Below are 46,025 nucleotides of genomic sequence, written 5' to 3'. Positions count from 1 at the left end.
AAAACCCACAAACATCCGTTGACGAACAGTCGATTGTCCGCAGCCGTACGTCCCGGGTCGCCAGCTTTCCCCGGCAGCAGTGGCGCAATCCTCGCCCATTGCGCCTCCGTCCGCTCATATCGTTTCGCCGCCACCATCTGCTCCGTGTCTCGAATCACGGAACTCTATGAATCAGCGATCAAACCGCTTGGGAATCCTGAATGTCGATCGGTCCTAGGGAACGAGAAATATGTCTTCGCCGGCGGCGTTGTTGCCGCCTTTGAATGCAAATTGACCTTACGGACCAGCGACATCAAGCGAGCATTTTCAACCGCGTCCATTGTCAAACGAAAGGCGCCCACCCGCCTAGGAACCCCATATGACGAATTGAACGGGGCACCAATTTTTGGATTGTTGGCCCATTCCAAGTCTTTGGGTAACGACCAAGGCTGGCACCGCTTATATGACGCGGTTCAAAAGTACGCCGCTGAAACCTCTGATCATCCTCGCGAATTGCTAGACGTCATTTGCGTTGCAGATACAGCTACAATTGCCTTGGGCAAGCATGTTTTGGTCGGCAAGGGGCTAAGCGAACAAGAACTCCAAGAGCTTAATGAGATCGGCGAGCAAAGCGCCGTTGCAGCAATGTACGTGGTCCAAGACGAAGCTAAGCGCCATGTAGACCTAGATTTCTCTGGAGCAATCTTAGCTGGCCTCGTTTACGACCTCACCTACAGGATGGCTTTCGACGACCCGACGATTCGTCCTTGGGCAGATCATCTGTCGGGCTTAGGATTCTATGGCGGAATTGGAATCCCGCTCTATTGTTCGGAAGAAGTTCTATCGGACGAAGTGCGCCAGCGTCTCAAGCACGACGGAGCCAGCAAAGACCATTGGAGCAAATGGAATCGAAATTTGCCTTAGCAAGTAGCCCGAATGAGCGAAGCGATATCCGGGGTCACCGGCCGAACAAGTTGACGGCCTCCGCATGTCGCTTCGCTCATGCGGGCCACAACAACCGCCCCTCGCCTCCGCGCTACACCGCCCAATAGTTCGGGTGCGTGTACGTCTGCGAGCGGTCGCCCCAGTCGAATTCGTCGCCGTCGAATTCGGACGGCCCGGCGCGCAGATCCTCCAGCGTCACCTCGGCCTCGAAGGCCTGGCGCACAGGATCGAATCGCAGCGCGGCCCATCTGACGGGATAGTGGTGGTGGGTACTCAGCACGCCGCCGGTCTTGATGATGGCGTAGGCCACCGTTCCGCTCACCTTGTCGAGCATCAGCCGCTCGATCGACCCGAGCTTGGCGCCATCGCGCCCGAAGACGCAGACATGCTCGACCCGGTCACTGGGCACCAAGGTATGATGCATGGCATCCTCCCTGTGTTCCGCTTATTTGCCCGATAATATATGCCTGCCGCGCTGGTGAGCCAATGGGGCGCGGCTCGGCGACAGGCCGCAGGGGCCGGTTGGCTCTACCCTGCGGCGGCGGACGCTTGCACAATTTCGGATTAATAAAAACGTACCGCTGATTTGCCCGACGCGTCAAGTCGCTTTTCCGAGTCTCGGCGGCAGCCTGCTCCTTTGCATGGGGTTGTTTTCGATATTTTGGGACACCCCACGCACCTTCCGCCTACTCGGTCCGTCTGAGGAACGCCCCGAACGCGCGCGGGCCATCGCCGACCTTGACCTCGCCAATCACCTTCAGCTCGGCGGCGTCGATCACGCTCAGCGTGTTGCTCTCCCAGTTCGCGACCAGGATACGCTTGCCGTCGGCGGTCGCCTCGATGCCTTCGGGGTAATCGCCGACCGTAATCCGCTTCATGGGCTGCAACGTCACGAGGTCGAACACGCTGACCTTGCCGTCATACTGGTCGGTGACGAAGCCGCGGCCCTGCGCCAGCGCCACCGCGTAGGGGCGCAGGCCGACATGCACGCGGCCGATCTCGCGCGCGGTCGCGACGTCGATTACCGAGACGTCGTTGGTGCCGACGTTGGCCGTGTAGGCACGCTTGCCATCGGCATCGATGGTGACACCAAACGGCCGACTCCCGACCTTCACGATCCCCCTCCGCTCGCGCGAGGCGGTATCGATGATGGAGACGCTGTCATCGTCGCGATCCGCCGACAGCAGCAGCAGCCCATCCGGTGTCACCGCCAGCCCGGACGGCGATGCACCGACCGCGATACTTGCGACGACACGCCGCTCTCTGGCATCGATCACCCGCACCGCGGCGGCGTACCAGTCGGCGACATAGACCATCGCGCCGTCGGGCGCGACCGCGATGCCGAGCGGCCCGCCGCCGACATCGACCCGGCCCACCACCTTTCGCGCCGGCGCGTCGACTACCGTGACCGCCTTGGCATCCGGGCTGGTCACATAAGCGAAGCGGCCGTCATTGCTGACGGCAACGCCGGCGGGCTTGCCGCCGATCGCGATGGTCGCGACCGGCTTCGAGGTCGCGAGATCGACCACCGTGAGATCGTCGCTGAGCTGGTTGGTGACGAACGCCTCCTCGGCGCGCGCGGCGCCGAGGCTGGCAAGCAGCGCGACGAGCGCAATCGCGCGCACGCTCAGGTCCCGCTCTCGATCTTCTTCTTCAGCGCTTCGAGCCCGGCCTTGTAGAGCCCGCTCACCGCCTTCACCGCGGCCTCGTCGCTCAGCTCCGGCGGCGGGTCGTTGTTGGGAAAGCCGCGATAGAACGCGCCGTTCCATTCCAGCTTCGACTTGCCGTCGGGCGCCGGCGACACCGTCAGCGTCGAGGAATAATTGGTGACCGGCAGCACCTTCACATCGACGGCCGTGATCCGGTACGAATAGCTCATCATCTCCGGCTCGTATTTGTAGAGCTCCTCGTCGACGGTGGCGCCGGGCCCCAGCGTCAGCCGCCGGGTGGCGCCGATCTCGTTGCCCTTCTCGCCCTCGGTCTTGGTGACGCCGGCGAGCCAGCTCATGTCCTGGAAATTGCTGATCACCGCCCACACCTTGGCCTGCGGTGCGTCGATCTCGATCGATTCCCGCACCTTCTGGCGGGTCGGCCCATGGGCCCAGGCGGCCCCCAACACGGCCAATGCCGCCACCACCACGAAAGTCCGTGCGATCGACCGCCTCATCCTTGGTCCTCTCCCGATGTCTGTCGGCCCTGCGCCGCCTGGCGCATGCCGCAGTTTATGATTGGAGGTTCTAGACTAGACCGGCAACCTGCTTCTTGCACCAGAGCGAACTCGCACCCGCCGGCTTCCCCGGGAGGCAAGTCCGCCGGGCGGTGGTCTCACTCCTCGATCGCCGCCTCGACGAACCCTTTCGGATCGTCGCAGAACTCGCGCATCAGCCGGTAGTGATCGGTGTCCCTCAGGCTCACCGGCTCCAGTGCGTATTTGCTCAGCCGCAGCAGCGTCGCATTCGGATAGGCCATCAGCACCGGCGAATGCGTCGCCATGATCACCTGGCAGTGGCCGGTGCCGTTCATCCGGTGCAACAATTTGAGGAATTCGATCTGCCGCGACGGCGACAGCGCGGATTCCGGCTCGTCGAAGATGAAGATGCCCTGCCGCTGGCAACGCTCGTTGAAGAAGCGCAGGAAGCCTTCGCCGTGGGAATAGGACAGGAAGTTCGGCGGCACGTCCCCGACATCCAGCGCGGCCTCATCGACATAGCGCGCCACCGAGAAAAAGCTCTCGGCGCGGAAGAACCAGCCATTCGTGATCTTAGGTAGCCAGCTGGCACGCAGCGCCGACGCAAGCGAGCCGCCCATCTTCTCAACGGCATTGCCGTGGTCGACCGCGCGATAGCCCTTGCCGCCGCCGGCGTCGTCATAGCCGGCCATCACGGCGATGCCTTCGAGCAGCGTCGATTTGCCGGTGCCGTTCTCGCCGACGATGATCGTGATCGCCTTGTCGAAGCTCAGCTCGAAATCGTCGCGCAGCAGCGGCAGTACGAACGGATAGGCATCGCGGTTCGGAATTCGCGCAGGATCGAGCCAGACCCGCTTCAGATACGGCGCAGGCATGTTGATCGGGCGGTTTCGTCTGGCCATGTGCGCGGATCCGGGGAAACAATGGCGGGCGGCCCAGTTTATGATAAGAGCCCGCAACAATCCTAGATGGCCGGATGCCCCATGCCCAGCAAGTCTTACGCACTCTTCCGCAAGGCTGTCAGCACCGAACAGCAGGTCGTCTGCATCTATGACGGCCGGCCGCGCGAACTCTGTCCGCACATCATCGGCCACAACAAGAGCGGTGAAGAGGTCGTGCTGGCCTGGCAGTTCGCCGGCTCGAGTTCGGGCAGGCTGCCGCAATGGCGCTGCCTGCGGCTCGCTCACGTCAGCGACATTAGCCTGCGCAACGGCCCTTGGCACGAGGGCGGATCGCATCGCACCGAGCAGACCTGCGTCAGCGAGATCGACCTCGACATCAACATCCATGTCCGCAAGCGGAGGTGAGCGGCCCCTGCGCCCCCTGGTCAAGAGAGGGCGGCGAAGGCGGCAAGCCTCGGACAATTCATGTCGCGAGAATGCGGATATGTGACTCGCAGATCGCGCAACAAATTAGGTGTCGTCCCGGGCAAGCGAAGCGCGACCCGGGACCCATAACCACCGAAGGTCATTATTGCATAACGCTGGAGCCACAGCTCGCTTCGACAACGAATGTCTGTGGTTATGGGACAGCGGAGGCCGCGGCGCGATATCGGCTCCGGCGAACGCCAGGACGACCGCCGGGAGAAAGCGCCCGCCCCTACGGCTGCTCCGCCTCCGCCAGCACCTCCAGCGCCAGCTCCATCGTCATCAGCACCGGATTGTCGCCGCGCACCAGGCGTCCCTCGGCGATGCCGCCGAGATAGTCGACCAGCGCGATGTCGAGCTCGGCATGCAGCCGGCCATCCGCGTCCGGTGCGATCTCGCCCGCGGTCACCGCGAGCTCGGTCGCGAACGGCACCACGCTGTGGCCGTCGGTGAAGACGGCGCCGATGGTCGAGCCGACGCCGCCATGCAGCCGCGCGCGCAGGATGCCGTGCTGGCGGCAGAAGGCTTCCAGCGCGCAGGCAAAATCCTGGTTCGGCCGCAGCCGCAGCGCGAAGGCATGGCTCGTGGTCCTGGCCCCACGCGGCTCGGCTGCGACCGGACCGAACAGCTTGAAATTGGTTTCGCTGTCCGCCTCGGCCAGGAACGTCGCGCCGTCAATCCCGAACGCGTTCACCTCGAACGGCTCGGCGACAATGGTTTCTTCCGGCAGCATGTGGCCGCCATTGAAACGGCCGTCGGCCTCAGTCCACAGGCCGTGGCAATGAAAGAACGGCGCGCCGTCGCGTTCGCCGAAGGTCAACGCCGCCAGCTTGAGCCGGGTCACGCCGTCGGGACGGAACGTGTCGCTGTAGAACGCGGCGTTGACGCCGTCCTTCGATAGCGCCGGCATCACATAGGCGAACGGCCCGAGCGCGCCGCTTTTCGCGCTCAGGACGCCGCTGCAAAAGCCCTCCGCCGCAAAGCCGCTGCGCACGGCTTCGAGCAAGGGAATGCCGGCCTCGAGCACGAATGAAAAGGCGCGGCCGCGCGCGCTGACCCATTGGATGCGCTCTGGATGCGGAGCGCCAGGCTGGGCGATGCTGCGCATCGCCTCACGCTCCCGTCGATTTGGCGATCACCTCGAGCAATCCGCGCGCCTCGAGTTCGTCGCGGATCAGCCGCTTCGGCACCTTGCCGTAGCCGGACTTCGGCAGCGCCTCCCAGAAGAAGAAGCGTTTCGGCATCTTGTAGCGCGGCACTTTTGGCGCGAGATAGGCGGCAAGCTCCGCCTCCGCGACCGCCTCGGCGCCCTCGCGCGCGACGCAGACGGCGACGCCGACCTCGCCCCAGAAGGGATCGGGTACGCCGAGCACCGCGACCTCGCCGACCGCGGGATGGGTCAAGAGCTTCTCCTCGATCTCGCGCGGATAGATGTTGGAGCCGCCCGAGATGTACATGTCGGAGGCACGGCCGGTGATGTAGACGAAGCCCTCCTCGTCCATGTGGCCGAGGTCGCCGGTGCGGAACCAGCCGTCGCGAAACGCCTTCGCATTGGCCTCGGGGTTGTCGTAGTAGCCCGCGAACACGCCGGGACCGATCACGCAGATCTCGCCGGTCTCGTGCGCCTTCAGCTCGCTTCCATCGTCGCCCTGGATCGAGACCTGCATCCCGGTGCGCTCGAAGCCGCAGGTGCCGATCCGCGCATGCGGCCCGTCCTCGGGATCGTGCAGGCCGGGCGGCAGCACGGTGATGTTGCCGGTGACCTCGCCGAGACCGAAATACTGCACCAGCACGCCGCCGAGCTTGTTCAGCGCCGCCTTCTGGTCCTCGCGATACATCGGCGCGCCGGCGTAGATGATGTAGCGCAGCGAGGAATGGTCGTGCTGGTCGGCGGCGGGATGCTCGACCATCATCTTCAGGATGGTCGGCACCGTGAACATGTTGCTGACGCGATGCTTGGCGATCAGCCGGAAGGCTTCGGCGATGTCGAACTTCTCCGACGGCAGCAGGATGGTCGGCACGCCGCGCGCGGTCTGCACCAATTGATGTACGCCGGCGCCATGCGACAGCGGCGCCACCACCAGCGAGGCGTCCTCTTCCGTGGTGCCGGGCATCAAGTCGGCGAGATGGTTGGTGATGACGAAGGCCATCTGGCCATGGGTCAAGACCGCGGCCTTGGAGCGGCCGGTGGTGCCGGAGGTGAAGAAGAACCAGCAGGGATCGTCGTAATCGACGGTAACGTTCTCGACCACAGCGCCGGCGTGCTTGGCGATGACGTCGCCGAGCGTCGCCTCGCCGAACGTGCCCTCCTCCCCGATCCGCCAGACGAATTCGAGCGCGGGATGGGCGGCCGCCTTGGCATGTTCGGGGAAGTCGGCGTGGCACAGAAACGCCTTGGCGCCGGAGGCCGCCCCGAGATAGGCGACCTCGTCCGGCATCAGGCGGAAATTGGTCGGCACCCAGACCGCGCCGAGCCGGAAGGCCGCGAACATCGACCAGAACATCTCGTCGCAGTTCTTGGAATGCACCAGGATGCGGTCGCCCTTGACGATGCCGCGCGCCGCCAATGCCGCCGCCAGCGCCGAGACGTTCTGGTCGATGTGACGCCAGGACCAGGCCTTCTCGTTCCAGACGAAGCCGGGGCGATCGCCGTGGCGGCGGGCGTTCTGTGTCAGGATGTAGGCGAGGTTCATCACCCGGCGCGACACCCGCGCGATCCCGCCGCGCGGCGCGGCAGCAGCCGTCCCGCTCATTGCCGCCCCGCCGATACGCACAACAGACAGGGCAAGGTCAGGACGATCATCGGGTGTTTCCTCGGTCAGAACCGGGCGTCTTCAAGCGCCGCAAGGGATTGGTACCGCCCGGTTTATCGCCAAGCCGCCGCCTTCGGCAAGGCCCGCCGGGCGCGGCCCGATGATACCGCGCGCCGGCGGCGGTCAACCCGTTGTTTTCTGCCCAGCCCGCTACTGCGGGTGCTTGGCAAGTTCCTGCTCGCTCAGGTTCCAGTCCTGCCACAGCTGCAACGCGCCTATAAAGGCGACCAGCGCGCCGAGCAGGATGTGCCAGAACTGCAGCGCGTGGTCCTCGGCGTAACCAAAGACCATGGGCGATGCCATCAGCCAGAGACCGAGCAGGATGCTGGCCACCTCCTCCCAGCGGTGCAGCGCGACATATTCGAGCTGGGCGATGCCGAGCACCAGCATGCCGACCATGAAGCTGTTGAGGACGAGGTGGCTGCGCTCGATATCGACGGCGCCGCTCACCTGCATCGGAAACCAGGGCGAGACCATGATCAGCACGCCGAGCAGCATGCCGAGCCAGTCCTCCCAGGGACGGTGTGTGTTGAATAAACGATTGTCCGACATGACGAACCTCCTCCGACAAGAGGCATACGTCGGCGGCCGGCTCCGCCACTCCGTACCAGACGACCATCCAGCCGCATCAGGGGCGTATGTCTGTCATCAAACGTAATCGAACTGCATCCATCCGCAAGGCCCGTCCCGCGTATGTGCGACACGGCAGGAGCGATCGTTGCCGGCAAGATGTCACCGCGCTCCGCCGAGCCGCGCCAGCGCTCCCTTGGCGCTCTGCAAATCGGGCTGCAGCTCGAGCGCCTTGCGGAAATCGGCCGCCGCGCCCTTTTTGTCGCCGAGCCGCAGCTTGGCCTGACCGCGATTATTCCAGGAATAGACGTCGTTCGGATCGTATTGCAGCGCCTTGTCGTAATCGGCGAGCCCGCCCTTGTTGTCCCCTTGAAAGAGACGGATCATGCCGCGGTTGCGCCAGCCGCGCGCATCGGTCGGCGCGATCCTCGCAGCCTCGCCATAGTCGGCGGCGGCGCGATCGAGCTGCTCGGTATCGCGATAGACATTGCCGCGGTTGATGTAGGCGAGCACGTTGGGCTCGAGCTTGATCTCGGTGGTGAAGTCGGCGATCGCATGCGCCGCGTCGCGCTTGCGGTAGTAGACGAAGCCACGATTGCCATAGGCGGTGGCGAGCTGCGGATTGTATTTGATGGCGAGGCTGAGATCGGCCAGCGCGCGGTCGAGATCGCCCTTGTTGAGCCAGGCATCGCCGCGATTGTTGTAGGCCAGCGCAAATGCCGGATCGATGCGGATCGCCTCTTCGTAATCGGCAATCGCATGATCGAGATCGCGCTTGAAGGCGTAGACGCGGCCGCGATTGGTATAGGCGCAGGCGTAGGCGGGATCGAGCTTGATGGCCTCGTTAAGGTCGGCGAGCGCTGCATCGAGCTCGCGCTTCTCGGTCAGCCCATGGCCGCGATTGCAATAGGCCCCGGCCAGCCGCTTGCCGGTCTCGGTCTTGCCGTCGATCACCGTGGTGCAGGCGGCCACGCGGTCGCCGGGCGCCGTCGTCAGGCCGACGCAGGTCTGCCAGCTCGGATCGTCGCCGGCGGCGGCTTGCGGCGGGTCTGGAAGCGTCAACGCGGCGCCGAGCAACACGGCGGTCAGGCAGGCCAAAATGCGCATATCGTCAATCCACAAATGCCAATTTGCGGGTTGGTCGCGGCTTTGCATCGGCGGGTTCACACGCTTACATCAGGGCCTGCGAATCAACCGGGATTTTGCGATGGCCGCCGTCCGCGACAACAGGGACCAAAACCGCTTCGAACTCGACACCGAGGGCGGCCTCGCTTTTGCGAATTACCGGCGGACGCCCGCGGCCGTGATCATCACCCATACCGAGACACCGCGCGCCCTGCGCGGCCGCGGCATCGCATCGGAGCTGGTCAGGGGGGCGCTGGAGCTGATCCGCACCGACGGCCACAAGGTGATCGCCGGCTGCGGCTTCGTGGTCGACTACCTCAACAAGCATCCGGAATACGCGGATCTTGCAGGTTAGAGCCCTGCCCCTCAGACGATCTTGATCGACATATCGGGCAGGCCCTCGAGCTTGCACAGCAACACGTCGCCCTTGACGACCGGGCCGACATTCTCCGGCGTGCCAGAATAGATGATGTCGCCGGCCTTCAGCTCGAAGGCCTCGGAAAGCTTCGCGATCTGCTCGGCGACGCTCCAGATCATGTTCTTCAGATCCGAGCTCTGCCGCACCGTGCCGTTGACCGCGAGCGATATCGCACCTTGCGTGAAGTGGCCGGTCTTATCAGCCGGATGGATCGGCCCCAGCACTGCGGCATGATCAAAGCTCTTGCCGATCTCCCACGGCTTCTTTTCCGCCGCCATGCCGTTCTGCAAATCGCGCCGCGTCATGTCGAGGCCGAGCGCGTAGCCATAGACGTGGTCGAGCGCCTTGTCGGCTGGGATGTTGGTGCCGCCGGATTTCAACGCGGCGACCAGCTCGACCTCATGGTGATAGTTCTTGGTCAGCGACGGATAGGGATGATCGGCGACCGTGCCGATCGCGACATTCTGGATCGCGTCGGTCGGTTTCTGGAAGAAGAACGGCGGCTCGCGGGTCGGATCGGAGCCGCGCTCGATCGCATGCGCCGCGTAGTTGCGGCCGATGCAGTAGATGCGGCGGACCTGGAACACTTCGCTGGCGCCAACGATCGGGATCGTCACCGCCGGTACCGGAAACATCGCCTTCGACGCGGTCTCGGCATGGGCCGGCGCGGATTGCGCGGCGGCGCCGGCCAGTGCGAGGGCGCCGGTCGCAAGCATCGTCCGGCGATCGAGATCAGTCATGAGCGTTCTCCTTCTTGTTCGCCGATCTATAGATGCTCGCCGATCCATAAAAAAGGCCCGCGCTGGCGCGGGCCCTGGCCGTGTGCGGGATGATGATCCGCTCAGTGCTTGATGTCCGGGGGCAGCTTGCCGCCATTGGCCGCGAGCTTCGTCATCACCTGCTTGTGCAGCCAGATGTTCATGCTGGCGGAATCGCTGGTGTCGCCGGAGTAGCCGAGCTCCTTGGCGAGCTCCTTGCGCGCCGACAGGCTGGAGTCGATGTCGAGCGCCTTCATCAGGTCGACGATCGAGGTGCGCCATTCGAGCTTCTCGCCCTTCGCGGCCACCGCCTTGTCGAGAATGGGGGCGACGTCAACGGACTGCGCGGGCGCTGCGCCGGCCGGCACCGCTGCAGGAGACGACGATGCACTGCCGGATCCACCGGCGGGAGCTGCGCTTGTGGCCGATCCGCCTGCGGGCGCGGCGCTGGCGCTGCTACCGAAGATCGCGCCCATGATTTTTCCGAAAATGCTCATCGTTCGCTCCCAAGACTGTTGAGATGTGAAAGCCAGACGGCGCTGGGACGCCTGACCGCGGTCGCAGTTGAAGTCTATAGCCCCCTCCATAGCTTGCCAATGCGACATTCACTTAAGCGTGAGTGCTTTTGCCACGGTTTGGGAGTAGCCTTGCCGGACAGTTCGCGACACGGCCAGTTCCCTGCTCTGTCTTTCGCGTCTGGCTTGCTCGTGATCGCTTCGAGAGGCGGTACGTTTGTGCCCTGTTGCGGGCGCAGAATGCGACCGCCCAGAGGGAGACAACGACCATGGCCACGTCATACCAAGGCAATGTCAGTTCGATGACGCAGAGCGGACAAGGCGCCGCGTCTGCGCCGGTCATCCGCACCATCGGCTTGTCCGATTTGCATCATGCGCTGCGTCTCGGCTGGGAAGACTTCAAGGCGGTGCCAAGTCACGCCATCGTCCTCTGCCTGATCTATCCGGTGCTCGGCCTCGTGCTTGCGCGCACCGTGCACGGCTATTCCGTGCTGCCCCTGCTGTTTCCGCTGGCCGCGGGCTTTGCCCTGCTCGGCCCGTTTGCCGCCATCGGCCTCTACGAAATGAGCCGCCGCCGCGAGGACGGCGGGGAAGCATCTGCGTGGGATGCCATGGAGGTATTCCGCTCACCGTCATTCGGCGCGATGCTTGGGGTCGGAACGCTGCTTTTCGCACTGTTCGTGACCTGGATCGCCACCGCCCAGGCCATCTACACGGCGGTGTTCGGCTATGAGACCGCGGCCAACATTCCCGATTTTGCCGCGCGCGTGCTGACCACCCAGCAAGGCTGGTGGCTTGTCGTGGTCGGCTGCGGCGTCGGCTTCCTGTTCGCGCTCGTCGCGCTTTGCATCAGCGTGATCGCCTTCCCCATGATGCTCGACCGCCAGGCGACCGCCGGCGAAGCCATGGTGACGTCGATGCGCGCCGTCGCACAGAACCCGGTGCCGATGGCGGCCTGGGGCCTGATCGTCGCGGTGCTGCTGGTGCTGGGCACGATCCCGTTCTTCCTCGGGCTTGCCGTGGTGATCCCGCTGCTTGGTCACGCCACCTGGCATCTCTATCGCGAGGTCATCGTCAAGGATCCGAATGCGCGGCCGGTGATCCCCGAACCGCGCGAGCGCAAGCCCGCCGCGGACTTCCCGGCCAATCTGTTTCCGTGGCGGCGCAGCGATCGCGGCTAAGCGCCGCTAACCGGATTCGTAAACGTCAAAGCAACCGCCGGCCGATATGTTCGGCCGGCGGTTTATCGTTCAGGATCGTCAAATGGGTGTGAAACTGGCGTGGCATTTGCAGCGCTGCCTGAGAAAAAACGGCTCGGTCACGAGCCTTGTTTTGGCCGCTGTTGCCGCGAACATACCCGCCGCCCTTCGCGACCAATCGACGACATCGCAGACTCCGGAGTGAATTGCCTATGACCTCTCGCTCTTGCTTTCGCACGCTCGCCATCGGCGCGTGGCTCCTGACCTCGACGGCATCGGCGCTGGCCGCTCAATGCGGCACGGGCACGTTCGAATCCTGGCTCGACGATTTCAAGAAAGAGGCTGCGACGAAGGGCATTTCGCAGAACGCGATCCAGGCCGGGCTGGCTGGCGTCACGCAGGACAAGGCGATCCTCGCCCGCGACCATTCGCAGCAGGTGTTCAGCCAGACCTTCGAGCAATTCTCGAGCCGCATGGTGCCGCCGCGGCTCAATCGCGGCTCCGACATGATGAAGCGCTACGGCTCGGTGCTGTCGCGAATCGAGGAGGCCTACGGCGTACCGGGCGAAATCCTGGTCGCGATCTGGGGACTGGAGACCGATTTCGGCGTCAACACCGGAAAGTTTCCGACCATACGTTCACTGGCGACGCTCGCCTATGATTGCCGCCGCTCCGACATGTTCAAGGCCGAGTTGATGGATGCCTTGCGCATCGTCGAGCGCGGCGATCTGCCGCCGCAGGAGATGCGCGGCGCCTGGGCCGGCGAGATCGGCCAGACTCAATTCATGCCGTCGTCCTACATCAAGTTTGCGGTCGACTTTGACGGCAACGGCAAGCGCGACCTCCTGCACAACGTGCCCGACGTGCTGGCGTCGACGGCGAACTACCTGAAGAGCTATGGCTGGAAGAAGGGCAAGGGCTGGGAGCCCGGCAGCGAGAATTTTGCGGTGATCCAGCAGTGGAACAAGAGCGAGGTCTACGCCAAGACGATCGGCTACTTCGCCACCCAGCTCGCCAAGGCTCCGTAGCGCTTTCACACCAGCTCGCGTGGCGCAGCGAGCCAAGGACGAGGCCACCCTTCTGCTCTGACTAGATCAAAGCCGGTCCAGCTGCGGATGAATCAAAAAGGGCCGACTGCCCCAGGCAATCGGCCCCTATCGCCATGATCAAAACCTACTTCGCCATGCTGGCTTCGGCAGCCTTGCTGAGATGCGCGCCGCAAGCACCCCACTGGTTGTTCAGCATCGCGTCCTGAGCGAGCGAGACTTCCTTCTCCGCCGCGAATTTGACCTCATTGTCAGCCATAGCTTCGACTGCAGCTTCGGTCTTGCCGAGATTGGCACCGCTGCAGCCGAGGCCCGCGTGATGACGATGCGCGGCCTGAGCGGGAGCGACAGCGTAGGCAACGGCAGCCACGGTGGCTGCTGCGATCAATGTCTTAATCATGGGATGATCCATCTGTTGTTCTTGGACAGATCCCAGCGTGATTGCGGAATCTGCGGAACGATTATTCGCTGTTCCCGACACCGTTCAGAATGAACTTCGCGCGATACAAACGTGATGAGCGCTGCGCGCGCATCGCGCATGCGTTGCATAGTGTTTTGATTACATGTCGGTAAGGAAGCGGCGCCGCAATAGCTTTGCTCGACGCGTTCACTTCAATCGAGCTGCACTTCCGATAATCAGCAGCGCGTTCGCGCGGCCGGCGAAAATCTGAGCGGGCGGGAGGGGCCGAACTACCTCCGAGGTCAATGCGACTGATTGACGCTGCGTCCGCCTAGGTGCCAACCCTATCATACTATGAATATTAAATCATTCATACGGCAATATTCCGCATGCGAATCACGCATGGAACACGCCGCCGTGATCTGGCGTCAGACGCGCGCCATCCCTTGACCGAACGGTCTGTAATTACCATATGAACGGCGTAGTTCAAGTCACTACCATTCTTCTAACTGACTGATCTCAAGAAGATTTTGACGCCGTCGCCCGGCTCTGCGGAACTTTGGTCCGCTGGACCTGGCTCGATGCGCCAAACGGTTAAGCGGCGCTTACCGCCGCTATGCGTTTTGAGCTTAGCTGCATCGCAACATCGGAACTACCGCACTGCACTATATCATCTATATTCACTTCAACGATAAGGCTTTTGAAAAGCTGAATCTGAATTACTAGGAGACTACCATGTTGCTCTCGCTCATCCGCATGATCCAGGCTTTCCGGGATTATCAGCGCAATGTCAGCGAACTGTCCCAGCTCAGCGATCGCGAACTCGCCGATATCGGCCTCGACCGCTCGGACATTCCGCGCGTTGCCGCCGGCACCTACAACGGCTAATCGGCCGCAAGCCATCTGCTAAACGGATAACGCCCGCCTCCACAGCGGGCGTTGTCGTTTGTGGTGCGGTTTCAGATGCATATGAGATCAAAACGCGCTAACGCTGCGCGATGACACCGCATCAATCCCCTTCCCAACCCGTGCACATCGTGGGCGCGGGGCTCGCCGGCTCGGAAGCCGCCTGGCAGGTCGCCAATGCCGGCGTCCGCGCCGTGCTGCACGAAATGCGCCCGCACCGGATGACCGAGGCGCATCGGACCGAAGGCTGCGCCGAACTGGTCTGCTCGAACTCCTTCCGCTCCGACGATGCCGCCAACAACGCGGTCGGGCTGCTGCACGCCGAGATGCGGCGGCTGGGCTCCCTGATCATGCGCTCGGCCGACGCCAACCAGGTGCCCGCCGGCGGGGCGCTGGCGGTCGACCGCGACGGCTTTTCGGCCGCCGTCACCAAGGTGCTCAACGAACATCCGCTGATCGAGATCAGCCGCGAGGAAGTCGCAGGGCTGCCGCCGGCCGACTGGAGCAACGTCATCGTCGCGACCGGCCCCCTCACCTCGGCACCGCTTGCCGACGCCATCAGGCTTCTGACCGACGAGAGCGCGCTGGCATTCTTCGACGCGATCGCGCCGATCGTGCACAAGGATTCCATCGACATGTCGGTGGCCTGGTTTCAGTCGCGCTACGACAAGGTCGGCCCCGGCGGCACCGGCGCCGACTACATCAACTGCCCGATGACGAAGGAGCAGTATGACGCCTTCGTCGCGGCGCTGCTCGACGGCGAGAAGGTCGACTTCAAGGACTGGGAGACCAACACGCCCTATTTCGACGGCTGCCTGCCGGTCGAGGTGATGGCCGAGCGCGGTCACGAGACGCTGCGCCACGGGCCGATGAAGCCGGTGGGATTGACCAATCCGCATAACCCGACGGTCAAGCCGTATGCGATCGTCCAGCTGCGGCAGGACAACAAGCTCGGCACGCTCTACAACATCGTCGGCTTCCAGACCAAGCTGAAGCACGGCGCGCAGCAGCGCGTGTTCCGCACGATCCCCGGCCTCGAGAACGCGGAGTTCGCCCGCCTCGGCGGCCTGCATCGCAACACCTTCCTGAATTCGCCGAAGCTGCTCGACGGGCAGCTACGTCTGCGCGCGCAGCCGCGGCTGCGCTTCGCCGGGCAGATGACAGGCTGCGAGGGTTACGTCGAGTCGGCCAGCGTCGGCCTGATCGCCGGCCTTTGTGCCGCCGCCGACATGCGCGGTGCCGCGCTGACGCCGCCGCCGGCGACGACCGCGCTCGGCGCGCTGCTCGGCCACATCACCGGCGGCCACATCGAAACGATCGAGGCCGGTTCGCGCTCGTTCCAGCCGATGAACATCAATTTCGGTCTGTTCCCGCCGCTGGCCAGTGCGCCGACCAAGAAGCCGGACGGCTCGCGGCTGCGCGGCAACGAGAAGACCGTCGCCAAAAAGCAGGCGATCAGCGCGCGCGCGCTCGCCGATCTCGACCACTGGATCGCAGAGCATCTGCGCGTTGCGGCAGCGGCCTGACAGTCATGAGCTTGCCGAAAGACGATGACGCCACCCTGTCGGTGCGGTGGAGCCAGGGCGTGCTGCTCAAGCGCGACGTGTTCTCGACCGTCGAGCGCGGCCGCTTCCGCGCCGATGACGGCGAGGTCGACGGCGTGCTGCGCCGGCTCGATCAGGTGCCGTTCTGGTCGTTCGCCCTGGCGCTGCATCTGTTCTCCCGCGAGCGCCGCGCGCTGACCTTGGCGCGCGACCTCGACGTCGGGCCGAAGCTGTTGTGGGCCGGCCGTCGCGCACTGGTGCGCGGCTTCATCGACGGCGCGGCGCTGCATCTGGCGAAGCCGCACGGCGACGTCGCCTATTTTCGTTCCGCCAAGGCCGCGTTGCGCAAGCTGCATCGCGCCGGTATCTGCCACAACGATCTCGCCAAGGAGCAGAACTGGCTGGTCGGCCGCGATGGCCGCGCCTACCTCACCGACTTCCAGCTTGCCGCCTGCTTCAAGACCCGCAGCCGGCTGTTCCGCATCGCCGCCTATGAGGATCTGCGGCATCTGTTGAAGCACAAGCGCAGCTACGCGCCGGAGGCGTTGACGCCGAAAGAGCGCAAGGTGCTCGCAAAGAAGTCCGCGGTCGCCAGCATCTGGCTCAAGACCGGCAAGAAGGTCTATCAGGCGATCACGCGCGGCATCTTCAATTTCACCGACCGCGAAGGCGGCGGCCGGAGGCTGGTCAACGACGCCCCGGTATTGATCGATCTGATCCGCAAGAATCCGCAGGTGCGCGACACCGCGATCGTCGCCTTTGCCGACCGGCGCGTCGGCGTCGGACTCTACGCCTTCGTCGAGGCGGACCAGTCCGCGCTGGAAAAGACGCTGCGCAACGAGCTTGCCGCGGCCGGGGGCGTCAAGCCGCCCGAACACATCCAGATCGTGCACGCGCTGCCGCGCGATGCCGCCGGCAAGCCGCGCACCGAAATCCTGCAGCTCGTCGCCATGAACCAGATCGACCTGATCGAACCGATGATGCGCAGCGACGCCGATCGCGAGTTCCTCAAGGACATCCTCGAGCAACGCAAGAATCTGCGCGACCGCTTCAATTTTGAAGTCGCCGAGATGGACCGGCCGGCAGGTTAGCGCGCGCTTGTCGGCGCGGGGCCCTCGACAAACGCGGCGCGAAGCTTCACTCTTTGCGAGGGGTAGCGCGCTCAAGGGACAAGTTTAATGCCACTCACCCGTGGCCGGATCGGGGGATACGATTCCGAACGACTGGCGTTCGGATTCACCATGATGAACGGCGACCAGGAAATCGAATGCCAGATCAGCGACGCCGCACTGGACGAGTTGGCCGGCACGCGTGGAACGGCGAGCATGGCGCGGCAAGCCCAGTTCGTTGCGCTGCGCGACGCGGTCGAACAGATCGCATCCGACATCTATGACAGCGGCCCGATGGTCAAGGGCAGAACGATCCGGATCTTCACCAAGCACATCCCGAAGGAGCAGAGCTAGCGACCGAACTCCTCCGTGCGCGCGGCTCGCCACAACGTCCAGAGCGTGCGCAGGCGCGAAACCGGCTTCGGCGAGAACGGGTCGTAGTCCTCCCTCCTCGCCCGGTTCAACTCGCGCCTCACGCAAGCGAGCGGCAGGAAGATCGGCCTCACGCCGGACGGGACATCCGCAAGCAGCCCGAATGCGGTCTTGAGATGGCCCTGGGCCTCGTCCGCAAGCTGATCGATGGCGGCACGGATGTTCGGCGTCACCTTGCCGGCAAACACCTCCTCCTTGCTGCCGCCGTGCTGCTGCAGCAGCTGTAACGGCAGAAACAGCTGCTGCTGTGCGGCGTCGCGTCCGAACGAAGCGATGACCTGCGCCATGCCCTGGGCAAGACCCGCATGACGGGCCAGGTGATCGATCGCCTCCGACGGTCGCGCCACCACGCGCGTAGCCTGCGAGAACAGCACTGAGGACGTGGCGTCGAGATAGCCCTCGAGCGCGGTCAGCGACGGCATCGGGTCGTTGTAGAGATCGAACTGGTGCTCCTCGACCAGCCGGGAGAATGGCGAGACCGGCAGACGGTGATTGCGGATCGTGTGCAGCAGTTCTGCCGCGACCGGATTGCCCTCGACGCCGCCATGGCCCGCGCCGGCCAGCATGTCGGTCCACCATTGCAGCCGCATCTCGCCGGGCAGCGGCTGGCTAACCTGCTCGTGCACGCGCGAGACCTCGATGTTGAAGGCATAGATCGCAAGCATCGCCCGCCGTTCCGGACCCGGCAGGAACAGGGTCGACGCGTAGCGTACGAAGTCATGGCTCCGCACCAGATCGGCGCAGAAGGCCGCGCCGTCCTTCGGTGCCTCCGTCGCGCTCATGGCACCGCGATCAGCGCCGCCGCGACGCGACGCCGCTCGCCCAGCATGATGTTGTAGGTGCGGATCGCGGGTCCCGTCTGCATCGGATCGAGCACCACCCGCACGGCCCGCAGGGCCTCGCGCAGGCCCTTTGGCGGGACCCAGACGTCGGTGCCGGTGCCGACGATCAGCGTGTCGATCGCATTGGCGGCCGCGAACACCTTTTGCAGCGAGTATTCGTCGATCTCCTGCGGCCTGGTGACCGGCCAGGCCCAGATCGAGTCAGGCAGGCACAAGAGCGAGCCGCGGTGCGACATATCGGCAAACGCGAAGCCGCCCTTGCCGTAGGCCTCGATCGGCGCCGACCTCGGAAGATGGGGAGCGTCCGAGGAGTTGCTCATGACCGGCTACTTCTTGGCTGCCGCCGTGTCCGGCTTCTTGGCCGGCGCGTCCTGCGCCGCCTCTCCACCCCGCGTGGTGTGAACACCGAGATAGATCAGGATCGGCGCCGCGATGAAAATCGAGGTGTAGGTGCCGACCAGCACCACGCCGAACATCATGACCGCGGTGAAGCTGTGGATCGCCTGGCCGCCGAACAGCAGCAGCGCGAGCAAAGCCAGCGTCACCGTGACGTGGGTGATGATCGAGCGCGACAGCGTCGAATTGATCGATTCGTTCAGCAGCTGCGGCATCGGCATCTTCTTGTAGCGCCGCAGCATCTCGCGGATGCGATCGTAGATGACGACGGTGTCGTTGAGCGAGTAGCCGAGAATCGTCAGCAGCGCCGCGATGCTGGTAAGGTCGAAATCGACCTGGGTGATCGACATGAAGCCGATCGTGAGCACGATGTCGTGGACGTTGGCGATCATGGCGCCGAGCGCGAACTGCCATTCGAACCGGAACCAAAGGTAGATCAGGATGCCCATGATCGCGAACATCAGGCCGATCATGCCGTAGGCCAGCAGTTCGCCGGAGACGCGCGGTCCCACCACCTCGACGCGACGGTAGTCGACGGATTCGCCGAGCGCGCCGCGCACTTTCGTCACCGCATCCTGCTGCGCCTTGTCGCCGCCGGGCTGCTCGGCGACGCGGATCAGGACTTCCGCCGGACCGCCGAACTGCTGCAGCTGCACCTCGCCGAGGCCAAGACCGTTCAAGGTGGTGCGCATCGCGGCGATGTCGGCAGTGCCGGATTTCGCCTGCACCTCCAGCAGCGTGCCGCCCTTGAAGTCGATGCCGAAATTCAGGCCGTGGGTGAAGAACAACGTGATGGCAAGGATCGAGAGCAGCGCCGAGATCGGGAAGCTGATGCGGCGAAAGCGGGTGAAATCGAAATGGGTGTCGTCCGGCACGATGCGCAGCGGCGGCAGCAGGCCGAGCGCCGCGACCACGGTCAACACGGCGATCAGGATGCCAAGGCCAATGAGAACGGTATGAGTCACAACAGGCCTCTCAGATCGGCACGGTTTGCGGCCGCTTCCACCGCACCCAGCCGGCGACGATCAGGCGCGTCAGGGTAAAGGCGGTGAACACCGTGGTGATGATGCCGATGCCGAGCGTCACGGCAAAGCCGCGGACCGGTCCGGTGCCGATGTAGAACAGCACGGCGGCGGCGATGAAGGTGGTGATGTTGGAGTCGAGGATGGTCGCCAATGCCCGCTTGAAGCCGGCGTCGATCGCCGAGATCGCGCTGCGGCCGCCGCGCAGTTCCTCGCGGATGCGCTCGTAGATCAGCACGTTGGAGTCGACCGCGATGCCGACGGTGAGCACGATGCCGGCGATGCCCGGCAACGTCAGCGTGGCGTTGAGCAGCGACAGCAGTCCGAAGATCATGGCGACGTTGATCGCCACCGCGATGTTGGCGAACACGCCGAACAGCCGATAGGTGATCAGCATGAACACGATGACCAGGATCGAGCCGACATAGGCCGCGAGCTCGCCCTTCTCGATCGAGTCCTGCCCGAGGCCGGGACCGACGGTACGCTCTTCGATCACGGTCAGCGGCGCCGGCAGCGCGCCGGCACGCATCAGGATCGCCAGATCGTTGGCCGACTGCACCGTGAAGCTGCCAGAGATCTGGCCCTGTCCGCCGGTGATCGGTTCACGGATCACGGGTGCCGAGATCACCTTGTTGTCGAGCACGATCGCAAACGGCTGGCCGACATTTTCGGCCGTCGCCTGGGCAAATTTGCGCGCTCCCGACGTATTGAACTTGAAGCTGACGATCGCCTCGCCGGTGCGCTGGTCAAAGCCGGGCTGGGCATCGGAGAGCTCGCCTCCGGAAACCAGAACCTGCTTCTTGACGACATACGGAACCGGCGGCGGTGACGCGCTCATCAAGAGCTCGGAGTCCGGTGGCAGGCGGCCCTGCTGGGCCTGGTCCGGCGACACCGAGCTGTCGACCATGCGGAATTCCATCTTGGCGGTCTTGCCGAGCAGCTCCTTCAGGCGGGTCGGATCCTGCAGGCCCGGCACCTGGACCAGGATGCGGTCGGTGCCCTGACGCTGGATCACCGGCTCGACCGTGCCGAGCTCGTTGACGCGCCGTTCGACGATCTGGATCGATTGCTCGATGGTCTGCCGGATGCGCTCGGTGATCGCGGCCTGCGGGACCGTCAGGCGGATCAGGCCGCCGCCGGCGTCGGCAACCTCGAGGCTGCGCTGGCCGCTGGAGCCGAGCAGGCCGCCGAGCGGCTGCGACAGCTCGCGGAGCTTCGACAGCGCCGTCGCCTGGTCGCCTTCCCTGGAGATGCGGACTTCCACCGCGTCGTTACGCGTGTTGAGGCCGGTGTAGCCGATCTTGGCTTCACGAAGCACCTTCCGGACATCGTCGCGGATCTGGTCGAGCTTCTCCTTCTTCACGTAGTTGGAGTCGACTTCGAGCAGCAGATAGGAGCCGCCCTGCAAATCGAGGCCGAGGACCAGGCGCCGCTGCGCCCAGGCCGGCCAGGTCTTCACCTGCGCTTCGGGGAAGAAATTGGGCACGGCGCACAGGCAGACCACCAGCGCTGTCAGGATAATCCCCAGCGCTCGCCACCGCGTGAAATACAACATCGAGTTGACCCGTCAGATTCCAAAAAGGCGCCGCGGCAATCAGCTCGCGGACGCCTCGTCCTTGGCGTCGCCCTTCGCCGGCTCACCCTTGGTACGCACACCCGAGATCATCTGGCGCATCTGGCGCACGCGAACGCCGTCCGAAATCTCGAACTCGATCTGGTCGTCGTCGACCACCTTGGTCACCTTGCCGACGAGGCCGCCCGAGGTCACCACGGTGTCGCCGCGGCGGATGTTCTTCACGAGGTCCGCATGGTCGCGCACTTTCTTCTGCTGCGGGCGCAGAATCAGGAAGTACATGATGACGAAGATCAGCGCGAATGGCAGCAGCGACATCAACATGCTGTTGGTGTCACCAGTCGCTCCAGCCTGGGCAAACGCAGGAGTAATCAGCATTCGGACGATCCTCGGATAAGACGGGAAAGAACCGGCAGCGCCCTCGGATTCGGGGCGGTATGGCGGTCCGGACAAATTCGCGCGGACTATAGCGGCCGCGGTCCCAATTGCAACGTTAACGGACCTTCATTTAGGGCGCTTGCGGGACCGCCGCCAGCCCGATAAGGCTGCGCCGTCAGGAACTGGACAAATGCCGAAAAAAGCCAAGAAAACGACCAGTAAAACAACCCGCAAAACCACCCCCAAGGCTGCCGCCAAGCGCGCTGAAAACGCCGCGACAAAACGCCCGGTAACGGCGCTCGACGGCGCAGCGGCCGAGCGGATCGCGAACGCCCTGGAGGTCATCGCCAGCCGCCTCGCGGACGCCTCCCCGGCCCTCGATCCGGCCGAGACCTTCGGCGCCGCGGACGCCTTCGTCTGGCATCCGGACGGGCGCCTCGCCCCGGTGCCGCGCGTCAGCCGCGTCGAGATCGGCCTGCTCAAGGGCGTCGACCGGATGCGCGATATCCTGATGGAGAACACCGAGCGCTTCGCCGACGGCCTGCCCGCTAACAATGCGCTGCTCTGGGGCGCCCGCGGCATGGGCAAGTCGTCGCTGGTCAAGGCCACCCATGCCAGCATCAATCTCGACCGCAAGCCGGCCGACCGGCTGAAGCTGATCGAGATCCACCGCGAGGACATCGAGAGCCTGCCCGGCCTGATGGAGCTGCTGCGCGGCTCGTCCTTCCGCTTCATCGTGTTCTGCGACGACCTCTCGTTCGACGGCAACGATGCCTCATACAAGTCGCTGAAGGCCGTGCTGGAAGGTGGCATCGAGGGGCGCCCCGACAACGTCATCCTCTATGCGACCTCGAACCGGCGGCATCTGCTGGCGCGCGAGATGATCGAGAACGAACGCTCGACCGCGATCAATCCCGGCGAAGCGGTCGAGGAAAAGGTGTCGCTGTCGGACCGCTTCGGCCTCTGGCTCGGCTTCCATCGCTGCAGCCAGGACGAATACCTCGCGATGGTGAAGGGCTATTGCGACCACTACGGCATCAAGATCGCCGAGGACGAACTCGAGCGCGAGGCGCTCGAATGGTCGACCACCCGCGGATCGCGCTCGGGCCGCGTGGCCTGGCAGTACACGCAGGAGCTCGCAGGCCGGCTCGGTGTGCGGCTTAGTGGCAATTAACAGGGATGGGAGGCATAGCTCTCCCGTCATCGCCTGTGTAGCCCGGATGGAGCGCAGCGCAATCCGGGATCGTGCACGCCGCGGGTGAGCTCCCGGATTTCGCTTCGCTCCATCCGGGCTACGCGGCTGAGCGGCAAGTAATCGTCGCAGCAATCGTCAAAACAAAGCGGGGGAGGCTTGCGCCACCCCCGCTGTCTTTGTTGTGAGACTTGGAAGTCCCTTGAAGTCCCGACGCGTAGCTTACGCGCCGTTGAGGAACTGGAGCGGATCCACCGGCGACGATCCCTTGCGGATCTCGAAGTGGAGCTGCGGCGAGCCCGCCTCGCCGGACTGGCCCGACTTGGCAATCACCTGACCGCGCTTGATGGTATCGCCGCGCTTCACCAGGATTTCGCTCGCATGGGCGTAGGCGGTGACGTAGCCATTGGAATGACGGACCAGCACGAGATTGCCGTAGCCCTTCAGCTCATTGCCCGAATAGGCGACGACGCCGTCTTCGGCAGCTTTCACCGGCGTACCCTCGGGCACCGCGACGTTGATGCCGTCATTGACCTTGCCGTTGGTCTTCGAGCCGTAGGCGGTGATGACCTTGCCGCGCACCGGCCAGCGGAAGGTCGGCAACGCGCCGGTGGCCTCGCTCGACTTGGTGACGACGGGCGCTTCAGCGGCGGCCGCCGGCTGCTCGACCGTCGCGGTTGGCTGGACCAGCCGCGCGCTCTGCTGCGGCAACGCGGTTGCAACAACCTTCGGGGCCGCGACCGCCGGCGCCGGAGCCACGGCAGCAACCGGCGCGGCGGCAACAGGTTGCGCAACGGGCGCGGGTGCCGCCATCGCCGTCTTGGCGCCGGGCACCACGAGCTTCATGCCGAGGCTCAGCCGGGCCGACTGGTCGAGGTTGTTGGCGCGGGCGAGCTCGGCCACCGGGATGTGGTGCTGACGCGCGATGCTGTGCAGCGTGTCGCCGCGATTGACATAGTGGACGCCGGCGGGCGCGGCTGCCACGGCGACGGGGCGCGCGGCCGGTGCGGCCATTGCCGGCGCCGCGGCCGATGCGGTCGGACGCGGAATGACCAGCTGCTGGCCGGGCGACAGCGCGCGCGGTCCCTTGTAGCCGTTGGCGCGCAGGATCTCGGCGGTCGAGACGTTGTAGCGGCGTGCCAGCACTTCCAGCGTATCGCTGGTGCCGACGATGATGGTGGTGCCGTTGTGCCCGGCAGGGGCTGCGGCGACCGAATGCGGAACGGTGCCGGTGGATTCGATCTGCGGACGCGCGGGCGGCGGCGTGTAGGACGAGACCCCGCGCCCTCCTCCGGAGACGCCGGCATTGCCATTGGCGACCGGATAGGACTGCGGCGCCGCTGCGACCGGCGGCGGCAACGGCTGTGACTGGTATTGCGAGTACTGCGGTTGCGTTCGCGGCCGCGCGTATTGCGGCAACTCGCGCGGCGGCGGCGCCTGCTGCACGGTGCCGGTCGGCTGCGGATCAAACGCAAACGGATTTTGGGAGTAGGAGTTTTGCGAGAAGCGCGACGACATATCGGCGCTGCAACCGGCAAAAGCCATGGACATCAGCGTCAGCACCGCAACCTGCGGTACGCGACGCGAGCGAAGCAACTCAACAACCCCAGACATGGTTACTCACTCGTACGCAACAAAAGACTGTTTTGAGTAAACACGTACCGAGTAAATAACCGCTTAACCCTGCAAATAAGGCGTTGGTGCCAAGCAGCAAATCGCCAAATCTACAATTCGCGCGCGATTCCCGGCAACGCCGGCACAAAGCGGACGTCGACCAATTCCTTGCGGTCGAAGCGGTTCTCGGTCCGCACCACGCGGACGAGGGTCTGGATACCCTGATGCGGCCCGACCGGGGCGATCAGGATGCCGCCGGGTTCGAGCCGCTCCAAGAGCTTCTCCGGGATCTGCTCCATCGCCGCGGTGACGATGATGCGGTCGAAGTCGCCTGCCCCGGCCGGAACGTTGAAACCGTCCCCGAGCAGCACCTCGATATTGTAATAACCCAGCTTTTCGAGGCGCTTGCGGGCGCCGTCGGCCAGCGTCCGGTAGCGCTCGATGGTCAGCACCTGCTTGCACAACCGGGACAGCACGGCCGCCTGATAGCCCGAGCCGGTGCCGATTTCGAGCACGCGATGGTCCTTCTGCAGTTTCAACTGCTCGGTCATGTAGGCCACGACGAAAGGCTGGCTGATGGTCTGCCCACAGGCGATCGCAAGCGCGCTGTCGCGATAGGCCTCGTTGCGATCGCGCGGATCGACGAAGACCTCGCGCGGCACCTCCTCCATCGTACGCAGCACCGCCTGATCGCTCACCCCACGCCGCCGCAGGGTCAGCTGAAACATCATCTTCTCGGTCGGATCGGGGTTCACGGCCATGTTCATCAGCGTCTCTGGGCGGCAGCGCGGAATCTTGCCCTCTAGTGTGCTGAATGCGAAGTTCGTGCGATTTTTCGCGGCAGCCACTTTCACGAACTTCGCATTCATAAAGCACACTAGAATCATAAGTTTGCTAGTGTCCTTATCGAATACGAAGTTCGCTCCGAAGGTGCGGCAAATGATGCGAACTTCGGATTCGGGACACTAGATGCCATTGAAATCCGAAATACCGCGTTAAGGAAAAATTTCCCGTCGCGTTTTGTTCCCGGCCAGGAACCATCGCCAGATTTGGCATTGGCGCCGGCCCGGCCCCCTCACATATAATTGGCGGCGATGCGCAGTTAACGTCTGGGTGGCGCAGATCAGGGCGCTCGTAGGGTCAACACACCTCGCTGGCTGTTGGGCAAATCTTGCGCAGCAAAGCCCGCCAGCGCGATGCGGAAAACGCTGTGGCGCGCCGGAAAAGGACCAATTCCCGAACGTTTGCATTGCGCGCTGTAATGTTATTTGCGAGCCTGATTCAGGGAAGGGCAAGGATTCCATCATGACAGCGATACGGCCGGCGGGCTGTTCAGTTTTCCTCGTAGAGGACGAGGTCATGATCCGGATGATGGTCGCCGACATGCTGGAGGAACTCGGCCATAGCGTTGCGGCCGAGGCCGGCGAGATCGGCGAAGCGGTCAAGCTTGCGCAATCGACCGAATTCGACCTCGCGATCCTCGACGTCAACGTCAATGGCAAGGTGATCACCCCGGTCGCCGAACTGATCAACGCCCGCAACCGCCCCTTCATCTTCGCGACCGGCTATGGCTCGTCCGGCCTGCCTCCGGAGTATCGCGACCGTCCGGCGCTGCAAAAGCCCTTCCAGCTGGAAACGCTGGCCCAGGTGATCTCCAGCGCGATGAAGGGCGCGCCGGTCTAGCCGCAAGTTGCGCGCGTAGCCCGGATGGAGCGAAGCGTAATCCGGGGACTTCACAATACGGGTTCCGGATTTCGCTTCGCTCCATCCGGGCTACAGATTCCCCGAGGATTACTTCAGCGTATCAATCAGCGTTTCCGAAAATGCTTCATCGGTGCGGTCGAGCCGCAGCGGTGTGACCGAGACGTAGCGCGCCGCAAGCGCGGCGAGATCGGTGCCTTCGGCCGGCGCATCCATCATCGCCGCGCGCTCGAAGCCGATCCAGAAATACGGATTGCCGCGTCCGTCGTGACGGCGATCGATCTTCAGGAACCCCTGATTGCGCTTGCCCTGCCGCGTGATCCGGATGCCCTTCACGTCATCGGGCATGCAGGACGGGAAGTTGACGTTGATGACGGTGTTTCTGGGGACGCCGGCGCCGATCACCTTGCGAATGATGTCGGGTCCGAATTTCAGCGCGGTGTCCCACAGCGGCGCGTTGCGCGTCTCAATGGAGAATTCCTGCGACAGCGCGAATGACGGAAAGCCCAGAATGGTGCCTTCGAGCGCGCCGGCGATGGTGCCGGAATAGACCACGTCCTCGGCGACATTGCGGCCCTTGTTGACGCCGCTCAGCACGAGATCGGGCAGCTTGTCTCCGAGAATGTGGCGCGCGCCCATGATGACGCAATCGGTCGGCGTGCCGCGCACCGCGAAGTGACGCGGGCTGACTTCGCGGAGACGCAGCGGATCGTTGAGCGACAGCGAATGCGAGACGCCGGACTGATCGAGCTCGGGGGCAACGATCCAGACGTCGTCGGACAACGCGCGTGCGATCTGCTCGACGACCTGCAGGCCTGGAGCATGGATGCCGTCATCATTGGTGCAGAGAATTCGCATCCGTCAAAGTGCCTTTTGTTCCGATTCGGCGCGGGTATCTTACGCTGCGGCTTCTTGAGTTGACTGCCGTCTTAACCGGCTAGGGCCGCGGAGGCAAACCTGGCGATGGCCCGCGCCATCGTGCCGACGTCACGCGCCATGGACGGACAAATCGCGCGCTGCCGGCGATCTTGCGCTCGAACACCGGCCAGGCTGCTCTGGCCGGCCGCCGAACAACCGCGATCACGGGCGTTGGCCGCGGCGCCTCCGGCACTTTGACCCGTGGGGTCTGACGCAGTTCGGCCCCGAGCCCCCGGGACGCGACAGCTTCTGACCTTGGAGGCTCGGGCTTGGCAGGTTCAGGCTTTGCTTCAACCTTGGGAGCTTCAGATTTGAGAGCTTCAACCTTGGGAGCTTCAACCTTGGGCGGCTCAACCCTCCGAGCTTCCGGCCTGGCCGGCTCAAGAGCAATTGGTGCGGTTTGGCGAGGCTCAGGCTTGGGAGGCTTCGGAAGCTCCGATGTGGGGAGCTCGGACTTGATGGGATCGGCCGTGATGGGATCGGCCTTGGCCGGCGCGGTCGTGAGCGACTCAGCCTTCGGAGCTTGTAACGCGCGAGACTCAGCCCTGGACGGTTCGGGGGCGACCGAAGCCGCTTGGGGGAGCTCGGACCGCGCCGGCTCGACCTTCCGAGGCTCAACCCCGAGCGGTTCGGGTTTGGGCGGCACCGGAGCGAGCGCTTCGCCCGGCGCCGTCGCAGCCGATTTCGATTTCAGCCTGGCCAGCAGCTCCTCGATCGAGGGCACCGATGTCGCGTCAAGCGGCGCGCGCGGCGCGGCCGGCGGCGTCGCCCGGACCGGCGGTGGCGGCGACGCAATCGGTGCAGGTGGTGGCGGCAGATCTGCCGGCGCCAATTGGGCGAACTTGCCGCGCGCGATCTCCAGCGCCTTGTCGAAGTCGGGCCTGTCGATCCAGGCCTTCGATTGCACCTCGGTCACGCGCGCGTCCCACAGGCGCGCGGCCTCGATGTCGTAATAGCCCATCTGCTTCTGATTGATCAGCTGCAGACCGTGGCCCGTGACGGCCCATTGTCGACCTAGCCAGTGGATGTCACGGTGCAGCGGCATCACACTGGCCCTCGCCTCACATGCCGTGCTCGATGACCTTGAGCCCGCCCATATAGGGCTGCAGCACATCGGGCACCGCGATCGAACCATCCTGCTGCTGATAAGTCTCCATGACGGCGATCAGAGCGCGCCCGACCGCCGTGCCGGAGCCATTCAGCGTATGCACGAAGCGCGGCTTGCCGTCGGGGCCGCGATAGCGCGCGTCCATGCGACGGGCCTGGAAATCGCCGCACACCGAGCAGCTCGAAATCTCGCGATAGGCGCCGCCATCGCCCTGCCCCGGCATCCACACTTCGATGTCGTAGGTCTTCTGCGCGGAGAAGCCCATGTCGCCGGCGCACAGCGTCATTACGCGATAATGCAGGTCGAGCTTTTGCAGAACCTGCTCGGCGCAGGACAGCATGCGCTCGAGCTCATCCTTGCCGGCTTCCGGCGTCGTGATCGACACCAGCTCAACCTTTGTGAACTGGTGCTGGCGGATCATACCGCGCGTATCGCGTCCCGCCGCGCCGGCTTCGGCACGGAAGCAAGGCGTCAGCGCGGTGAGCCGCATCGGCAGCTCCTTCTCGTCGAGGATGGATTCGCGCGCGAGGTTGGTCAGCGAGACTTCGGCGGTCGGGATCAGGCCGAGGCGCTCGCTGCGCAGATCGGCATTCGGCGACGCGAGCAATTCGCCCTTGATCGCCCAGAACTGGTCGTCCTCGAATTTCGGTAGCTGTCCGGTGCCGAACATCACGGCGTCGCGCACCAGCAGCGGCGGATTGATCTCGGTATAGCCATGCTCGCCGGTGTGCAGGTCGAGCATGAATTGCCCAATCGCGCGCTCGAGCCGCGCCAGCCCCTTCTTCAGCACGACGAAACGTGCGCCGGACAGTTTCGCCGCCGCCTCGAAATCCATATAGCCGAGCGCGGTGCCGAGATCGTCATGCAGCTTCGGCGCAAAGCCGTAGTCGCGCGTCTTGCCGTACACATGGTGCTGGACGTTGCCGTGCTCGTCGGTACCGTCGGGCACCTCGTCGAGCGGCAGGTTCGGAATCGACGACAGCTCTTTGGTCAGCTGTTCATCGGCCGTCTTCGCCGCCGCCTCGAGTTCTGGCATCGTGGTCTTCAGCTCGGCAACTTCAGCCATCAGCTTGGCCGCGCGCGCCTCGTCCTTTGCCTTCTTGGCCTCGCCGATCTCCTTCGAGGCCGCATTGCGCCGCGCCTGGGCCTGCTCCGACGCCAGGATCGCCGCCCGCCGCTTCTCGTCGATCGCCAGCAGCGACGGCGACAGGGCCTCTAACCCGCGGCGCTTCAGGCCGGCGTCGAAGGCTGTCGGGTTGTCGCGGATCGCTTTGATGTCGTGCATAAGTCAGTCCTGGCAGGCTATGCGTAAGCAACCAACATTGCGTTGGCAAACTACGGTTTGCAGTTCCACTACCACGACCGTCATCGTCAGCGAAAGCGGGTGATCCAGCATTCCAGAGACGTCGGCGTGTCACCGAGAAGCCGCGGCGTACGGGATACCCCGCTTTCGCGGGGTATGACACCGACTGTGAGGTGAAATCACCCTATTCGGCCGGATTGGTCGCCCCGGACGCCGCATTCGAGGTCGCGGCCTTCTTCTCCACGATCCGGACCGCGATAATGGCGCCCTCGTAGAGCGCGAGCAGCGGGATCGCGAGCGAGGCCTGGCTCAGCACGTCGGGCGGCGTCAGCACAGCGGCGATGATGAAGGCGATCACGATGAAGTAGCGCCGCTTCTCCTTCAGCATCTTCGAGGTGACGATGCCGATGCGGCCGAGCAGCGTCAGGATCACCGGCAGCTGGAACGCGATGCCGAAGGCGAAGATCAGCGACATCATCAGCGAAAGATATTCGCCGACCTTGGGCAGCAGCTGGATCTGCGCGGTCTCCGCGCCGCCGGCCTGCTGCATGCCGAGCGAGAACCGCACCAGCATCGGCAGCACAACGAAATAGACGAGCGCCGCGCCCATCACGAAGAACACCGGGGTGGCGATCAGATACGGCAGGAACGCGTTGCGCTCATGCCGGTAGAGACCGGGCGCGACGAATTTGTAGATCTGGGTGGCGACGATCGGAAACGAGATGAAGCCGGCGCCGAACAATGCGAGCTTCAGCTGGGTGATGAAATATTCCAGCAGCGCGGTGTAGATGAACTTCGAATTCTCCGGCCCCGCGATCCAGACGAACGGCCAGACCAGCACGTTGTAGATCTGCTTGGCGAAGAAGAAGCAGATGATGAAGGCCACGCCGAAGCCGAGCAGCGCCTTGATCAGCCGCGAGCGCAGCTCGATCAGGTGATCCATCAAGGGGGCCTTGCTGGCCTCGATGTCTTCGGCGCTCATGACGCCCTCGCGTCCTTGAGCGCGTCGGGCTGTACCGGCGTCACGTCCTGCGGCGCCGGCTCGGCCTTCACCTCATTGGTGATCGCAAGCGGCTCGCTGGCTGCCGCGTGCGCCTCGGCCTCGACGAAGGTTTCCGGCGTCGGCTCGACGGGAGTCGTGGGCGTCACCGGTGTGTCACTTGACGCCACCGGTGCGTCGATTGCGGACGCAACCTGCGCATCGACCGGCTTGTCGATCTGCAGGGCGTCGCTGACGTCCTTCTGCAGCGAGGTCATGATGTTGCCGCTGGTGATGCCGGTTGCGGCCTCCTTGACCTCGTCAAAGCTCTTCTTGAGGTCGGCCATCTCGGCCTCGCGCATGGCTTCCTGGAACTGGCCCTGGAATTCGGAGGCCATCTTGCGGGCCTTGCCCATCCATTGCCCGACCATGCGCAGCACGCCCGGCAGTTCTTTCGGGCCGATGGCGATCAGCGCGACGACCGCGATGACGACCAGTTCACTCCACCCGATATCGAACATGAATTCTTCCGCCTAAGCGCGCCGCCATCGGCCCCATCGCTCCTAACAGGATCTGGGGCTGCCGGCGCCTTTTCTCAATCGGCGTCCATAGCGCGTCTGTGCGACGGCGTCACCGTTTCGCGCAAGAAAAAACGTCGAAATATGCGTCAGTACAAGCGCGTTAGACGGCCTTGCTGCCGACGTCCTGGCGCGCGGCCGACGTCGCCGCATTGTGATCGATCGACTTGGTGGGCTCGGTCTTCTCGGCGACCTTGTCGTCGTCCTGCATGCCCTTCTTGAAGGCCTTGATGCCCTGGGCGACGTCACCCATCAGATCAGAAATCTTGCCGCGTCCGAACAGCAGCAGGACCACTGCGATCACGACGATCCAGTGCCAAATGCTCAACGAACCCATCCTGCAACCCTCCAGAAATGGCCGGCGGACCGGCCTGAACTTTGCCGGAAGGTAGGCCCGCGGGGTGTCAAAAACAAGGACCTCGGCCGCGGCAAATCGCTGTCGCGGCTACGTAATATTGCTAGGCTTAACCGGGAATATTCAGGCTTATTCGCCCTTGTCCTCGGTGTCGGCGTCATCACCCGCGTGGTCGGCGCGGTCTTCCGGCTCGCCGGTGTCAGGTTCGGCCGCATCCGCGTCAGAGGGAACGTCCGCCTCGACCTCCGCTTGGGCGGTCGTTTCGACCTCAGCAGTCCCGACCTCATCAGTCGTTTCTGCGTCGGCCTTCGGTTCCTCGGCTTCCGGCTCGACGGCCGGCGCCAGCAGCAGTTCCAGCGTATCACCCGGCTCGAGCGGCTCCTCGTCCTCCCGCAGCGTCGCGTCATCCGACGGCGACGGAACGGAAAATCCGGTCGGCAGACGCGAGTCGAGCAGACCCGTGCCCTTCAGCTCCTCAAGCCCCGGCAGGTCGCCGAGCGCTTCCAGGCTGAACTGCGACAGGAACGCGTCGGTGGTTCCGAAGGTGAGCGGACGGCCCGGGGTCTTGCGGCGGCCGCGCGGCCGGATCCAGCCGGTCTCGAGCAGCACGTCGATCGTGCCCTTCGACGTGACCACGCCGCGAATCTCTTCGATCTCGGCGCGAGTCACCGGCTGGTGATAGGCGACGATCGCCAGCACCTCGATCGCGGCGCGCGACAGCTTCCGCGTCTCGGTGCTCTCGCGCGTCATCAGCCACGACAGATCGCCGGCGGTGCGGAACGTCCACTTGTTGGCGACACGCACCAGGTTGACGCCGCGCGGCGCGTATTCCGCCTGCAGCTGCGCGAGCGCCGCCTTGACGTCGACGCCGTCGGGCATCCGCTTTGCCAGCGTTGCCTGATCGATCGGCTCGGCCGATGCAAACAACAGGGCTTCCAGGAGCCGCAATTCCTCAGGACGCGCCACCGGATCCATAGGAGAAACCTCCTCCTCGGGCTCTTCTCTGCGCACTTCCGCCAAGCTTGCCATGGGCTTGCTCTCCTTCTTCCACTTACTCAACCGACAGGTCCGGCGCTGCCATTGCGGCCTGCGCTTGACGCTTTCGGAAATAGATCGGCGCGAACGCCTGCTTCTGGTTGATCTCCATCTCGCCCTCGCGAACCAGCTCGAGGGCGGCAGCGAAGCTCGATGCGAACACCGTCGCCTTCTGGGTGGGATCGGCGACGTAATTCATCAGATACTCGTCGAGGCAGCTCCAGTCCTCGGCGATGCCGACCAGCCGCTCCAGCGACGCACGCGCTTCGGCCAGCGACCATACGGTACGCTTTTGCAGATGAACCGTCGTCAGCACGCGCGACTGGCGCTGCGTGGCGTAGGCCGACAGCAGGTCGTACAGGGTCGCGGTGAACTTCGGATGCTTGATCTCGGCGATCGATTCCGGATTGCCGCGCGGAAAGATATCGCGCTGGAACTGGGGCCGGTTCATCAGCCGGTTCGCCGCCTCGCGGATCGCCTCCAGCCGGCGCAACCGGTTGGCGAGCGCGGTCGCCATTTCCTCGGCGCTCGGCCCCTCCGCGCTCGGCGGCTCGGGCAGCAGGAGCCGCGACTTCAGGAACGCCAGCCACGCCGCCATCACCAGATAGTCGGCCGCAAGCTCGAGGCGAATCTTGCGGGCAGCCTCGATGAACGAAAGATACTGGTCGGCAAGCGCAAGGATCGAGATCTTCGACAGGTCGACCTTCTGCTGCCGCGCCAGCGTCAACAGCAGGTCGAGCGGGCCCTCATAGCCCTCGACGTCGACCACCAGCGCCGGTTCGCCCTCGGCGAGGTCGGCCGGCCGCCCGGTATCAAACGAAAGAATTTCAGCGGTCATGCCGTCCCTACCCGATCCAACAACGCATCCAGTTCAGCTCGTGCCGCCTGCCGGTCGAGCGGCTCAGGCGGCTTGCGCGCGGCGAGCGTCGCCTTGGCGCGCTCAAGCGCCTTGCCGGTCAGTTCCGGCGTTTCGCGTGCGACCTCGCGCATCTCGTCAATATTGCCGTTGCAGTGCAGAACCATGTCGCAACCGGCGGTGACGATGGCGCGGGTCCGCTCGGCAATCGATCCGGCCAGCGCATTCATCGACACGTCATCACTCATCAACAAACCCTGGAACCCGATCAGGCCGCGAATCACCTGTTCGATGATTGTCGCAGAAGTCGTCGCCGGATGGACGGGGTCGAGCGCGCTAAACACAACATGTGCAGTCATGGCCATCGGCAGATCCGCAAGCGGCTGGAACGCGGCAAAATCGGTCCGTTCCAGCTCGGCCCTGGCGGTATCAACGGTCGGAAGCCGGAAATGGCTGTCCGCCGTGGCCCGGCCATGGCCGGGAATATGCTTGAGAACCGGCAGTACCCCGCCCTGTTCCAGCCCGTCCGTGACCGCGCGGGCGATTGCCGCGACCTTGCCGGGTTCAGTTCCATAGGCCCGGTTGCCGATCACCGCGTCCGCCCCGGCCACGGGAACATCGGCCAAGGGCAGGCAATCGACGGTGATTCCGAGATCGGTCAGATCGGCCGCAATCAGCCGTGAACTGAGCCGGGCTGCCGCAAGCCCGAGCTTCGGATCGATGTCGTAGAGCGCCCCAAAGCTCGCGCCCGGCGGATAGGCCGGCCAATGCGGCGGGCCGAGCCGCTGCACCCGCCCGCCTTCCTGGTCGATCAGGACCGGGGCATCGGCGACGCCGACTGCGGACCGGAGTTCCCCAACAAGAGCCGCCACTTGGGCAGGACTCTCGATGTTGCGCTTGAACAGGATGAAGCCCCATGGCCGCTCGGCGCGAATGAATTCGCGTTCGGCGTCGTTGAGGATCAGCCCGGATATGCCCGTGATGAATGCGCGGTTCGTCATTCGGCCGATTAGGCCGTATGCAGCTCACGGGTCAAGGAAACGGCCTTTAATTTCTTTGGATGAGGCACTGCGGTCCACCCGCCGACATCAGGCTCTTGCACACTTGGCTCGCCTCTTCCGAGGACGCGAACGGGCCCGCGAAGGCGCGGTAGTAGACGCCTTTCTCTCCGAGATCGACGCGCTTCACCACCAAGGGCTGCGAACCGAGCACGTTGCGATACTTGCCCTGCAGCGTCCGGTACGACGCCTGGGCGTCTGCCTCGTTCTTCTGCGAGGAGACCTGGACCAGATATCCGCCGCCCCCGACCGGAGCCGCCGAGGTCGAGGCCACCCGGGTCGGAGGTGCGGCCGGAGCCGCCTCAGCCTGGCCGGGAACAAGCGACATTGGCGAGTTGACGCTGGCGTTGGCCGCAGCCGGGTTGCCGCGCGACACCGGAGACTTCGCCGCCGCCGGAGGTTTCGCCGGCACGGTTGCGGTGGCCTGCGTGCCATCGGGCGTATCGCCCTTGACCGAGAGCGTGCGGACCTTGCGCGGCTCGTTGTTCGGCAACGTGCCGTTCGCGGTGATCGGCGCCGGCGCCGGCTGTGCCGTCTGCACGCTGGCGGGCGGCGGTGGATTCGCATTGGCGTTCAGCGGCGGAAACACGACGCGCGGTCCGGCGGTCTTCGAATTGACGTCGACCGGCGTCTCTTCGCGCGACACGATCTTCTCGGTGCCGTCGCCCGTCGCCATGCGGTCCGGCGTCTTGGCCGGCGCGTCGGCCTGGGCCGGGATCACCTTGGTCGGCGTGTTGTCAGCCTTGATGATCGGCGGCTCACCGCTGCGGGGCGAACCGACGTAGGTCCGGTAGGCATACGCGCCACCGACACCGAACACGCCGAGCGCCAGCACCGCGGCGACCGTTATCAGGCCGCTGCGCCGCCGGCGGGGCTCGGGTTCTTCCTCGTAGGCCTCCTCATAGGCATAGGGATCGTCCGGATAGGCGGGATCGCGCTGCAGGTCCTGCTCGCCGGCTTCCAGCTGGCCGTAGAGCGCGTCGTCATAGCGCGACGGATCCTGACTCTGACCGCCACTCTGATAGTGCGGCTCCTCGTCAAATGCCTCCGGCTGCCGAGGGGCCTCGAGCGGCCGATACTGCGCCACCGGCGCGGGCGCGGGCTGCGCCTGCTGAGCCGCGTAGCGATGCAACGGATGCACCGGCTTCGGCTGGTAGTCCTGCTCGGGCTCTTCGTCTTCGATGTTCTGCACGGGAGGCGGAGCGACAGCCTCCTGCCGCGCGCGCTGCATCCAGGGCGGCGGGCCCGCGGCCGGCGCATCCTCGTCCGCGGCCTGCGGCTCGTATTGTTGCGGCCGCGCGTTGGCGCGCGACTGCAGCGGTCGCGGCGGCGGCTTGTTCGCGCTGCCGAAGGGATCCGTCTGGCCGATCAGCCGTGCCAGTTCGGCAAGCGGATCGCTGTCGGCCTTGGAAGCCGTGTCGGCGGGAAAATGTCGGTCCTGATATCGATCAGCCATTGTGATCATGCATCCCCTTCGGGACAGCGCCAAGATCGCCGGCACAGCCGGTCCGAACGAGTTGGCCCCTGCCAGATGCCCTCACAAATCCCCACTCGTGAGGGCCTAATGCCCCTGCCTACCGCATCTCGGTCGGAGCGTGGACGCCTAGAACAGCTAAGCCCGATGCCAGAACCGAGACGACGCCCTGAACCATTGCCAGTCGCGCCCTCGTGATCTCTGCATCATTATTGATAATGAAGCGTAAATAGGGCAAATCGCGCCCCTTGGTCCAAAGCGCATGAAATTCACTGGCCAAATCATAGAGATAAAAAGCGATTCGGTGCGGCTCATGTGCCACCGCGGCAGCCTCGATTATCCGCGGATAAAGCGCAAGTCGCTTGAGCAGCTCGAGCTCGGCCGGGTCGGTCAGCCGCTCGACCGTAACATTACGGAGATAGGCCAGCCGGGCCTCATCGGTCTCGGGCAGATCGGGAACCGCTTCCTCCCGCGCGTTGCGGAAGATCGAATGGCCGCGGGCGTGGCCGTACTGGACGTAGAAGACCGCGTTGTCCTTTGACTGCTCGATCACCTTGGCGAGGTCGAAATCGAGCACCGCGTCGTTCTTGCGGAACAACATCATGAATCGGACAGCGTCGGAGCCGACCTCGTCGACCACCTCGCGCAGCGTGACGAATTCGCCGGACCGCTTCGACATCTTCACCGGCTCGCCGTCGCGCAACAGCTTCACGAGCTGCACGATCTTGACGTCGAGCACAGCCTTGCCCGCGGTCACCGCCTTCACGGCGGCCTGCATGCGCTTGATGTAGCCACCATGATCGGCGCCGAACACGTCGATCAGATTGGTGAAGCCACGCTCGAATTTGTAGCGGTGGTTGGCGATGTCGGATGCGAAGTAGGTGTAGGAGCCGTCCGACTTGATCAGCGGACGATCGACGTCGTCGCCATAGGCGGTGGCGCGGAACAGCGACTGCTCGCGGTCCTCGTAGTCCTCGACCGGCTTGCCCTTCGGGGGCGGCAGGCGGCCCTCGTAGATGTCGCCCTTGGCGCGCAGGAAATCGATGGTCTCGGCGACCTTGTTGTTTCCTGACGTGATAAGCGAGCGCTCGGAGAAGAACACGTCGTGATGGATATTGAGCGCGGCGAGATCGCCCTTGATCATCTCCATCATCATATCGATCGCCTTGTCGCGCACGATCGGCAGCCACGCGGCTTCGCTCATGTCGAGCAGCTTCTTGCCATATTCCTTGGCGAGTGCCTCGCCGACCGGCACGAGGTAATCGCCGGGATAGAGCCCTTCCGGGATCGCGCCGATGTCCTGGCCCAGCGCCTCGCGGTAGCGCAGGAACGCCGAGCGCGCGAGCACATCGACCTGAGCGCCGGCGTCGTTGATGTAGTATTCGCGGCAGACGTCGAAGCCCGCGAATTGCAGCAGGCTGCACAGCGCGTCGCCGAACACGGCGCCGCGGCAATGGCCGACATGCATCGGTCCGGTCGGGTTGGCCGAGACATATTCGACATTGACCTTCTCGGCCTTGCCGATGTCGCTGCGCCCGTAAGCCGAGCCGGCGGCCAGCACGGCACGCAGCGCGTCCGCCCAGACCTGCGGCTTCAAGGTCAGGTTGATGAAGCCGGGCCCGGCGACATCGACCGAGGCCACCAGCGCATCGGCGCGCAGCCGCTCGGCGATCTTGTCGGCGAGCTCGCGCGGCTTGGCCTTGGCATCCTTGGCGAGCACCATCGCGGCATTGGTCGCCATGTCGCCATGGCTGGCGTCGCGCGGCGGCTCCACCACAACGCGGGACAGATCGATGCCGGCGGGCCAATTGTCCTCGGCTGCGACAGCGGCACAGATCGCGTGCACGCGCGTCAGCATGTCGGCAAAAAGGTGTGGTGAAGCAGTAGTGTCGGCCATGGCAGGGCGCTAACGCAAATCCGGGGTCGAGTCAAAAAGCCTTTGGTGCTCGATCAGGGCGAAACGGTCGGTCATCCCGGCAATGAAATTGCCGATCCGCCTGTTCCGAGCGCTTCCGGTCTCCTGCACGCTGCCCTCGATCCATTCCGCCGGCAGGTCTTCAGGCGATTGCTGGTAGCGCTCGAACAGATTGCGGACCACCTCCTCCGCCTCCCCCATCACCAGCATCACCCGCTTGTGGCGATACATCCGCCGGAACAGGAACGCCTTGATCGCCGCCTCCTGCTCCGCCACCTCGGACGGAAACGCAATCAGCGGGGCATTGTGGTGGCGCACGTCGTGGGCCGATTGCGGCTGCGCGGCCGCGAGGCGCCGACTCGCCTCGTTGAAGACCGCGCTGATGAAGTGTGAGATCAGCTCACGCACCAGTTCGGCGCCGCGCCGGACCTCGTCGAGCCCGGGATAGTGGCGGTCGATCTCGGCGATGATGTCGGCGGTCAGCGGCATCTCCTTGAGGTCGTCGACCGCGAAAAGACCGGCACGCAGGCCGTCATCGATGTCGTGCGCGTCATAGGCGATGTCGTCGGCGAAGGCCGCGATCTGCGCCTCGAGCGAGGCATAGCTCCAGAGCTCGAGGTCGTGGCCCTTGTTGTAGTCGGCAATTCCGATCGGGATTCCACTCCCTAGGTAGCGGCCGGCCGGTGCGCCACCGCGTTCGGTCAACGGACCGTTGTGTTTGACGATCCCTTCGAGCGATTCCCAGGTCAGGTTCAGCCCGCCGAATTCGGGGTAGCGATGCTCCAGCGAGGTGACGACCCGCAGCGCCTGCGCATTATGGTCAAAGCCGCCGTCATCCCTGAGGCATTCGTCGAGCGCCCGCTCCCCGGCATGGCCGAACGGCGGATGGCCGAGGTCATGCGCCAGCGCCAGCGTCTCGGTCAGGTCCTCGTCGACCCCGAGCTGGCGGGCCAGCGCCCGGGCGATCTGCGCGACCTCCAGCGAATGGGTCAGCCGCGTGCGGTAGTGATCGCCTTCGTGGAAGACGAAGACCTGCGTCTTGTGCTTGAGGCGGCGGAACGCGGTGGAATGAATCACCCGGTCGCAGTCGCGCCGGAACGGGCTCCGGGTCCGGCTCGGCGGCTCCGCGACCAGCCGGCCGCGGCTGCGATCGGGGTCGCAGGCATAAGGCGCGCGGGGGGCAGCCATTCCGACCGACACTGTATTTTAGTCCTTATCCATTTGATTCCATGGTCCGACGCACTTAACTATGACTGAGGCGGCCGACCAAATGAATTGGGGATGACGCCGGGCCTGATCCGGATCGGATCATGCTCAAATAGGGTTTCGGAGACCGACATGACTGCTGCCATCACCGTCAGCGAACGGGCCGCCCGCCGGATCGGGCAGATCCTCAGCAAGGAAGGCGAAGGCGCCAAGCTGCGCATTTCGGTCGAGGGCGGCGGCTGCTCCGGTTTCCAGTACAAGTTCGACGTCGAGCGCACCCAGGCCGATGACGACCTCGTGATCGAACGCGACAGCGCGGTGGTGCTGATCGATCCCGCCTCGGTCCCGTTCCTCGCGGGCTCGGAGGTCGACTTCGTCGACGACCTGATCGGCGCCTCGTTCCGCGTCGTCAATCCGAACGCCACCGCCTCCTGCGGCTGCGGCACCAGCTTCTCGATCTAACGCTTCGCGATCCCGGGCGGTTTCTCCCGGCGCGCCGGTTTCCGGCTCGCGCCGAATGCTCGGCTATTCCGCCGCGACCACCTGCGGTCGCTCGACGTCGCCGCCCGCCTCGGCTTGCGGGTCGAGCTTGCGGCGCAGCCTGCGGTCGATGCGGTCGAGATAGATGTAGATCACCGGCGTGATGAACAGCGTCAGCAGCTGCGACACGCAGAGGCCGCCGACCACGGCGACGCCGAGCGGTTGACGCAGTTCGGCGCCGGCACCCGCGCCGAGCGCGATCGGCAGCGTGCCGAAGATCGCCGCGAACGTCGTCATCATGATCGGACGGAAGCGCAGCAGTGCCGCCTCGCGGATCGCGTGCTCGGCGCTGAGGCCGACGCGGCGACGCTCCAGCGCGAAGTCGACCATCATGATCGCATTCTTCTTGACGATGCCGACCAGCATCACGATGCCGATCATCGCAATCACAGACAGCTCCATCCCGAACATCATCAGCGTCAGGATCGCGCCGATACCGGCCGACGGCAGGCCGGAGATGATGGTGATCGGGTGGATGAAGCTCTCATAGAGAATGCCGAGGATCACGAAGGCTGCGAACACCGCGGCGAGGATCAGCACGCCCTGCCCGCGCAGCGAATCCTGGAACACCTGCGCGGTGCCGGAGAAGCCGGTCACAATCGTCGGCGGCAGGTTCGCGGTCTGCTCGAGTTCGGTGATCTTGTCGACCGCGTAGCCGAGTGAGGTGCCCGGCGCGAGGTTGAACGAGATCGTCACCGCCGGCTGCTGGCCCTGGTGGTTGATCTGCAACGGCCCGACCGTCGGCACCAGCCTCGCCACCGCATCCAGCGGAATGGTCTGGTTGTTCGCGGTCTTCATGTAGAGCTTCGAGAGGTCGGACGGATCGACGCGGAACTGCGGCTGCACCTCGAGGATGATCTGGTAGTCGTTCGACGGCATGTAGATGGTGCCGACCTGCCGCGCGCCATAGGCGTTGTAGAGCTGGTTGCGGACCTGATCGACGGTGACGCCGTAGACCGCCGCCTTCTCGCGGTCGATGTCGACCGTCATCTGCGGGTTCTTGATGTACAGGTCGGTGGTAACGTCGAGCAAGCCCGGAATCTTCTCGATCTTGTCGCGCATCTCGGGCGCCAGCCGGTACAGCGCCTCGGTATCGCCGCTCTGCATCACATACTGATACTGGCTCTTGGAGATGCGCCCGCCGATGCTGAGGTTCTGGATGCTCTGGAAGAACGCCTGCATGCCCGGGATCTCGCGCGCCTTCTGCCGCAGACGGCCGATCACCACGGTGGCGTTGTCACGCATCTTCTGCGGCTTCAGCGCGATGAACAGACGGCCGTAATTCGCCGTCGGATTGGGACCGCCGGAGCCGACCGTAGAGTTGATGTACTCTATCGCCGGATCGGTCCGCAGCACCTCGACCAGCGCCTGCTGGCGCACCTTCATCGCCTCGAACGAGGTGTCGGTCGCAGCCTCCGTCACGCCGATCAGAAAGCCGGTGTCCTCCTGCGGGAAGAAGCCCTTCGGCACGATCATGTAGAGGTAGATGGTGCCGCCCAGCGTAGCCAGCGTCACCACCAGCATCAGGGCCTTCTTGGCCAGCACCCAATCCAGCGCCCATTCATAGGCCCGCAGCCAGGCCTCGAACATCGCCTCGAACGCCCGCAGCACGACGTTCGGCCGCTTGGTCGCGTCATGCGCGCGCAGCACACGGGCGCACAGCATCGGCGTCAGGGTCAGCGACACGAAGCCGGAGACGATGATCGCAACCGAGATCGTCACCGCGAATTCGCGGAATACGCGGCCGACGATGCCGCCCATCAGCAGCACCGGGATGAACACGGCGATCAGCGAGAAGGTGATCGAGATGATCGTGAAACCGATCTCGCGGGCACCCTTCAGCGCCGCCTCGAACGGCTTCATGCCGTGCTCGATGTGGCGGACGATGTTCTCCAGCATGACGATGGCGTCGTCGACCACGAAGCCGACCGAGAGCGTCAGCGCCAGCAGCGTCATGTTGTTGATGGAGTAATCCAGCGCGTACATCGCCGCGCACGTGCCGAACAGCGAGATCGGCACCGCGAGCGCCGGGATGAAGGTGGCAGAGGCCGAGCGCAGGAACAGGAAGATCACGAGGATCACGAGGCCGATCGCGATCAGCAAGGTCTCCTCGACGTCGCTGACCGCCTGGCGGATCGAGACCGAGCGGTCCATCATGACCTGCATGGTCACCGAGGGCGGGATCGCGGCGCGCAGCGCCGGCAGCTTGGCCAGCACGGCGTCGACCACCGCCACGGTGTTGGCGTCGGGCTGCTTCTGGATCGCGAGCACGATCGCCCGCTCGTCGTTCATCCAGGTCGCGATCTTGTCGTTCTCGACGCTGTCATAGACCTTGGCGATCTCGTCGAGTCGGACCGGCGAGCCGTTGCGCCAGGCGACATAGATCTGGCGGTAGTCGGCCGCCTTGTCCATCTGGCCGGAGGCCTGCAGCGCGACGTCCTGCTTGGGGCCATTCAAGGTACCGACCGGCGTCGACGAATTGGCGCGCGACACCGCGGCGCGGATATCCTCCATCGAGACGCCGCGCGCGGCGGCGGCCTCCGGATCGGCCTGAACGCGGATGGCGAATTTCTGCGCGCCGTAGATCAAGACCTGGGCGACGCCCGGCAGCTGCGACAGTGCCTGCCCGATCGTGATGTCGCCGTATTCGTTGACGCTCGACAACGGCAGCGTCGCCGAGCCGAGCGAGACGAACAGCACCGGGAAGTCCGCCGGGTTCACCTTCCGGAAGCTCGGCGGGATCGTCATCTCGATCGGCAGCCGGCGCTGCGCGATCGTCAACGCGGTCTGCACGTCGAGCGCGGCGGCATCGATGTTGCGGTTGAGGTCGAACTGGATGGTGATGACGCTCGTGCCCTGCGAGGAGTTCGAGGACATCGAGGAGATGCCGGCAATGGTCGAGAGCTGGCGCTCGATGATGCCGGCGACCGAGGCCGCCATGGTGTCGGCGCTGGCGCCGGGCAGGGTCGCGGTCACCGCGATGGTCGGGAAGTCCACCTTGGGCAGCGCCGAGACCGGCAGCAGGCGGAAGCCGAACACGCCGAATGCGATGATCGACGCCGTGATCAGCGTCGTCATGACCGGGCGGCGGATGCAAAGCTCGGAGAGCGTCATCGGTCAGGCTCCGGCCTTGCGCGCCCGCAGTTCAACCCGCGATCCCTCCGAGAGCAGCAGCTGGCCGTCAACGACGACGCTTTCATCGCCCGCCAATCCGTCTGAGATCACCGATGAGCCCTGGAAGGTGCGATCGACCTTGACCGGCCGGACCTTGGCAACGCCGTCCTTGACGACGAAGACGAAATTGCCGTTCTGGCTGCGCTGCACCGCGACCGTCGGCACCACGACCGCGTCTTCGCTGCGGATGATCAGCTTGGTCTGCACGATGGTGCCGGGCCAGAGCGTCTCGCTCTCGTTGTTCATGATGCCGCGCACGGTCACCATGCCGGTGGTCGCGTCGACGGCGTTCTCCACCATCGCGACCTTGCCGCGCTCGGAGCGCTGGTGGCCGGGAATGGTCGCGATCACCTTTGAATCGCCCTTCCCCATGGCGTCGCGCAGATCGACCAGCGCCCGCTGCGGAATCGCGAAGGTGACGTAGACCGGTGCCATCTGGTTGATGACCGCGAGCGGCTGGGTGTCGGCGGGGCGGACGAAGTTGCCGACCTTGACGTTGGCGGCGCTGATCCGTCCCGCGAATGGTGCGCGGATGACGGTGTAGCTCTTCTGGACGCGGAGGTTCTCCAGCGCGAAGCGGTCGGCCTTGATGGTGCCGATCAGGACGTCGGACTGGGTCTTGGCGTTGTCGAGGTTGACCTGGGTGGTCGCACCCTTGCCGACCAGTTCGGTGTAGCGGCGGAGGTCGCGCTGCGCGCCCTCGAGCTGGGCCTGGTCGCGGGCCAGGACGCCCTCGGCCTGTTCGATCTGCGCGTCGATCTGCCGCGCGTCGAGGGTGAACAACAGGTCGCCTTCATTGACCCTGGCGCCGTCCTCGAAATGCACCGAGACGATGGTGGTCTCCAGCCGCGACTTCAGCGCCACGCTGGAGATCGGCGTGACCTGTCCAATGGCATCGACATCGACCGGAACCGATTTGCGTTCCGCCTTAGCGAGATCCACGGACACCACGCGCGGCCGCGCCGTCCCTTGCGCGGTGGCGGCGCCGCCACCCATCCATGAAGTGCGGGTCATGTAAGCCGCCCCGGCCGCAATGCCGAGAACAGCGACAGTCAGAACCAAATTGCGTTTTTTCATAAGTTTTGCACGTGCGCCGCCGGCTTCCCTTGAAGGCCGGTGCGCGTCGTCACTCCCCCATCGGCAATTGTTGCGCCTTGTTTCCTGAGAGGGTTAGCACAGGCGGACCGCCCATGGTATGCCACCTAAGTGAAATAGTGCGGCTTCAATCCGGTCATTTGCATGCGCATCGCCGGACGTTTTGAGTAACCGGGCCGCATCCGTTCTGCTTCATTGAGCTTTCGAATCGCGACCTTATGTCCACCTCCGTCCTTGTCTGCCCCTGGGAAGAAGCTCGCGAACGCTCCCGTGCCATCCGCTACAGCGTCTTCGTCGAGGAACAGCGGGTGCCGGTAGAACTGGAATGGGACGACATGGACGCATCGAGCTGGCATGCGCTGGCGTTCGCCGACGACGGTGCGCCCTTGGCCACGGGCCGGCTGCTGCCGGACGGTCATATCGGCCGCATGGCCGTGCTCAAAGCGGCGCGCGGCACAGGCGTAGGCGCCCGCGTGCTGGACGCGCTGATGGCCAAGGCGGCCGAACTCGGCTATCCGGAACTGATCCTCAACGCGCAGACGCACGCGGAGCCGTTCTACGCACGCGTCGGCTTCGAGCGGATCGGCGCGGAATTCGAGGAGGCCGGCATCCCGCACATCGAGATGCGGAAGCGCTTGGTCTAAGCGGGGCGGCGCTCGGTCACGTGCCCCCACAATGAAGGAAGTCCGATGGCAGTTCGCATCGCTACGTGGAACGTCAACTCGGTCCGGCAACGGATCGAACTTCTGGTCAGCTGGCTGAAGGAGTGTTCCCCCGACATCGTCTGTCTGCAGGAGATCAAATGCGTCGATGACGCGTTTCCCCGCCTCGAAGTCGAGGCGCTCGGGTACAATGTCGTCACCCACGGCCAGAAGACCTTCAACGGCGTCGCGCTGCTGTCGAAGCTGCCGTTCGACGAAACCAAATCGGGCCTCGCCGGTGACGACGAGGACGCCCATGCCCGCTTCCTCGAGGGCGTCGTCACGCTGAAGCAGGGCGTGATCCGGGTCGCGTGCCTTTATCTGCCCAATGGCAACCCCGCCAATACCGACAAATATCCGTACAAGCTCAAGTGGATGTCGCGGCTTCTTGAGTACACGCGGGAACGGCTGAAGGCCGAGGAGCCGTTGATCCTGGCCGGCGATTTCAACGTCATCCCGGCCGCGCGCGACGTCTACAATCCCGCCGCCTGGGCCGATGACGCCCTGTTTCGGCCTCAGACCCGCGAGGCCTTCCAGTCGCTGCTCGGCCTCGGCCTGACCGACGCGCTGCGGGCGGTCAATGACGAGCCGGGCCAGTACACTTTCTGGGACTACCAGGCCGGCGCCTGGCAAAAGAACTGGGGCCTGCGCATCGACCACCTGTTGATGTCGGCACAAGCGAGCGACCGGCTGATCGACGTCGGCATCGACAGCTATGTGCGGGCTTGGGAGAAGCCGTCCGACCATGTCCCGGTCTGGGCCGATCTCGATTTCGAGATCGCCTGACCCCGCCGGCCGGCGGGAAGATCAATCCCGGCGGCCCTGCACCCAGTGCTCGAGCATCTGCAGCGCCATCGCGCGATCGTCCTCGGAGGCCTTGGCGATCGCCCGGTTGTAGCTTTCCTTGATCCAGGCCTCATCCGGCGTCGCGCTGTCGCGCGCCAGCGTCAGCCACATCAGGCCGCGGGCCCGCTGCGGCGGCAGGCGGTCGCCGTTGAACAGCATCTGGCCGAGCAGCGCCTGCGCCTGATGCTGGCCCTTCTGGGCGGCAAGCCCGAGCCAGCGCGCGCCGTAGCGGAAGTCGTCCCGCGAGGCGTCCGGCGTCTTCAGGTAGAGCCGGGCAAGGTCGTATTGGGCGTCGGCATTGCCGAAATAGGACGCGGCATAGGAGAACATCTCCCGCGCCCGCTCGGTGTCCGCCTTCACCTTGGAATTGGGAATGCCGCTCAGATAGTAGCGGCCGAGCGCGACGAAGGCGTTGGCCACGATCGAGGCCTGCGGTGCCGACGGCGAATCCTCGGCATGCGCATTGGCGATCCGGCTGAAATATTCGAAGGCGCGCATGTCGTCCTGGATGACGCCGTCGCCCTCGGCGTACATCTTGCCGAGCTTCCACTGCGCGACGGGGTGGCCGCCTTCGGCCTGGTACTGCAGCGTGCTGAACGACGAGGTCGGCGAGGTCGCCGCAGGCGCCACTGGAGTGGCGGCCCGTTTCAGCGCGCCGGCGGTCCCCGGCTGCGGGGAAACCACAGGAAGAACCGTATCTTGTGGGTTGACCGGTGCGCCGTCGAATCCGAATCCGGGGCCCGCCACCGGGATGGCCCCTAACGCAAACGCCAATATCGTACGCCTAAACGTCCGCATAACACTGTTTCTCGTACGCGCCACCCGGATGGGTGACTGCGCCATCCACCGCCG

General features: G+C 64.7%; 48 protein-coding genes and 2 pseudogenes (1 of these 50 cut by a window edge). 15 read left to right on the top strand and 35 right to left on the bottom strand.

Annotated elements, in window-relative coordinates:
• Positions 1 to 903, top strand: a 903-nt coding sequence (locus ACZBJS_RS25425) for a hypothetical protein (RefSeq protein ID WP_463439406.1), incomplete at its 5' end; no start/stop codon positions are given.
• A gap of 112 nt (positions 904 to 1,015) precedes the next feature.
• On the opposite strand, the gene ACZBJS_RS25420 is transcribed toward ACZBJS_RS25425, so the two are convergent.
• The 5 genes and pseudogenes from ACZBJS_RS25420 to ACZBJS_RS25400 form a co-directional block, all read right to left on the bottom strand.
• Positions 1,016 to 1,348, bottom strand: a complete 333-nt coding sequence (locus ACZBJS_RS25420) for a PRC-barrel domain-containing protein (protein ID WP_316398346.1) — start codon at positions 1,346 to 1,348, stop codon at positions 1,016 to 1,018.
• Between the two features lie 262 nt (positions 1,349 to 1,610).
• The gene (locus ACZBJS_RS25415; RefSeq protein WP_316398347.1) at positions 1,611 to 2,549 is read right to left on the bottom strand and encodes a YVTN family beta-propeller repeat protein; all 939 of its coding nucleotides are present in this window, start codon (positions 2,547 to 2,549) and stop codon (positions 1,611 to 1,613) included.
• Between the two features lie 2 nt (positions 2,550 to 2,551).
• Positions 2,552 to 3,091: an SRPBCC family protein gene (locus ACZBJS_RS25410; protein ID WP_316398348.1), complete on the bottom strand. Its 540-nt coding sequence runs from the start codon at positions 3,089 to 3,091 to the stop codon at positions 2,552 to 2,554.
• Between the two features lie 158 nt (positions 3,092 to 3,249).
• Positions 3,250 to 3,732, bottom strand: coding sequence for an AAA family ATPase (locus ACZBJS_RS25405; protein ID WP_463439405.1), 483 nt, complete (start codon positions 3,730 to 3,732; stop codon positions 3,250 to 3,252).
• A gap of 63 nt (positions 3,733 to 3,795) precedes the next feature.
• Positions 3,796 to 3,906: pseudogene (locus ACZBJS_RS25400) on the bottom strand (AAA family ATPase); the annotation flags it as partial.
• 189 nt (positions 3,907 to 4,095) lie between these two features.
• On the opposite strand from ACZBJS_RS25400, the gene ACZBJS_RS25395 reads away from it, so the two are divergent.
• The gene (locus ACZBJS_RS25395; protein WP_168858303.1) at positions 4,096 to 4,419 is read left to right on the top strand and encodes a hypothetical protein; all 324 of its coding nucleotides are present in this window, start codon (positions 4,096 to 4,098) and stop codon (positions 4,417 to 4,419) included.
• A 292-nt stretch (positions 4,420 to 4,711) separates the two neighbouring features.
• Here the strand turns inward: ACZBJS_RS25395 and ACZBJS_RS25390 are convergent, their stop codons facing one another.
• From ACZBJS_RS25390 to ACZBJS_RS25375, 4 genes are all read right to left on the bottom strand, one after another.
• Entirely contained in the window at positions 4,712 to 5,587 is an 876-nt protein-coding gene (locus tag ACZBJS_RS25390) for a PCC domain-containing protein (RefSeq protein ID WP_316398351.1), read from the bottom strand.
• 4 nt (positions 5,588 to 5,591) lie between these two features.
• Entirely contained in the window at positions 5,592 to 7,232 is a 1,641-nt protein-coding gene (locus tag ACZBJS_RS25385; RefSeq protein ID WP_316398352.1) for an acyl-CoA synthetase, read from the bottom strand.
• A 210-nt stretch (positions 7,233 to 7,442) separates the two neighbouring features.
• Complete coding sequence (locus tag ACZBJS_RS25380; RefSeq protein ID WP_316398353.1) at positions 7,443 to 7,844, bottom strand: SPW repeat protein; 402 nt, start codon at positions 7,842 to 7,844, stop codon at positions 7,443 to 7,445.
• Positions 7,845 to 8,024: 180 nt separating this feature from the next.
• A complete protein-coding gene (locus ACZBJS_RS25375; protein ID WP_057018521.1) occupies positions 8,025 to 8,969 on the bottom strand; it encodes a tetratricopeptide repeat protein in 945 nt (314 codons plus the stop codon).
• 100 nt (positions 8,970 to 9,069) lie between these two features.
• On the opposite strand from ACZBJS_RS25375, the gene ACZBJS_RS25370 reads away from it, so the two are divergent.
• A complete protein-coding gene (locus tag ACZBJS_RS25370; RefSeq protein WP_229189821.1) occupies positions 9,070 to 9,342 on the top strand; it encodes a GNAT family N-acetyltransferase in 273 nt (90 codons plus the stop codon).
• Between the two features lie 11 nt (positions 9,343 to 9,353).
• On the opposite strand, the gene ACZBJS_RS25365 is transcribed toward ACZBJS_RS25370, so the two are convergent.
• Positions 9,354 to 10,145: a fumarylacetoacetate hydrolase family protein gene (locus ACZBJS_RS25365; protein WP_141340426.1), complete on the bottom strand. Its 792-nt coding sequence runs from the start codon at positions 10,143 to 10,145 to the stop codon at positions 9,354 to 9,356.
• A 101-nt stretch (positions 10,146 to 10,246) separates the two neighbouring features.
• On the bottom strand, positions 10,247 to 10,660 hold the full coding sequence (locus ACZBJS_RS25360; protein ID WP_057018523.1) for a DUF3597 domain-containing protein: 414 nt from the start codon (positions 10,658 to 10,660) through the stop codon (positions 10,247 to 10,249).
• A 287-nt stretch (positions 10,661 to 10,947) separates the two neighbouring features.
• On the opposite strand from ACZBJS_RS25360, the gene ACZBJS_RS25355 reads away from it, so the two are divergent.
• The 3 genes from ACZBJS_RS25355 (at position 10,948) to ACZBJS_RS25345 (ending at position 12,905) form a co-directional block, all read left to right on the top strand.
• The gene (locus ACZBJS_RS25355) at positions 10,948 to 11,859 is read left to right on the top strand and encodes a DUF2189 domain-containing protein (RefSeq protein WP_057018609.1); all 912 of its coding nucleotides are present in this window, start codon (positions 10,948 to 10,950) and stop codon (positions 11,857 to 11,859) included.
• Positions 11,860 to 11,941: 82 nt separating this feature from the next.
• Positions 11,942 to 12,082, top strand: coding sequence for a hypothetical protein (locus tag ACZBJS_RS25350; RefSeq protein ID WP_168858624.1), 141 nt, complete (start codon positions 11,942 to 11,944; stop codon positions 12,080 to 12,082).
• 7 nt (positions 12,083 to 12,089) lie between these two features.
• Positions 12,090 to 12,905 carry a lytic murein transglycosylase gene (locus ACZBJS_RS25345; protein WP_057018524.1) on the top strand — a complete coding sequence of 272 codons (816 nt, stop codon included), beginning with the start codon at positions 12,090 to 12,092 and terminating at the stop codon, positions 12,903 to 12,905.
• Between the two features lie 145 nt (positions 12,906 to 13,050).
• Here the strand turns inward: ACZBJS_RS25345 and ACZBJS_RS25340 are convergent, their stop codons facing one another.
• Positions 13,051 to 13,335 carry a hypothetical protein gene (locus ACZBJS_RS25340; protein WP_057018525.1) on the bottom strand — a complete coding sequence of 95 codons (285 nt, stop codon included), beginning with the start codon at positions 13,333 to 13,335 and terminating at the stop codon, positions 13,051 to 13,053.
• A 723-nt stretch (positions 13,336 to 14,058) separates the two neighbouring features.
• Here ACZBJS_RS25340 and ACZBJS_RS25335 point away from each other — a divergent pair.
• The 4 genes from ACZBJS_RS25335 to ACZBJS_RS25320 all read left to right on the top strand — a co-directional run bounded on the left by ACZBJS_RS25335 (position 14,059) and on the right by ACZBJS_RS25320 (position 17,236).
• A complete protein-coding gene (locus ACZBJS_RS25335; protein WP_016846063.1) occupies positions 14,059 to 14,211 on the top strand; it encodes a DUF1127 domain-containing protein in 153 nt (50 codons plus the stop codon).
• A 110-nt stretch (positions 14,212 to 14,321) separates the two neighbouring features.
• Positions 14,322 to 15,755, top strand: coding sequence for a methylenetetrahydrofolate--tRNA-(uracil(54)-C(5))-methyltransferase (FADH(2)-oxidizing) TrmFO (trmFO, locus tag ACZBJS_RS25330; protein WP_141340427.1), 1,434 nt, complete (start codon positions 14,322 to 14,324; stop codon positions 15,753 to 15,755).
• Positions 15,756 to 15,760: 5 nt separating this feature from the next.
• Positions 15,761 to 16,864 carry a serine/threonine protein kinase gene (locus ACZBJS_RS25325; RefSeq protein ID WP_316398354.1) on the top strand — a complete coding sequence of 368 codons (1,104 nt, stop codon included), beginning with the start codon at positions 15,761 to 15,763 and terminating at the stop codon, positions 16,862 to 16,864.
• Between the two features lie 87 nt (positions 16,865 to 16,951).
• Positions 16,952 to 17,236 (top strand): DUF1488 family protein, encoded by a 285-nt coding sequence (locus ACZBJS_RS25320; RefSeq protein WP_168858625.1) that lies wholly within the window; start codon positions 16,952 to 16,954, stop codon positions 17,234 to 17,236.
• Here ACZBJS_RS25320 and ACZBJS_RS25315 read toward each other — a convergent pair.
• Genes ACZBJS_RS25315 through yajC form a run of 5 tightly spaced genes read right to left on the bottom strand, consistent with a single transcriptional unit; the run spans position 17,233 to position 21,525 of the window.
• Entirely contained in the window at positions 17,233 to 18,096 is an 864-nt protein-coding gene (locus ACZBJS_RS25315; RefSeq protein WP_316398355.1) for a phytoene/squalene synthase family protein, read from the bottom strand. The genes ACZBJS_RS25320 and ACZBJS_RS25315 overlap by 4 nt on opposite strands.
• Positions 18,093 to 18,476 (bottom strand): Mth938-like domain-containing protein, encoded by a 384-nt coding sequence (locus tag ACZBJS_RS25310; RefSeq protein ID WP_018271534.1) that lies wholly within the window; start codon positions 18,474 to 18,476, stop codon positions 18,093 to 18,095. The genes ACZBJS_RS25315 and ACZBJS_RS25310 overlap by 4 nt, the downstream gene beginning before the upstream one ends.
• Before the next feature lie 6 nt (positions 18,477 to 18,482).
• Complete coding sequence (secF, locus tag ACZBJS_RS25305) at positions 18,483 to 19,517, bottom strand: protein translocase subunit SecF (protein ID WP_168858627.1); 1,035 nt, start codon at positions 19,515 to 19,517, stop codon at positions 18,483 to 18,485.
• A gap of 10 nt (positions 19,518 to 19,527) precedes the next feature.
• Positions 19,528 to 21,129: a protein translocase subunit SecD gene (gene secD, locus ACZBJS_RS25300; RefSeq protein ID WP_316398356.1), complete on the bottom strand. Its 1,602-nt coding sequence runs from the start codon at positions 21,127 to 21,129 to the stop codon at positions 19,528 to 19,530.
• A gap of 39 nt (positions 21,130 to 21,168) precedes the next feature.
• Complete coding sequence (gene yajC, locus ACZBJS_RS25295; RefSeq protein WP_026192737.1) at positions 21,169 to 21,525, bottom strand: preprotein translocase subunit YajC; 357 nt, start codon at positions 21,523 to 21,525, stop codon at positions 21,169 to 21,171.
• Positions 21,526 to 21,715: 190 nt separating this feature from the next.
• On the opposite strand from yajC, the gene ACZBJS_RS25290 reads away from it, so the two are divergent.
• Positions 21,716 to 22,699 (top strand): ATP-binding protein, encoded by a 984-nt coding sequence (locus tag ACZBJS_RS25290; RefSeq protein WP_316398357.1) that lies wholly within the window; start codon positions 21,716 to 21,718, stop codon positions 22,697 to 22,699.
• A gap of 240 nt (positions 22,700 to 22,939) precedes the next feature.
• Here ACZBJS_RS25290 and ACZBJS_RS25285 read toward each other — a convergent pair whose 3' ends face one another.
• Positions 22,940 to 24,331: a LysM peptidoglycan-binding domain-containing M23 family metallopeptidase gene (locus tag ACZBJS_RS25285; RefSeq protein WP_076828627.1), complete on the bottom strand. Its 1,392-nt coding sequence runs from the start codon at positions 24,329 to 24,331 to the stop codon at positions 22,940 to 22,942.
• Positions 24,332 to 24,441: 110 nt separating this feature from the next.
• The gene (locus ACZBJS_RS25280) at positions 24,442 to 25,098 is read right to left on the bottom strand and encodes a protein-L-isoaspartate(D-aspartate) O-methyltransferase (RefSeq protein ID WP_316398358.1); all 657 of its coding nucleotides are present in this window, start codon (positions 25,096 to 25,098) and stop codon (positions 24,442 to 24,444) included.
• Positions 25,099 to 25,636: 538 nt separating this feature from the next.
• On the opposite strand from ACZBJS_RS25280, the gene ACZBJS_RS25275 reads away from it, so the two are divergent.
• A complete protein-coding gene (locus ACZBJS_RS25275) occupies positions 25,637 to 26,014 on the top strand; it encodes a response regulator (protein ID WP_026192734.1) in 378 nt (125 codons plus the stop codon).
• A 108-nt stretch (positions 26,015 to 26,122) separates the two neighbouring features.
• Here ACZBJS_RS25275 and surE read toward each other — a convergent pair whose 3' ends face one another.
• From surE to ACZBJS_RS25215, 12 genes and pseudogenes are all read right to left on the bottom strand, one after another.
• The gene (gene surE, locus ACZBJS_RS25270) at positions 26,123 to 26,890 is read right to left on the bottom strand and encodes a 5'/3'-nucleotidase SurE (RefSeq protein WP_028332131.1); all 768 of its coding nucleotides are present in this window, start codon (positions 26,888 to 26,890) and stop codon (positions 26,123 to 26,125) included.
• Positions 26,891 to 26,969: 79 nt separating this feature from the next.
• Entirely contained in the window at positions 26,970 to 27,998 is a 1,029-nt protein-coding gene (locus tag ACZBJS_RS25265) for a flagellar biosynthesis protein FlhF (protein WP_316398359.1), read from the bottom strand.
• 13 nt (positions 27,999 to 28,011) lie between these two features.
• Complete coding sequence (gene serS, locus ACZBJS_RS25260; RefSeq protein WP_229192059.1) at positions 28,012 to 29,343, bottom strand: serine--tRNA ligase; 1,332 nt, start codon at positions 29,341 to 29,343, stop codon at positions 28,012 to 28,014.
• A gap of 202 nt (positions 29,344 to 29,545) precedes the next feature.
• Positions 29,546 to 30,343, bottom strand: a complete 798-nt coding sequence (gene tatC / locus ACZBJS_RS25255) for a twin-arginine translocase subunit TatC (RefSeq protein ID WP_316398360.1) — start codon at positions 30,341 to 30,343, stop codon at positions 29,546 to 29,548.
• Entirely contained in the window at positions 30,340 to 30,861 is a 522-nt protein-coding gene (gene tatB / locus ACZBJS_RS25250) for a Sec-independent protein translocase protein TatB (RefSeq protein ID WP_229192060.1), read from the bottom strand. Before tatB ends, tatC begins: the two co-directional genes overlap by 4 nt.
• A 160-nt stretch (positions 30,862 to 31,021) precedes the next feature.
• Complete coding sequence (locus ACZBJS_RS25245) at positions 31,022 to 31,255, bottom strand: twin-arginine translocase TatA/TatE family subunit (RefSeq protein ID WP_016846882.1); 234 nt, start codon at positions 31,253 to 31,255, stop codon at positions 31,022 to 31,024.
• A gap of 162 nt (positions 31,256 to 31,417) precedes the next feature.
• Positions 31,418 to 32,302: pseudogene (gene scpB, locus ACZBJS_RS25240) on the bottom strand (SMC-Scp complex subunit ScpB); the annotation flags it as partial.
• 22 nt (positions 32,303 to 32,324) lie between these two features.
• The gene (locus ACZBJS_RS25235) at positions 32,325 to 33,146 is read right to left on the bottom strand and encodes a segregation and condensation protein A (protein ID WP_050420355.1); all 822 of its coding nucleotides are present in this window, start codon (positions 33,144 to 33,146) and stop codon (positions 32,325 to 32,327) included.
• Entirely contained in the window at positions 33,143 to 34,165 is a 1,023-nt protein-coding gene (nagZ, locus tag ACZBJS_RS25230) for a beta-N-acetylhexosaminidase (protein WP_456784903.1), read from the bottom strand. The genes ACZBJS_RS25235 and nagZ overlap by 4 nt, the downstream gene beginning before the upstream one ends.
• A 46-nt stretch (positions 34,166 to 34,211) precedes the next feature.
• A complete protein-coding gene (locus ACZBJS_RS25225; RefSeq protein WP_316398362.1) occupies positions 34,212 to 35,678 on the bottom strand; it encodes an SPOR domain-containing protein in 1,467 nt (488 codons plus the stop codon).
• A 118-nt stretch (positions 35,679 to 35,796) separates the two neighbouring features.
• Entirely contained in the window at positions 35,797 to 37,593 is a 1,797-nt protein-coding gene (gene argS, locus ACZBJS_RS25220; protein ID WP_316398363.1) for an arginine--tRNA ligase, read from the bottom strand.
• Between the two features lie 9 nt (positions 37,594 to 37,602).
• A complete protein-coding gene (locus tag ACZBJS_RS25215) occupies positions 37,603 to 38,811 on the bottom strand; it encodes a deoxyguanosinetriphosphate triphosphohydrolase (protein WP_229192063.1) in 1,209 nt (402 codons plus the stop codon).
• Positions 38,812 to 38,949: 138 nt separating this feature from the next.
• Here ACZBJS_RS25215 and erpA point away from each other — a divergent pair, with 138 nt between their 5' ends.
• A complete protein-coding gene (gene erpA, locus ACZBJS_RS25210; protein WP_016846874.1) occupies positions 38,950 to 39,279 on the top strand; it encodes an iron-sulfur cluster insertion protein ErpA in 330 nt (109 codons plus the stop codon).
• 63 nt (positions 39,280 to 39,342) lie between these two features.
• On the opposite strand, the gene ACZBJS_RS25205 is transcribed toward erpA, so the two are convergent.
• Both ACZBJS_RS25205 and ACZBJS_RS25200 read right to left on the bottom strand, forming a co-directional pair.
• A complete protein-coding gene (locus ACZBJS_RS25205) occupies positions 39,343 to 42,471 on the bottom strand; it encodes an efflux RND transporter permease subunit (protein WP_057018544.1) in 3,129 nt (1,042 codons plus the stop codon).
• A gap of 3 nt (positions 42,472 to 42,474) precedes the next feature.
• Positions 42,475 to 43,608 carry an efflux RND transporter periplasmic adaptor subunit gene (locus tag ACZBJS_RS25200; RefSeq protein ID WP_057018545.1) on the bottom strand — a complete coding sequence of 378 codons (1,134 nt, stop codon included), beginning with the start codon at positions 43,606 to 43,608 and terminating at the stop codon, positions 42,475 to 42,477.
• Between the two features lie 236 nt (positions 43,609 to 43,844).
• Between ACZBJS_RS25200 and ACZBJS_RS25195 the strand changes: the two genes are divergently transcribed.
• Together ACZBJS_RS25195 and xth are read left to right on the top strand one after the other, a co-directional pair.
• Positions 43,845 to 44,270 (top strand): GNAT family N-acetyltransferase, encoded by a 426-nt coding sequence (locus ACZBJS_RS25195; RefSeq protein ID WP_057018546.1) that lies wholly within the window; start codon positions 43,845 to 43,847, stop codon positions 44,268 to 44,270.
• 45 nt (positions 44,271 to 44,315) lie between these two features.
• Positions 44,316 to 45,113, top strand: coding sequence for an exodeoxyribonuclease III (gene xth, locus ACZBJS_RS25190; RefSeq protein WP_316398364.1), 798 nt, complete (start codon positions 44,316 to 44,318; stop codon positions 45,111 to 45,113).
• Positions 45,114 to 45,134: 21 nt separating this feature from the next.
• Here the strand turns inward: xth and ACZBJS_RS25185 are convergent, their stop codons facing one another.
• Together ACZBJS_RS25185 and ilvD are read right to left on the bottom strand one after the other, a co-directional pair.
• Positions 45,135 to 45,971 (bottom strand): tetratricopeptide repeat protein, encoded by an 837-nt coding sequence (locus ACZBJS_RS25185; protein WP_026192730.1) that lies wholly within the window; start codon positions 45,969 to 45,971, stop codon positions 45,135 to 45,137.
• Positions 45,958 to 46,025, bottom strand: partial view of a dihydroxy-acid dehydratase gene (gene ilvD, locus ACZBJS_RS25180; RefSeq protein WP_057018548.1) — the end only. It continues 1,657 nt past the right edge of the window; the window shows 68 of its 1,725 coding nt (coding positions 1,658–1,725); the start codon falls outside the window, past its right edge; it ends in the stop codon at positions 45,958 to 45,960. Before ilvD ends, ACZBJS_RS25185 begins: the two co-directional genes overlap by 14 nt.

It is taken from the genome of Bradyrhizobium sp. KZN70725 (genome assembly GCF_055264925.1).
The sequence above is the reverse complement of the archived record's forward strand: the minus strand, read 5'-3'. Positions and strand labels throughout refer to the sequence as shown.

What these genes read in the sequence shown, in the direction of transcription:
- ACZBJS_RS25420 (WP_316398346.1), bottom strand. Translation starts at nt 1,348, where the DNA reads ATGCATCATACCTTGGTGCCCAGTGACCGGGTCGAGCATGTCTGCGTC.
- ACZBJS_RS25410 (WP_316398348.1), bottom strand. Translation starts at nt 3,091, where the DNA reads ATGAGGCGGTCGATCGCACGGACTTTCGTGGTGGTGGCGGCATTGGCC.
- ACZBJS_RS25405 (WP_463439405.1), bottom strand. Translation starts at nt 3,732, where the DNA reads ATGGGCGGCTCGCTTGCGTCGGCGCTGCGTGCCAGCTGGCTACCTAAG.
- ACZBJS_RS25395 (WP_168858303.1), top strand. Translation starts at nt 4,096, where the DNA reads ATGCCCAGCAAGTCTTACGCACTCTTCCGCAAGGCTGTCAGCACCGAA.
- ACZBJS_RS25390 (WP_316398351.1), bottom strand. Translation starts at nt 5,587, where the DNA reads ATGCGCAGCATCGCCCAGCCTGGCGCTCCGCATCCAGAGCGCATCCAA.
- ACZBJS_RS25385 (WP_316398352.1), bottom strand. Translation starts at nt 7,232, where the DNA reads ATGAGCGGGACGGCTGCTGCCGCGCCGCGCGGCGGGATCGCGCGGGTG.
- ACZBJS_RS25380 (WP_316398353.1), bottom strand. Translation starts at nt 7,844, where the DNA reads ATGTCGGACAATCGTTTATTCAACACACACCGTCCCTGGGAGGACTGG.
- ACZBJS_RS25375 (WP_057018521.1), bottom strand. Translation starts at nt 8,969, where the DNA reads ATGCGCATTTTGGCCTGCCTGACCGCCGTGTTGCTCGGCGCCGCGTTG.
- ACZBJS_RS25370 (WP_229189821.1), top strand. Translation starts at nt 9,070, where the DNA reads ATGGCCGCCGTCCGCGACAACAGGGACCAAAACCGCTTCGAACTCGAC.
- ACZBJS_RS25365 (WP_141340426.1), bottom strand. Translation starts at nt 10,145, where the DNA reads ATGACTGATCTCGATCGCCGGACGATGCTTGCGACCGGCGCCCTCGCA.
- ACZBJS_RS25360 (WP_057018523.1), bottom strand. Translation starts at nt 10,660, where the DNA reads ATGAGCATTTTCGGAAAAATCATGGGCGCGATCTTCGGTAGCAGCGCC.
- ACZBJS_RS25355 (WP_057018609.1), top strand. Translation starts at nt 10,948, where the DNA reads ATGGCCACGTCATACCAAGGCAATGTCAGTTCGATGACGCAGAGCGGA.
- ACZBJS_RS25350 (WP_168858624.1), top strand. Translation starts at nt 11,942, where the DNA reads ATGGGTGTGAAACTGGCGTGGCATTTGCAGCGCTGCCTGAGAAAAAAC.
- ACZBJS_RS25345 (WP_057018524.1), top strand. Translation starts at nt 12,090, where the DNA reads ATGACCTCTCGCTCTTGCTTTCGCACGCTCGCCATCGGCGCGTGGCTC.
- ACZBJS_RS25340 (WP_057018525.1), bottom strand. Translation starts at nt 13,335, where the DNA reads ATGGATCATCCCATGATTAAGACATTGATCGCAGCAGCCACCGTGGCT.
- ACZBJS_RS25335 (WP_016846063.1), top strand. Translation starts at nt 14,059, where the DNA reads ATGTTGCTCTCGCTCATCCGCATGATCCAGGCTTTCCGGGATTATCAG.
- trmFO (WP_141340427.1), top strand. Translation starts at nt 14,322, where the DNA reads ATGACACCGCATCAATCCCCTTCCCAACCCGTGCACATCGTGGGCGCG.
- ACZBJS_RS25325 (WP_316398354.1), top strand. Translation starts at nt 15,761, where the DNA reads ATGAGCTTGCCGAAAGACGATGACGCCACCCTGTCGGTGCGGTGGAGC.
- ACZBJS_RS25320 (WP_168858625.1), top strand. Translation starts at nt 16,952, where the DNA reads ATGCCACTCACCCGTGGCCGGATCGGGGGATACGATTCCGAACGACTG.
- ACZBJS_RS25315 (WP_316398355.1), bottom strand. Translation starts at nt 18,096, where the DNA reads ATGAGCGCGACGGAGGCACCGAAGGACGGCGCGGCCTTCTGCGCCGAT.
- ACZBJS_RS25310 (WP_018271534.1), bottom strand. Translation starts at nt 18,476, where the DNA reads ATGAGCAACTCCTCGGACGCTCCCCATCTTCCGAGGTCGGCGCCGATC.
- secD (WP_316398356.1), bottom strand. Translation starts at nt 21,129, where the DNA reads ATGTTGTATTTCACGCGGTGGCGAGCGCTGGGGATTATCCTGACAGCG.
- yajC (WP_026192737.1), bottom strand. Translation starts at nt 21,525, where the DNA reads ATGCTGATTACTCCTGCGTTTGCCCAGGCTGGAGCGACTGGTGACACC.
- ACZBJS_RS25290 (WP_316398357.1), top strand. Translation starts at nt 21,716, where the DNA reads ATGCCGAAAAAAGCCAAGAAAACGACCAGTAAAACAACCCGCAAAACC.
- ACZBJS_RS25285 (WP_076828627.1), bottom strand. Translation starts at nt 24,331, where the DNA reads ATGTCTGGGGTTGTTGAGTTGCTTCGCTCGCGTCGCGTACCGCAGGTT.
- ACZBJS_RS25280 (WP_316398358.1), bottom strand. Translation starts at nt 25,098, where the DNA reads ATGAACATGGCCGTGAACCCCGATCCGACCGAGAAGATGATGTTTCAG.
- ACZBJS_RS25275 (WP_026192734.1), top strand. Translation starts at nt 25,637, where the DNA reads ATGACAGCGATACGGCCGGCGGGCTGTTCAGTTTTCCTCGTAGAGGAC.
- surE (WP_028332131.1), bottom strand. Translation starts at nt 26,890, where the DNA reads ATGCGAATTCTCTGCACCAATGATGACGGCATCCATGCTCCAGGCCTG.
- serS (WP_229192059.1), bottom strand. Translation starts at nt 29,343, where the DNA reads ATGCACGACATCAAAGCGATCCGCGACAACCCGACAGCCTTCGACGCC.
- tatC (WP_316398360.1), bottom strand. Translation starts at nt 30,343, where the DNA reads ATGAGCGCCGAAGACATCGAGGCCAGCAAGGCCCCCTTGATGGATCAC.
- tatB (WP_229192060.1), bottom strand. Translation starts at nt 30,861, where the DNA reads ATGTTCGATATCGGGTGGAGTGAACTGGTCGTCATCGCGGTCGTCGCG.
- ACZBJS_RS25245 (WP_016846882.1), bottom strand. Translation starts at nt 31,255, where the DNA reads ATGGGTTCGTTGAGCATTTGGCACTGGATCGTCGTGATCGCAGTGGTC.
- ACZBJS_RS25235 (WP_050420355.1), bottom strand. Translation starts at nt 33,146, where the DNA reads ATGACCGCTGAAATTCTTTCGTTTGATACCGGGCGGCCGGCCGACCTC.
- nagZ (WP_456784903.1), bottom strand. Translation starts at nt 34,165, where the DNA reads ATGACGAACCGCGCATTCATCACGGGCATATCCGGGCTGATCCTCAAC.
- ACZBJS_RS25225 (WP_316398362.1), bottom strand. Translation starts at nt 35,678, where the DNA reads ATGGCTGATCGATATCAGGACCGACATTTTCCCGCCGACACGGCTTCC.
- argS (WP_316398363.1), bottom strand. Translation starts at nt 37,593, where the DNA reads ATGGCCGACACTACTGCTTCACCACACCTTTTTGCCGACATGCTGACG.
- erpA (WP_016846874.1), top strand. Translation starts at nt 38,950, where the DNA reads ATGACTGCTGCCATCACCGTCAGCGAACGGGCCGCCCGCCGGATCGGG.
- ACZBJS_RS25205 (WP_057018544.1), bottom strand. Translation starts at nt 42,471, where the DNA reads ATGACGCTCTCCGAGCTTTGCATCCGCCGCCCGGTCATGACGACGCTG.
- ACZBJS_RS25200 (WP_057018545.1), bottom strand. Translation starts at nt 43,608, where the DNA reads ATGAAAAAACGCAATTTGGTTCTGACTGTCGCTGTTCTCGGCATTGCG.
- ACZBJS_RS25195 (WP_057018546.1), top strand. Translation starts at nt 43,845, where the DNA reads ATGTCCACCTCCGTCCTTGTCTGCCCCTGGGAAGAAGCTCGCGAACGC.
- xth (WP_316398364.1), top strand. Translation starts at nt 44,316, where the DNA reads ATGGCAGTTCGCATCGCTACGTGGAACGTCAACTCGGTCCGGCAACGG.
- ACZBJS_RS25185 (WP_026192730.1), bottom strand. Translation starts at nt 45,971, where the DNA reads ATGCGGACGTTTAGGCGTACGATATTGGCGTTTGCGTTAGGGGCCATC.